59 protein-coding genes (1 of these 59 running past the window's edge) are annotated in these 55,703 nt (G+C 66.9%); 37 read left to right on the top strand and 22 right to left on the bottom strand.

Annotation, left to right across the window (positions count from 1 at the left end):
* The first annotated feature begins 193 nt into the window (after positions 1 to 193).
* Positions 194 to 874 carry a PAS and ANTAR domain-containing protein gene (locus RJ1_RS30045; protein WP_073366161.1) on the top strand — a complete coding sequence of 227 codons (681 nt, stop codon included), beginning with the start codon at positions 194 to 196 and terminating at the stop codon, positions 872 to 874.
* Positions 875 to 917: 43 nt separating this feature from the next.
* Here the strand turns inward: RJ1_RS30045 and RJ1_RS30050 are convergent, their stop codons facing one another.
* Positions 918 to 1,787: an alpha/beta fold hydrolase gene (locus RJ1_RS30050; protein ID WP_073366219.1), complete on the bottom strand. Its 870-nt coding sequence runs from the start codon at positions 1,785 to 1,787 to the stop codon at positions 918 to 920.
* Between the two features lie 69 nt (positions 1,788 to 1,856).
* On the opposite strand from RJ1_RS30050, the gene RJ1_RS30055 reads away from it, so the two are divergent.
* On the top strand, positions 1,857 to 2,456 hold the full coding sequence (locus RJ1_RS30055) for a CGNR zinc finger domain-containing protein (protein ID WP_073366162.1): 600 nt from the start codon (positions 1,857 to 1,859) through the stop codon (positions 2,454 to 2,456).
* Positions 2,457 to 2,506: 50 nt separating this feature from the next.
* Here RJ1_RS30055 and RJ1_RS30060 read toward each other — a convergent pair whose 3' ends face one another.
* On the bottom strand, positions 2,507 to 2,938 hold the full coding sequence (locus RJ1_RS30060; protein ID WP_240320022.1) for a hypothetical protein: 432 nt from the start codon (positions 2,936 to 2,938) through the stop codon (positions 2,507 to 2,509).
* A 217-nt stretch (positions 2,939 to 3,155) separates the two neighbouring features.
* Between RJ1_RS30060 and RJ1_RS30065 the strand changes: the two genes are divergently transcribed.
* The gene (locus tag RJ1_RS30065) at positions 3,156 to 3,560 is read left to right on the top strand and encodes a VOC family protein (protein ID WP_073366164.1); all 405 of its coding nucleotides are present in this window, start codon (positions 3,156 to 3,158) and stop codon (positions 3,558 to 3,560) included.
* Positions 3,561 to 3,721: 161 nt separating this feature from the next.
* Here the strand turns inward: RJ1_RS30065 and RJ1_RS30070 are convergent, their stop codons facing one another.
* Positions 3,722 to 4,099, bottom strand: coding sequence for a beta/alpha barrel domain-containing protein (locus RJ1_RS30070; protein WP_073366165.1), 378 nt, complete (start codon positions 4,097 to 4,099; stop codon positions 3,722 to 3,724).
* Between the two features lie 270 nt (positions 4,100 to 4,369).
* Between RJ1_RS30070 and RJ1_RS30075 the strand changes: the two genes are divergently transcribed.
* The 4 genes from RJ1_RS30075 to RJ1_RS30090 all read left to right on the top strand — a co-directional run bounded on the left by RJ1_RS30075 (position 4,370) and on the right by RJ1_RS30090 (position 7,430).
* Positions 4,370 to 5,017 carry a dihydrofolate reductase family protein gene (locus RJ1_RS30075; RefSeq protein ID WP_073366166.1) on the top strand — a complete coding sequence of 216 codons (648 nt, stop codon included), beginning with the start codon at positions 4,370 to 4,372 and terminating at the stop codon, positions 5,015 to 5,017.
* A 25-nt stretch (positions 5,018 to 5,042) separates the two neighbouring features.
* On the top strand, positions 5,043 to 5,378 hold the full coding sequence (locus RJ1_RS30080) for a YciI family protein (protein ID WP_073366167.1): 336 nt from the start codon (positions 5,043 to 5,045) through the stop codon (positions 5,376 to 5,378).
* Positions 5,375 to 6,592, top strand: coding sequence for an RNA polymerase sigma factor (locus tag RJ1_RS30085; RefSeq protein WP_073366168.1), 1,218 nt, complete (start codon positions 5,375 to 5,377; stop codon positions 6,590 to 6,592). The genes RJ1_RS30080 and RJ1_RS30085 overlap by 4 nt, the downstream gene beginning before the upstream one ends.
* Positions 6,593 to 6,683: 91 nt before the next feature.
* Entirely contained in the window at positions 6,684 to 7,430 is a 747-nt protein-coding gene (locus tag RJ1_RS30090) for a DUF899 family protein (RefSeq protein WP_073366169.1), read from the top strand.
* 3 nt (positions 7,431 to 7,433) lie between these two features.
* On the opposite strand, the gene RJ1_RS30095 is transcribed toward RJ1_RS30090, so the two are convergent.
* Together RJ1_RS30095 and RJ1_RS30100 are read right to left on the bottom strand one after the other, a co-directional pair.
* Positions 7,434 to 8,078 (bottom strand): DNA alkylation repair protein, encoded by a 645-nt coding sequence (locus tag RJ1_RS30095; RefSeq protein WP_378380489.1) that lies wholly within the window; start codon positions 8,076 to 8,078, stop codon positions 7,434 to 7,436.
* Between the two features lie 151 nt (positions 8,079 to 8,229).
* A complete protein-coding gene (locus tag RJ1_RS30100; protein WP_073366171.1) occupies positions 8,230 to 9,672 on the bottom strand; it encodes a DUF1254 domain-containing protein in 1,443 nt (480 codons plus the stop codon).
* A gap of 311 nt (positions 9,673 to 9,983) precedes the next feature.
* Between RJ1_RS30100 and RJ1_RS30105 the strand changes: the two genes are divergently transcribed.
* From RJ1_RS30105 to RJ1_RS30115, 3 genes are all read left to right on the top strand, one after another.
* Complete coding sequence (locus RJ1_RS30105) at positions 9,984 to 10,637, top strand: hypothetical protein (RefSeq protein ID WP_240319839.1); 654 nt, start codon at positions 9,984 to 9,986, stop codon at positions 10,635 to 10,637.
* A 228-nt stretch (positions 10,638 to 10,865) separates the two neighbouring features.
* Positions 10,866 to 11,348: a carboxymuconolactone decarboxylase family protein gene (locus RJ1_RS30110; RefSeq protein ID WP_073366172.1), complete on the top strand. Its 483-nt coding sequence runs from the start codon at positions 10,866 to 10,868 to the stop codon at positions 11,346 to 11,348.
* Between the two features lie 144 nt (positions 11,349 to 11,492).
* A complete protein-coding gene (locus RJ1_RS30115) occupies positions 11,493 to 11,696 on the top strand; it encodes a three-helix bundle dimerization domain-containing protein (protein ID WP_073366173.1) in 204 nt (67 codons plus the stop codon).
* A gap of 18 nt (positions 11,697 to 11,714) precedes the next feature.
* On the opposite strand, the gene RJ1_RS30120 is transcribed toward RJ1_RS30115, so the two are convergent.
* The 6 genes from RJ1_RS30120 to RJ1_RS30145 form a co-directional block, all read right to left on the bottom strand.
* Positions 11,715 to 12,575 carry a hypothetical protein gene (locus tag RJ1_RS30120; protein ID WP_143048909.1) on the bottom strand — a complete coding sequence of 287 codons (861 nt, stop codon included), beginning with the start codon at positions 12,573 to 12,575 and terminating at the stop codon, positions 11,715 to 11,717.
* A gap of 63 nt (positions 12,576 to 12,638) precedes the next feature.
* A complete protein-coding gene (locus RJ1_RS30125) occupies positions 12,639 to 13,532 on the bottom strand; it encodes a LysR family transcriptional regulator (RefSeq protein ID WP_073366174.1) in 894 nt (297 codons plus the stop codon).
* A gap of 90 nt (positions 13,533 to 13,622) precedes the next feature.
* A complete protein-coding gene (locus RJ1_RS30130) occupies positions 13,623 to 14,894 on the bottom strand; it encodes a glucarate dehydratase family protein (RefSeq protein ID WP_073366175.1) in 1,272 nt (423 codons plus the stop codon).
* Positions 14,894 to 15,829 (bottom strand): 5-dehydro-4-deoxyglucarate dehydratase, encoded by a 936-nt coding sequence (locus RJ1_RS30135; RefSeq protein ID WP_073366176.1) that lies wholly within the window; start codon positions 15,827 to 15,829, stop codon positions 14,894 to 14,896. Before RJ1_RS30135 ends, RJ1_RS30130 begins: the two co-directional genes overlap by 1 nt.
* 25 nt (positions 15,830 to 15,854) lie before the next feature.
* The gene (locus RJ1_RS30140) at positions 15,855 to 17,450 is read right to left on the bottom strand and encodes an aldehyde dehydrogenase (NADP(+)) (RefSeq protein WP_073366177.1); all 1,596 of its coding nucleotides are present in this window, start codon (positions 17,448 to 17,450) and stop codon (positions 15,855 to 15,857) included.
* A 49-nt stretch (positions 17,451 to 17,499) separates the two neighbouring features.
* Complete coding sequence (locus tag RJ1_RS30145; protein ID WP_073366178.1) at positions 17,500 to 18,861, bottom strand: MFS transporter; 1,362 nt, start codon at positions 18,859 to 18,861, stop codon at positions 17,500 to 17,502.
* Positions 18,862 to 19,046: 185 nt separating this feature from the next.
* Here RJ1_RS30145 and RJ1_RS30150 point away from each other — a divergent pair, with 185 nt between their 5' ends.
* On the top strand, positions 19,047 to 19,619 hold the full coding sequence (locus RJ1_RS30150) for a GNAT family N-acetyltransferase (protein WP_073366179.1): 573 nt from the start codon (positions 19,047 to 19,049) through the stop codon (positions 19,617 to 19,619).
* A 207-nt stretch (positions 19,620 to 19,826) separates the two neighbouring features.
* Positions 19,827 to 20,039, top strand: a complete 213-nt coding sequence (locus tag RJ1_RS30155) for a TOBE domain-containing protein (RefSeq protein WP_073366222.1) — start codon at positions 19,827 to 19,829, stop codon at positions 20,037 to 20,039.
* Between the two features lie 19 nt (positions 20,040 to 20,058).
* Here the strand turns inward: RJ1_RS30155 and RJ1_RS30160 are convergent, their stop codons facing one another.
* The 3 genes from RJ1_RS30160 to RJ1_RS30170 all read right to left on the bottom strand — a co-directional run bounded on the left by RJ1_RS30160 (position 20,059) and on the right by RJ1_RS30170 (position 22,397).
* Positions 20,059 to 20,631: an aldo/keto reductase gene (locus tag RJ1_RS30160; protein ID WP_083400572.1), complete on the bottom strand. Its 573-nt coding sequence runs from the start codon at positions 20,629 to 20,631 to the stop codon at positions 20,059 to 20,061.
* A 106-nt stretch (positions 20,632 to 20,737) separates the two neighbouring features.
* On the bottom strand, positions 20,738 to 21,919 hold the full coding sequence (locus RJ1_RS30165; RefSeq protein WP_073366180.1) for a PIN domain-containing protein: 1,182 nt from the start codon (positions 21,917 to 21,919) through the stop codon (positions 20,738 to 20,740).
* A gap of 19 nt (positions 21,920 to 21,938) precedes the next feature.
* Positions 21,939 to 22,397: a helix-turn-helix domain-containing protein gene (locus RJ1_RS30170; protein ID WP_073366181.1), complete on the bottom strand. Its 459-nt coding sequence runs from the start codon at positions 22,395 to 22,397 to the stop codon at positions 21,939 to 21,941.
* A 122-nt stretch (positions 22,398 to 22,519) separates the two neighbouring features.
* Between RJ1_RS30170 and RJ1_RS30175 the strand changes: the two genes are divergently transcribed.
* The 7 genes from RJ1_RS30175 to RJ1_RS30205 all read left to right on the top strand — a co-directional run bounded on the left by RJ1_RS30175 (position 22,520) and on the right by RJ1_RS30205 (position 29,943).
* On the top strand, positions 22,520 to 23,176 hold the full coding sequence (locus RJ1_RS30175) for a HEAT repeat domain-containing protein (protein WP_073366182.1): 657 nt from the start codon (positions 22,520 to 22,522) through the stop codon (positions 23,174 to 23,176).
* Positions 23,177 to 23,190: 14 nt separating this feature from the next.
* Entirely contained in the window at positions 23,191 to 24,234 is a 1,044-nt protein-coding gene (locus RJ1_RS30180; RefSeq protein ID WP_073366183.1) for a MerR family transcriptional regulator, read from the top strand.
* A 49-nt stretch (positions 24,235 to 24,283) separates the two neighbouring features.
* Positions 24,284 to 25,303: a LysR family transcriptional regulator gene (locus RJ1_RS30185; RefSeq protein ID WP_240319840.1), complete on the top strand. Its 1,020-nt coding sequence runs from the start codon at positions 24,284 to 24,286 to the stop codon at positions 25,301 to 25,303.
* Positions 25,304 to 25,411: 108 nt separating this feature from the next.
* Positions 25,412 to 26,206: an enoyl-CoA hydratase/isomerase family protein gene (locus tag RJ1_RS30190; RefSeq protein ID WP_073366185.1), complete on the top strand. Its 795-nt coding sequence runs from the start codon at positions 25,412 to 25,414 to the stop codon at positions 26,204 to 26,206.
* A gap of 42 nt (positions 26,207 to 26,248) precedes the next feature.
* On the top strand, positions 26,249 to 27,556 hold the full coding sequence (locus RJ1_RS30195) for an MFS transporter (protein ID WP_073366186.1): 1,308 nt from the start codon (positions 26,249 to 26,251) through the stop codon (positions 27,554 to 27,556).
* Complete coding sequence (locus RJ1_RS30200) at positions 27,553 to 28,731, top strand: CaiB/BaiF CoA transferase family protein (protein WP_073366187.1); 1,179 nt, start codon at positions 27,553 to 27,555, stop codon at positions 28,729 to 28,731. The genes RJ1_RS30195 and RJ1_RS30200 overlap by 4 nt, the downstream gene beginning before the upstream one ends.
* Positions 28,732 to 28,794: 63 nt before the next feature.
* Complete coding sequence (locus tag RJ1_RS30205; RefSeq protein WP_073366223.1) at positions 28,795 to 29,943, top strand: acyl-CoA dehydrogenase family protein; 1,149 nt, start codon at positions 28,795 to 28,797, stop codon at positions 29,941 to 29,943.
* A 58-nt stretch (positions 29,944 to 30,001) separates the two neighbouring features.
* Here RJ1_RS30205 and RJ1_RS30210 read toward each other — a convergent pair whose 3' ends face one another.
* On the bottom strand, positions 30,002 to 30,622 hold the full coding sequence (locus RJ1_RS30210) for a GyrI-like domain-containing protein (protein WP_073366224.1): 621 nt from the start codon (positions 30,620 to 30,622) through the stop codon (positions 30,002 to 30,004).
* 232 nt (positions 30,623 to 30,854) lie between these two features.
* Here RJ1_RS30210 and RJ1_RS30215 point away from each other — a divergent pair, with 232 nt between their 5' ends.
* A complete protein-coding gene (locus tag RJ1_RS30215) occupies positions 30,855 to 31,679 on the top strand; it encodes a class II glutamine amidotransferase (protein WP_073366188.1) in 825 nt (274 codons plus the stop codon).
* On the opposite strand, the gene RJ1_RS30220 is transcribed toward RJ1_RS30215, so the two are convergent.
* A complete protein-coding gene (locus tag RJ1_RS30220) occupies positions 31,655 to 32,665 on the bottom strand; it encodes an AraC family transcriptional regulator (protein WP_073366189.1) in 1,011 nt (336 codons plus the stop codon). The two genes, RJ1_RS30215 and RJ1_RS30220, sit on opposite strands and share 25 nt — an antisense overlap.
* Positions 32,666 to 32,869: 204 nt before the next feature.
* On the opposite strand from RJ1_RS30220, the gene RJ1_RS30225 reads away from it, so the two are divergent.
* The 11 genes from RJ1_RS30225 to RJ1_RS30275 all read left to right on the top strand — a co-directional run bounded on the left by RJ1_RS30225 (position 32,870) and on the right by RJ1_RS30275 (position 43,999).
* On the top strand, positions 32,870 to 33,844 hold the full coding sequence (locus RJ1_RS30225; RefSeq protein WP_073366190.1) for a quinone oxidoreductase family protein: 975 nt from the start codon (positions 32,870 to 32,872) through the stop codon (positions 33,842 to 33,844).
* Positions 33,845 to 33,882: 38 nt separating this feature from the next.
* Positions 33,883 to 34,797, top strand: coding sequence for a TauD/TfdA dioxygenase family protein (locus RJ1_RS30230; RefSeq protein ID WP_073366191.1), 915 nt, complete (start codon positions 33,883 to 33,885; stop codon positions 34,795 to 34,797).
* A gap of 49 nt (positions 34,798 to 34,846) precedes the next feature.
* A complete protein-coding gene (locus RJ1_RS30235; RefSeq protein ID WP_073366192.1) occupies positions 34,847 to 35,899 on the top strand; it encodes a beta-keto acid cleavage family enzyme in 1,053 nt (350 codons plus the stop codon).
* Positions 35,900 to 36,006: 107 nt separating this feature from the next.
* The gene (locus RJ1_RS30240) at positions 36,007 to 37,338 is read left to right on the top strand and encodes an MFS transporter (protein WP_073366193.1); all 1,332 of its coding nucleotides are present in this window, start codon (positions 36,007 to 36,009) and stop codon (positions 37,336 to 37,338) included.
* Between the two features lie 27 nt (positions 37,339 to 37,365).
* Positions 37,366 to 37,968, top strand: a complete 603-nt coding sequence (locus RJ1_RS30245; RefSeq protein WP_143048910.1) for an RBBP9/YdeN family alpha/beta hydrolase — start codon at positions 37,366 to 37,368, stop codon at positions 37,966 to 37,968.
* Complete coding sequence (locus RJ1_RS30250; protein WP_073366195.1) at positions 37,965 to 38,723, top strand: CoA transferase subunit A; 759 nt, start codon at positions 37,965 to 37,967, stop codon at positions 38,721 to 38,723. The genes RJ1_RS30245 and RJ1_RS30250 overlap by 4 nt, the downstream gene beginning before the upstream one ends.
* Position 38,724: 1 nt before the next feature.
* Positions 38,725 to 39,372, top strand: a complete 648-nt coding sequence (locus tag RJ1_RS30255; RefSeq protein ID WP_073366196.1) for a CoA transferase subunit B — start codon at positions 38,725 to 38,727, stop codon at positions 39,370 to 39,372.
* 34 nt (positions 39,373 to 39,406) lie between these two features.
* Complete coding sequence (locus RJ1_RS30260; protein ID WP_073366197.1) at positions 39,407 to 40,978, top strand: long-chain-fatty-acid--CoA ligase; 1,572 nt, start codon at positions 39,407 to 39,409, stop codon at positions 40,976 to 40,978.
* A gap of 16 nt (positions 40,979 to 40,994) precedes the next feature.
* On the top strand, positions 40,995 to 42,692 hold the full coding sequence (locus RJ1_RS30265; RefSeq protein WP_073366198.1) for a PHA/PHB synthase family protein: 1,698 nt from the start codon (positions 40,995 to 40,997) through the stop codon (positions 42,690 to 42,692).
* Between the two features lie 27 nt (positions 42,693 to 42,719).
* Positions 42,720 to 43,172: a MaoC family dehydratase gene (locus tag RJ1_RS30270; RefSeq protein WP_073366199.1), complete on the top strand. Its 453-nt coding sequence runs from the start codon at positions 42,720 to 42,722 to the stop codon at positions 43,170 to 43,172.
* Positions 43,169 to 43,999, top strand: a complete 831-nt coding sequence (locus RJ1_RS30275) for an alpha/beta fold hydrolase (protein ID WP_073366200.1) — start codon at positions 43,169 to 43,171, stop codon at positions 43,997 to 43,999. Before RJ1_RS30270 ends, RJ1_RS30275 begins: the two co-directional genes overlap by 4 nt.
* A gap of 20 nt (positions 44,000 to 44,019) precedes the next feature.
* Here the strand turns inward: RJ1_RS30275 and RJ1_RS30280 are convergent, their stop codons facing one another.
* Both RJ1_RS30280 and RJ1_RS30285 read right to left on the bottom strand, forming a co-directional pair.
* Positions 44,020 to 45,735 (bottom strand): alpha/beta hydrolase, encoded by a 1,716-nt coding sequence (locus RJ1_RS30280; RefSeq protein ID WP_073366201.1) that lies wholly within the window; start codon positions 45,733 to 45,735, stop codon positions 44,020 to 44,022.
* A 151-nt stretch (positions 45,736 to 45,886) separates the two neighbouring features.
* Positions 45,887 to 46,294, bottom strand: a complete 408-nt coding sequence (locus tag RJ1_RS30285; protein WP_073366225.1) for a DUF7144 family membrane protein — start codon at positions 46,292 to 46,294, stop codon at positions 45,887 to 45,889.
* A gap of 208 nt (positions 46,295 to 46,502) precedes the next feature.
* Here RJ1_RS30285 and RJ1_RS30290 point away from each other — a divergent pair, with 208 nt between their 5' ends.
* Positions 46,503 to 46,901: a DUF7144 family membrane protein gene (locus RJ1_RS30290; RefSeq protein WP_073366202.1), complete on the top strand. Its 399-nt coding sequence runs from the start codon at positions 46,503 to 46,505 to the stop codon at positions 46,899 to 46,901.
* Between the two features lie 6 nt (positions 46,902 to 46,907).
* Entirely contained in the window at positions 46,908 to 48,320 is a 1,413-nt protein-coding gene (locus tag RJ1_RS30295) for a hypothetical protein (protein WP_073366203.1), read from the top strand.
* On the opposite strand, the gene RJ1_RS30300 is transcribed toward RJ1_RS30295, so the two are convergent.
* The 4 genes from RJ1_RS30300 to RJ1_RS30315 form a co-directional block, all read right to left on the bottom strand.
* Positions 48,298 to 48,675 carry an SHOCT domain-containing protein gene (locus RJ1_RS30300; RefSeq protein WP_073366204.1) on the bottom strand — a complete coding sequence of 126 codons (378 nt, stop codon included), beginning with the start codon at positions 48,673 to 48,675 and terminating at the stop codon, positions 48,298 to 48,300. The genes RJ1_RS30295 and RJ1_RS30300 overlap by 23 nt on opposite strands.
* A 30-nt stretch (positions 48,676 to 48,705) precedes the next feature.
* Positions 48,706 to 48,999, bottom strand: a complete 294-nt coding sequence (locus RJ1_RS30305; protein WP_073366205.1) for an SHOCT domain-containing protein — start codon at positions 48,997 to 48,999, stop codon at positions 48,706 to 48,708.
* Between the two features lie 33 nt (positions 49,000 to 49,032).
* Complete coding sequence (locus RJ1_RS30310) at positions 49,033 to 49,485, bottom strand: DUF6325 family protein (protein WP_073366206.1); 453 nt, start codon at positions 49,483 to 49,485, stop codon at positions 49,033 to 49,035.
* Between the two features lie 79 nt (positions 49,486 to 49,564).
* The gene (locus RJ1_RS30315; protein ID WP_073366207.1) at positions 49,565 to 49,789 is read right to left on the bottom strand and encodes a three-helix bundle dimerization domain-containing protein; all 225 of its coding nucleotides are present in this window, start codon (positions 49,787 to 49,789) and stop codon (positions 49,565 to 49,567) included.
* Positions 49,790 to 50,006: 217 nt separating this feature from the next.
* Here RJ1_RS30315 and RJ1_RS30320 point away from each other — a divergent pair, with 217 nt between their 5' ends.
* The 4 genes in view from RJ1_RS30320 to RJ1_RS30335 are tightly spaced (at most 28 nt apart) and all read left to right on the top strand, a layout consistent with a single transcriptional unit that may run on beyond the window.
* Positions 50,007 to 50,405 (top strand): DUF7144 family membrane protein, encoded by a 399-nt coding sequence (locus RJ1_RS30320; RefSeq protein WP_073366208.1) that lies wholly within the window; start codon positions 50,007 to 50,009, stop codon positions 50,403 to 50,405.
* Positions 50,406 to 50,430: 25 nt separating this feature from the next.
* Positions 50,431 to 51,273 carry a polyphosphate kinase 2 gene (gene ppk2 / locus RJ1_RS30325; RefSeq protein ID WP_073366209.1) on the top strand — a complete coding sequence of 281 codons (843 nt, stop codon included), beginning with the start codon at positions 50,431 to 50,433 and terminating at the stop codon, positions 51,271 to 51,273.
* Positions 51,274 to 51,301: 28 nt separating this feature from the next.
* Positions 51,302 to 54,055 carry a cation-translocating P-type ATPase gene (locus RJ1_RS30330; protein ID WP_073366210.1) on the top strand — a complete coding sequence of 918 codons (2,754 nt, stop codon included), beginning with the start codon at positions 51,302 to 51,304 and terminating at the stop codon, positions 54,053 to 54,055.
* Between the two features lie 10 nt (positions 54,056 to 54,065).
* Positions 54,066 to 55,703 carry the 5' portion of a SulP family inorganic anion transporter gene (locus tag RJ1_RS30335; RefSeq protein ID WP_073366211.1) on the top strand. 78 nt of this gene lie beyond the right edge of the window, so the window shows 1,638 of its 1,716 coding nt (coding positions 1–1,638); the start codon lies at positions 54,066 to 54,068; the stop codon falls past the right edge of the window.

A 55,703-nucleotide genomic window follows, 5' to 3' on the forward strand; every position in this document is an offset into this window, starting at 1 on the left:
CAACGCCACCCCGCGGACGGCGAACAACATCTAGACCCCGCAGTCGCGCCGTCGAGCACCGTAATCAAGGTGGTCGACGGCGTCAGCGTTTCCGGACCAGTGCGTGTGGCCTATTTGTGTCACGCCGATGTGCGTGCTCGGCATACTGTGGCAATGGCATCCGCGGCGAGGTTCGCCGCCGAGCACAGCGGGAGTGGGTGTAGCTGTGGACAGTGATGAACTTCGCGGCTCGAATGCACCTCCACAGGGCGGAAGTTTCCGGTTCTACCTCGCCGGTCAGCGCTGGGAATGGTCCGACCCCGTCGCCCGGATGCACGGCTACCAACCGGGTGAAATCACCCCCACCACCGAACTTCTGCTCTCCCACAAGCACCCGGACGACCAACCGCAGGTCGCTGCCCTCTTCGACAAGATGATCCACGCCGGCGAGCCGTTCAGCAGCAAACACCGGATCATCGACACCGAACGCCGCATCCACCACGTGATCGTGGTCGGCGACCGAATGCTCGACGAGGACGACCAGGTCATCGGCACCTCCGGGTACTACATCGACGTCACCGAAACGTTGGAGACCGACCTCCGCGAATTCAACGCGGCACTCACCGAGGCCGTCACCGAACTCGAACAATCGCGGGCGGTGATCGAGCAGGCCAAGGGTGCACTCATGCTCGTCTACGGCATCTCCTCCGAGCGCGCCTTCGGCATCCTCACCTGGCGCTCACAGCAGACGAACACCAAACTCCGCACCCTCGCCGAACGCTTCGTCGACACCCTCACCGCCGAGGCGACCCTGCCCGAGTCGTTCCGCGCCCGATTCGACCACCTCCTCCTCACCGCACACGAGCACACCGACACACCGGGGGCACGGGACTGACCGAGGACCCACGGCGCGCTGCGGAGTGGCCCTCGGTGTCCGGTCAGACGGCTGGCCGACTCTCCGCGAGGAAGTCGGCGAGAACCTGCGCCACCCGGTCTGGCGCGTCCTCGGTGAGGAAGTGGCCGGCGCCGGGAACGAACGCCGCTCGCGCCCCGGGGATGCGGCTGGCGAGATCGTCGGCGAACGAACGGTCCAGCCATTCGTCGTCCGCACCCCACAGGATCTGCACCGGGACGTCCACGGTGCCGAGCTTCTCGACGACGTCGTCGGTGTCGCGTTCGTCGAAATATTGGACCTGGTCGAGGTAACGCTGCTGTCCGCTGGGGCCCGTGAAGGGGCGGAGGTAGGTCTCCGCGGTGGACGACGGCAGAGAGCGATGCGTCGCGGTGTCGAGGTGCGCTTCGATGATCCGCTGGAAGATGTGCGTCGGCATCGTGCGGTACACGTCGAGGTGACGTTGCATGTGCTGCGCTACCGGCGTCACCCACGGCGACAGCACCGCCGCGTCGAGGAGGGCGATGCGCCGGACCGGGACTCCCTCGACGAGGTGTGCCCGAAGCACCGTCGCGGCACCGATGTCGTGGCCGACCAGCGCAGGCTGTTCGAGTCCCCAGTGCTCGACCAGTCGGGCGAGCACCCGAGCGTGGGTGTGGATCGCGACCGGCTCGCCGGGAACCGATGTCGAGTCGCCGTAGCCCGGAAGATCCCAGACGTACACCGTGTTCTGCTCGGCGAGGTGGGGAATCACCGCGCGCCACAGATACGACGACGAGGGCGTGCCGTGCACGAGCACGACGGGTGGGCCATCGCCGAAGACTCCGGCCGCGATGGTGGCGCCGCCGATGGTCAGCCGGTCGGGCAGGGACCACCGGTCGGTGTCGGCCGTGCTGGCGGTCTGCTGTCGAGTCATGATCATCCTCCCGAGTTGTAATGGCTAAACTGGTTTCGTAACCATTACGCTAGACGGAGGATGTAAGTGATGCAACTGACTTTCACCGATTACACCCTCGGGGCATCGGTGGCGACGGCACTCGTCCTCACCGCCCCGGAGGTGCTCGTCGCGACCGGCGACGCGCTCACCGACGGCGAGTCGCTGCACACCTTCCTCACCGAGCACGCCCTCGTCCCCGGTGACCGTCCGGTGACCGGCACCGACGTGGACGAGGTCCGCGCGTTGCGCACACGTGTGCGCGACGTCGTGGTGGCGCCGGACGAGGAGGCGATCGTCGACGGAGCCAATCAACTCCTGCGCGCGGCGCGCACCGTCCCCTTCCTCGGGCGCCACGACGGCACCTGGACGTGGCACCTCGAGACCGCGCCGGAGTCGACGCTCGCCGACGACCTCGCCGTCGTCATCGGAACAGGCTTGCTCGGAACCGTGGCAGCACTGGGACCGGCACGATTCCGCTCGTGCGAATCACCCTCGTGCAACGGTATTTTCGTCGACACCAGCCGGGCGGGCCGACGTCGGTTCTGCATGCCCCAGGTGTGCGGGAACCGCGTCAACGTGGCGAACTTTCGCGCCCGGCGGCGCGAACTGCAGGATCGACGTGGGACTGGCCCCTTGGATGCCGGATGAAGAAGCTGTCGAAAGCCCTTCGCCCAAGACGATTTCCAGCGAGTACCACTCTACGCGGTGATGACGTCGGGCGGATCGGGCAGGTCGACATCGAGAATGAAGTCGAGCCAGATCAGTGCGGCAGTCAGCGTTTCCGCCCGCATCGTGAGGTCGAATCGATGCTCAGCGGATGCGAGCAACCGCTCTCCCTCCGCGCCCTCCTCGGCGAGAAAGGCTGCCACCGTCCGCAGCACCCAACGCTCCGATTCCGGCAAGTCGTCGACGACGACGGGCGCCCCGTCCGTGAACCGGAGATCGAGGATGAATCTCTCCCCCGGACCCGCGGCGCCCAGGCGCGCAGTGAGCACATCGACGATCGCGTCGACAACCCACGCGAGCACATCGCCGTATCCCGGCCGACCTTCGGTGAGATGCGGTTCGGCGCACACTCGGGAGACCTCACGCGAGAACCGGGCGGCGTCATGGTCACCGACCAAGTGCACTAGCCGACCCCCGAGAGCTGCGGCCGCCGGGCTGGCGGGGTGGTCTGCGTTCGATCCCATACTGGAGAGTGCCCTGCCCTGGGCGTCACGACACAACCCAGCCGACGCCGCCGGCAGATGGGCCACGTGAATGGCAACACAAGGGAAGTAACGACGATGGGTGATACGCGGGCGCCGTGCGGCGTTCTGTTTGGCGAACGAGTAAAGGAGCACAGCAGTGTTACTGAACGGGATCAACCACATCGCGCTGATATCCAACGACATCGACCGACTCCGCGCCTTCTACACCGAGGTCTTCGACGCAGAGGTCGGACCCACCAGGCCGCACGGTGACAAGGGTGGCGAAACCATGACGATGATCCGTATCGGACCGCACACCGAGCTCAACGTGGTGACGATCGAGGGGAACCCCGAGCCGGACCGTCAGACACCCATGTGGGGACGCGGACGGCTCGATCACTTCGGACTGCAGGCGGCATCCGCCGAGAGCTTCGAAACCATCCGGCAACGGCTTGTGGACCACGGTGCCAGCGACGGCAACGTCAACGACTTCGGCGCCGTGCGCAGCGTCTTCTTTCGCGACCCTGATGGACTGGAAGGCGAAGTGCTGGTTGCGGAATAAGAGATCCCGCCGATAGCACCCGGGGAACGGCCGATATCGAGACCGCAGCCGAGGAACACCGCATATGGCGGTGCAGACACTCGGGATCAGTCGCCGGACCATCACGGCACTGCCGGTCCCCGGGTGATTGCCGAGGACCGGCACTCCTTCGGGTGTTCGCGCTACCCGTTGAGGGTGGGGTAGTCGATGTAGCCCTGCTCGCCGCCGCCGTAGAAGGTGGCGCGGTCTGGACTGTTGAAGGGGCCGCCGGCGGCGAGGCGGGCGGGCAGATCGGGGTTGGCGAGGAAAAGCGCGCCGAAGGAGATCATGTCGGCGGTTCCGTCCTCGACGAGGGCCAACTCATCGACGTGCGTCATGGCATCCGGGGTCGACGGGTTGAGGATGAACGTTCCACTGAATCGCTTGCGCAGGTCCAGGGTGAGCTCCCGATCCGCCGTGTCCCCCATCTCCATGACATGCAGATAGGCCAGGCCGAGCGGCTCGATCGCGTCGGCGAAAGGCCCGGTAGGTGTCGCGGAACCCGTCCTCCACGATGTCATTGAGGGGCCTCCACGATGTCATTGAGGGGGTTGGCCGGGGAGATCCGCAATCCGGTTCGGCGTTGGCCGGGCACACCGGGCATCTAATTTCCTGCCGGGTGTACGAGGAAAGGGCAGTACGTCCCGTCGACCGCGTCATGGGTGTGCCACCCGGCATCTCGCTACGATCAGCGTCCAGCGATCGACCAGCCTCGCCGATGAGTCTGGCCGGCCGGCGTGGTCTACAGATCATCGCACTGTCATTCTCGTCAAGAGCGCAGGAGGAGCCTCGTGAGCCAGCTTCTGAGAGTTCAGAATTTCAACGTGTCCAGTGACGGATTCGGTGCCGGTGAACACCAGAGCCTCGAGAGGCCGTTCGGCGATGCCGATCCTGGCGAGATGTTCGCCTGGGCAGGCGCCACGGCGAGCTGGCCGATGCGCACCGACCCCGGCGGAAGCCGCGGCCTCGACGACTACTTGACGCGGGACTACGCCCGCAACATCGGCGCCGAGATCATGGGCCGCAACAAATTCGGCCCGCAGCGCGGTCCCTGGCAGGATCATGACTGGCGCGGCTGGTGGGGCGAAGAACCTCCGTTCCACACCCCGGTATTCGTGCTGACCCACCACACTCGACCGTCGTTCACCCTCGGCGACACCACGTTCCACTTTGTCGACGCCGACCCTGTGTCTGTCCTCGATCGGGCACGCGAGGCCGCGGACGGCAAGGACGTCCGGCTCGGTGGCGGGGCCACCACGATCCGGCAGTTCCTCGACGCCGACCTCGTCGACACCATGCATGTGGCGGTCTCACCGGTGCAGCTCGGCTCGGGGTCGCGACTCTGGGGATCACCCGATGAGCTGCTCGACCGGTTCCACCTCGACGTGGTGCCCAGCCCGAGCGGAGTAGTGACCCACCACCTGTTCTGGCGCAGGTGACGCTAGGGCGCGCAAAATCGAATGTGTGAAGTACGTACTGCTGATCTGCGACGACGAGTCGGTGTCGCCGTCGAACGAGGAACTCGCGGCCGATCCGGTGCATCAGGCGTGGTGGGCGGATCTGCAACGGCGTGGCGGTCTGCTCGTCGGCCAGCGGCTGCGGCCGGTGGTCGATGCCACGACGGTCCGGGTGCGCGACGGTGAAACCCTCGTCTCGGATGGGCCGTTCGCCGAGACCAAGGACTTCGTCGGCGGCTTCGTGATGGTCGAGTGCGAGAACCTCGACGAGGCGATCGAGATCGCGTCCGGCCATCCCTACGCGCGTTGGGGCGGCGTCGAGATCCGCCCTGTCTGGGAATGACGGCGCCCGATGACCGAGTCCGTGCGGCGGTCGATGCGGCGTTCCGGGACGAGTGGGGCCAGGTGGTCGCGACCCTGATCGGATTGACCGGGGATTGGGATCTGGCCGAGGACTGCGCGCAGGACGCGTTCGCCTTCGCGTTGACGAGCTGGACGCGCGACGGCGTCCCGCGCCGTCCCGGTGCCTGGCTCACCACGACAGCTCGCAACCGCGCGATCGATCGGCTGCGCCGCGCCGCTGCGGGTGCGGGCAAAGTGCGTCAGCTCGCCGTGCTGGCCCGTGACCCGGGCGAGCCCCCGGAAGAGATCCCGGACGAACGGCTGCGGCTGATCTTCACCTGCTGCCATCCGGCGCTGCCGTTCCCGGCCCGGGTTGCGCTGACCCTGCGCACGTTGGCCGGTCTGACCACTGCCGAGATCGCCCGGGCCTTCCTGACCGCCGAAACCACGATGGCGCAGCGCCTGGTCCGCGCCAAGCGCAAGATCCACGAGGCCGGAATCCCCTACCGGGTCCCGCCCGTCGAGCTGCTCTCCCAGCGACTGGCGGCCGTCCTGGCGGTGCTCTACCTGATCTTCAACCAGGGCTACGACGAGGACGACGGACACCGGGCACTCACGGCCGAGGCCATCAGTCTGGCCCGGCTCCTGGTGCGGCTGATGCCCCAGGAACCCGAGCCGCGTGGCCTGCTCGCGCTGATGCTGCTGCACGAGTCCCGGCGCGCGACGCGCACCGACGACGGTGTGCTGATCACCCTCGAGAACCAGGACCGGTCTCGGTGGGACCGGGCGCTGATCGCCGAAGGAGCGGCGACGCTCGATCAGGCGCTGGCCATGGGACGCACCGGCGGCTACCAGGTGCAGGCTGCGATCGCCGCCTGCCACGCCACCGCGCCCGACGCGGCGAGCACCGACTGGCCACAGATCGCGGCCCTGTACACCGAGCTGGCGCGGCTGGCACCCTCCCCGGTCGTGGATCTCAACCACGCCGTGGCGGTCGCGATGGCCGACGGCATCCCGGCCGGCCTGGCCCTCGTCGACGAGATCACCGCGTCCGGCCGACTCGACCGGTACCACCTGCTGTCCGCGACCCGGGCCGATCTGCTCCGCCGCGACGGCCGTGCGGCCGAGGCCAAGACAGCGTACGAGGAAGCCCTGAAACTGGCGCCGACCGAGGCCGAGCGTCGTTACCTGAGCAGCCGCCTGGGCGAGCTCTGAGGAAATCTCGAAGTTTTCGCGGCCGTTGTCGATCCCGGACGGAGTCCTTCGTCGGTGGGGTGAAGGTCCACCTGGATGAAAGGAAAGTCTTGTGAACACCGAAACGACCCCACCGGCACCCGCCATCGTCGACCGCGCTGCCTACCAGGGCGAACTGGACGCGCTGCGGGTCCGGGAGAAGGCACACACCCACGAAGGCGACGCGATCGCTGCGGCCCGCCGGCGACTACCGATCGTCGAGGTCGACCCCACCATCACCCTCGTCGGCCCGCACGGGCCGGTCCCGCTGCTGGACGTGTTCGAGGGCCGAAGCCAGCTGATCGCGTATTTCCACATGTGGCACGCCGACCACCCCACGGCCGATCAATGTGAGGGCTGCACGTTCTTCAACGGCCAGGTGCGCGAGCTGTCGTACCTGCACTCCCGCGACGTCACGTACGCCACGCTGTGCCAAGGCCCGTACGACGTGAGCGTCCGCTACCGCGACTTCATGGGTTGGGACGTGCCCTGGTACTCCGCGCAGGATGTCGCGGATGCCCTGCTCGGCGATCGTGATCGATCCCCGGCGCCTCTGGTCTGCTATCTGCGACACGAGGACAGGGTGTTCGAGACGTTCTGGACGAGCGGCCGCGGCCTGGAACCGATGGCTCCCACGTACGGGCTACTCGACATGACCGTGTACGGCCGTCAGGAGTCGTGGGAGGATTCGCCCAGCGGCTGGCCGCAGCGTTGGGAGCGCCGCACGAGGGACATCATGCGCACCGGCGGACGGCCCACCGCGCAGTGGTCGCGCCTGGCCGCCGGTCGCTCCGACGACCTCGGCGTCACCGAGGGCTGACGCTTACTGGTTCTGCTGTCGCTTCACCATCTCGGTGATCCAGACGGGCGCGAACGGTGACGTGCAGTTCGGGGGCGTCGGGTAGTCCTCGAGCACCTTTAGCCGCTCGCCGATGTCGATGGCACGGGCGCGGTACTCGGCGTGCTCGATCCCGATCTGGGCCAGGCAGTGGTTCATCGCCCACTGCAGGCGATCCGGGGCGTCCTTCATCTCTGCCTCGATGGTGTCGAGAAGTCCGGCGAGGTCGAGACCGTCGGGTTTCTTCGCCACGCGTTCGGTGGTCAGCGCCCAGCCGGCACTCGCCACCACCGGATCCGGATCGGCGAACCAGGCCAGGCGTAGCTCTTCGGCGTGCGGGTTCTTCTTCACTACGTAGTTGACGAGCCAGTCGTGCACCTTCGGGGTGCGCGCCTGGCGCAACATGGCGTCCAACTCGTCACGCTCGAACGCCTTGGGGCGGCAGATCAGGAGCGCCAGCAGTCTCGCCGCGCTGTCATCGGTCTCCCAGAGCTCGCGCGCGAGTTCCTGCTGGGTCTTCAGCCGCTTGGCGATCGCACGCAGCCTACTGAGGTTCACGCCGTGGTCGTCACCGTGCTTGGCGTTCACCTCCCGGGCCCTCGGTTCCTCGAGTTCTGCCAGCTCGGCCATCACCTCGGCCACCGTTGGCGGGTCCACCGTCGTCTGGGCCACCGCTATCTCCTGTTCGTCGCAGATGCGAATCAGCCTACGACGATGGTCCGGCTCCCGGCCTCCACCCCGGCTTTCCCGATCCCGCAGGAGTGTTCGCTCGACACGGCAATCAGGTGATCGCCTCGATTTCGCCTGGCCGCCAGGTCTTGTCGAACCACGATTGTTCCGGTCCGTAGAGGCGGAGAATGACGAACCAGCCCTTGCCTGGTCGGGTTTGCATCCAGTTGTTCTCGTGACCGTCCGGCGGGTCGGGTGCGAAATAGATGTCGAAGGAACCGTCAGGGTTGGCAGCGACACCCGGCTTCTGGCTGCCGAGGCTGGGGAACTGTTGGTCGGTCTGCAGCATCGACCGGGTCTGGGTGTCGTAGAGGACCAGTGACCAGAATGTCCGCGCCGGGATCCCGGACGGCAGATGCAGCCGATACGTCGTGGCTCCGTCGAAGGGTTGACTGTGGGCATCGACGAAGGCCGCGGCGTACGCCGATCCGGCGCCGACCCGTTGAATGGCCATCGCCGGGGTGATGCCGGTCGCGGCGAAGAACATGAACGAGCGGGCGTCGAGGAGTCGGACGCCGTCGTGTTCGAACAGGTAACTGCCGCCGACAAACGGTGTGCACCAGGCACTGTCGGGATAGAAATAGGCGCCGTCGAGCCGTGATCGGTAGGCGTTCGCGCGGGCGGTGGCGTTACCGACCGCGGCGGCCTCGACCAGGACGGCCTTCATCCGCGAGTCGGGCGCGAATTGGGTACCTTTCACGATGCCGACGGAGGCGAGCAGGCCGAGGGTTTCGGGGTCGATGGCCGAGTTCGGCTCCTCCTGGACGACCTCGTCGACTTCCTCGAAGAAGGTGAAATCCGTGGCGTGGATGGTGTTCATCGACTGCCCGGAGGCGTTGACGAAGTTCATCTCGGGTGGGTCGGCGGCGACGGCGAGCGGGTAGATGCGTAGTCCCTCGGTGATGGCCCGCGCCGCGGGAGCGGGATCACCGTCGTGCAGGAAGCCGCGGAGCCCGAGGATGTTGCCGTACGTGTTCGACCTGCACACGAAGTAACCGTCGGCCGGGACGTCACCCTGGTAGTCGGGTGGCAGGAACAGGTACCTGCCGCCGCGTCCCTGGTCGGGGCCGGCGAGTCCGATATCGGTGACGTAGTGGAACCAGAAGTCGTCGACGAGGCCGAGCATGCCCGGCGGGCTGTCGACCACGATCGGCCCACTGCTCAGATTCAGCCAGGCGATCGCGTAGACGTTCTCGGTGTTCGCGGTCAAGAACAGCGAACGGGAGTCCATCAGCTGCTCGAAGATCAGCACGGTCTGGTTGTCCGGGCCGTACTTCCTGATTCCTCGGCGCTGCGCGGCCTGCAATGCGGCGGGCATCGCGGTCAGGAACGCCTGGACTCCGCGGAGAAAGTCGAGGTTGTCGAAAACCTTGTCCACCGTCGCATCGTCGGGGAAACCATCGGTGAATCGCATCGTTCCCAGACGGGTTTCCACCACGTCGGGAGAGATGATCTCAACCGGAATATCCGTCGAGTACCTGGCTTCGTCGCCCATCGGACGCCCTCTCCGAGCCGAGCACCATGTTCGGGTGTTCGGCTCTTCCGCTGCGTATGACTGACGCCTTTCGCTGTTCACTCAACCTGTGCACCAGCGGCAGCGCCTCACCCGTCGCGGGTGGACATCGGCGGGGTGACGTCTAGCTCGTCGTCGACACGGAGCGACCGCAATAACAGTTTCCGATTGGGGACCGGGGACGCGGGGTAATCGCCGCATACGCCTCGCGCGCACCGAGCCGCCAAAGTTTCCACATGCTCCCGACGCCCGACGCAGTGCGTGGCGACGACACACAGCAAGTGGGTTCGATCATGAAAATTACGAAAACCAAAACCAAAGTTGAGATTGCCACAGCGGTCGGCGCCGGATACCTGCTGGGGCGCACACACCAGTTGAAGATGGCCGTGAAGATCGCTGGAGCGGGCGGGCGGTCCCCCACGGGGCCTGAGGATCTGCTCGCACAGGGGTCCGAGTTCCTCGCCTCAACGCCGGATATCGCGGAACTCGGCGACTCGGTTCGGGTCGAGCTACTCGACACTGCGGCCGCCACGGCCGAGGCCACCAGCGAGCACGTCGATTCGTTCCGCGACCGCCTCCGGTCGCGCGGCGCGAACGTCGTGGCCGGCGGCGGGCACCTGGTCGCCGGAGTGAAGAGCATCGGCCGTCGCGGGCACGCCCACCCACGGGACGCCGAGGACTCCACCGTCGACGACGAGTCCCGCGACGATTCCGCACCGGAATCACGACCCGACACACCCGTACGCAGGAAGAAAACGGTCAAGGCGCACAAGCCTCCGACGGACGTACGAGACGAGGAGAAACCGCACAACGCGACTAAGGGCGAGGACGAAAACCAACCACAGCCGTCCAGGGTGCGGGCCCGTTTGCGGCGGATCACGCCCACTCGCTCGCCGATGCGTAAGCAGTCACCGCCGACCGAAACCACGCCCAAGGGTGGTCGGTAGCGGAAACGGGTTCCCGAGGCGAGATCGGCGCAGACACGTTCCGCAGGGATTCCCGACTTCCCGTCGACCGGACGATCAGCGGTCGACCCACGGGGTTGGGTCACCGCCGGGAGCGGGCGGATGGGTCGCCGTCGGACGCGGCCTCGCCCCCATCCCGAACAGCGGCGCCATCGATAGAACATGTGTCAGATCTATCGCCCGCGGCGCCTCCCGCTGTAGCATTCGGGAATGAGTCGAGTAGGTAGCTACAGTGACGATGACGTGGCAGGTTGGCTGTCGATCTCGCCCGAGCTGGGTGGTGCGCTCGGCGGATTCACGGATGCCGTGTACAACCGGAACCGGTTACCGTTACGGGTCCGGGAGATCGCGCGGATGGCGGTCGCGGAGGCCAATGAGTGCGCCGTGTGCCTCGGAACCCGCGACAGGAATGCCGCCGACGCCGGCATCGACGAGCATTTCTACGACCACGTCCTCGAGTGGGAGTCGTGGCCCGGGTACAGCGCCGAGGAGCGGACGGCGGCGGAGTTCGCCCACCGGTTCGCCACCGATCACACGGCACTCCGCGACGACGAGGATTTCTGGGCGCGGTGTCACGAGCAGTTCTCCGACGAGATCCTGACGGACCTGGCGTTGTCGTGCGCGTTGTGGCTGGGAACGGGTCGCGTGCTGCGGGTGCTCGACATCGGTCAGACGTGCAAGCTCACACTCTGAGTAGTGAGACAGTCACGCAGCTCACACCCGAGTGAGTTGAATATTCAACTTTAATTATGTGAATATTTCCACGTCAGCGTTCGCTGGGAATTGTTGGTTCAGAGACTGTTTCGGGTCTCCGGAATACCGAGGAAGGGGTCAGCCATGTCCAGCGACGAGGAGACGCGTCAGGTCGAGCAGGTCGTCGACAGACTCGCCGCGGACCACGCAGACCTGCCACACCAGATGGTCGAGCAGATCGTCCACGAGGCACACACGGAATTCACCGCGGGAACGGTGCGCGATTTCGTACCACTGCTCGTCGAACGGTCCGCGAAGCGGAAGATCGCCGCCCTCACCAGTTCCTGACAGGAATCAGTTCCGCTGTCAGGGCCGCGGCACGACAACAGCCGGCAGGGACCAGTCGGACGGGATCACTCCGGCGAGTTGGTCGATGCGGGGGTCGTTCATGGTGTTGTAGCGGTCGATCAGTTCCCGTATCGGAACCTGCGCCGGCTGCGGTGACGGTGATGCCGGGTCCTGCGCGAAGGCACCGAGAACGTCACCGGTGTGCTCGTCGACGGTGCCGTAGGTGCTGGCCGCTACCGAGAAATCGGACCCGAAGGACGCAGAGGCGACCACACTGGGCCCGGTGTCGGACCACCCCCACTTGGTTCCGGTGACCGACGGCAACAGCCCGGTACCCCAGTTCTGATGGGTTCCATCGGCGGCGACAGGGGCGGCAGTCGCCATCCATCCCAGGATCTCGCTGTCCGGATCGGTGGCCTTCTTCGCCTCCAGGAAAGTCACGGTGTCCGCTGTGCTGGTGACGGCGTTGCCCCAGAATCCGGCACCGTGAGTACTGGTGAGCCGATACTCGGCGGCGATCGCGTCGATGGCCTGCGGGTATTTGGCATACGCCTCCGCGGCGGCGCCGTCGTCGCTGTCGCGGATCATCCGTTGCCCGAGTGCGCGGTCCTCCGGCGAGCCGTCGCCGTGCCGGAGCATGTAGTCGGCCACATACAGTTTCACGATGGACAATCCCGGCCGGGATTCTCCCTGATTCGCCGTCCCGACGCGGGTTCCGCTCGGCGTGTGCGCGAACGACAGCGCCGTCCGTCCCGGCACGTCGTCGACCCGGTCGGGCGTCGGGGCGGCGTGGGCCGTCCATCCGGACGCGGTCGCGACAACGCCGGCGGCCAACAGGGACAGCGCAACGTGGCGACACGTCGATCCCCCGCTCTTCATACGGGGCGAGTACCCGATTCGGCTCGATTCAGTCGCCGTCACCTTAAGGGAAAAGCCGAGTGCTCACTCCCATTCACGCTGCGGGAGGACGTCCTCCATCACCCTGCGCAGTGCGGGGTTGCGATTGTCCGAGCGCCAGGCGGCGTTCATCTGCACCGGCCGGTCGCGGACGGCGGAGACGGGCCGGAACACGACCCCCTCGGGGTGCATCGTCTGCGCGGATTCGGGGACCAGAGCCATGCCGAGGCCGGAGCGGACGAGCACCAGCATGGTGTGCACCTGGGTGACGTACTGGACGTACCGCGGGGACGCACCGACGATCGTGAACGTGCTGATGAGCAATTCGTGGAAATAGCGCGCGTCGACGGGTGAATACATGACGACGGGTTGGTCGTCGAAATCCTCGACTGCCAGTTCCTCCGCGTCGGCCAGCGGGTGGCCGGCAGGCAGCGCCGCGACGAGACGCTCGTGATGGATCGGCCGGGTGTCGATGCCGGGCCGGGTGAGGATGGGCCGGATCAGCCCGAGGTCCAGTTCACCGCTGATCAGTGATTCGATCTGCACGGACGTGACCATCTCTCGCAGAACGATCTTCACGTCGGGAAGCCGCTCGCGGGCGGCGCCGAGCAATCTCGGCAGCACCGCGTGCGCCGAGGCGCCGGTGAATCCGACGACGACGGTGCCGAGGTCGCCGGCAGGCACCCGCCGAACGGTGAGGGCCGCGCTCTCGGACAGACTCAGGATCCGCCGGGCGTCGGGCAGGAACGCCGCACCGGCAGCGGTGAGCGTGACGGAGCGGCTCGTGCGGTCGATCAACTGCACACCGAGTTCGCTTTCGAGCTGCTGGATCTGACGGCTCAGCGGCGGCTGCGTCATGTGCAGCCGCTCCGCGGCGCGACCGAAATGCAATTCCTCCGCGACGGCGATGAAGCACGACAGCCGTGCGAGGGAGAACATTCGATCCACTCCTTTGCCTCGAGGTGGACCCAATGTAGCCCACCCGGAAGGCGCCGACCGAGACTCGGCCGGCGCCTTCCGGTGAGACCGCTACCAGCGCGGGCAGGTGTTCTCGAACGTCGGGTCCACCGACTTCATGTACCCGGTGTCGTCCCGGTCGCGCACCCCGCAGTCGAGGTACTGCTGGTGCAGGGCGGCGAGGGCGTCCTCGTCGATCTCCACGCCGAGCCCCGGCGTGGTCGGCACCGCGACCGCGCCGTCGACGATCTTCAGCACGCCGGGCTTCACGACGTCCTCGGTCTTCCACGGCCAGTGCGTGTCACACGCGTACGTGAGGTTCGGAGTGGCGCCGGCGAGATGCACCATCGCGGCCAGGCTGATGCCGAGGTGCGAGTTGGAGTGCATCGACAGGCCCAGACCGAAGTTGTCGCAGATGCCGGCGAGCAGCCGCGACCGCTGCAGGCCACCCCAGTAGTGGTGATCCGACAACACGACCTGCACGGAATCCTTCAGCACCGCGGGCTTGAGCTGATCGAACGCGACAACGCACATGTTCGTGGCGAGCGGCATCTTCGCCTCCCGGGCCACCTCGGCCATGCCGTCGAGGCCGGGTGTCGGGTCTTCGAGGTATTCGACGATGCCGTCGAGTTCCGACGCGACCCGGATCGAGGTGTCGACGGTCCACGCGGCGTTGGGGTCGAGGCGCAACGGCAGGTCGGGGAACGCGGCGCGCAGCGCCTTGATTCCGGCGATCTCCTCGTCGGGCGAGAACACGCCACCCTTGACCTTGATGGCCTCGAAGCCGAACTCGCCGATCATCTTCTGTGCCTGACGGACCAGACCGTCGGGGTCGATGGCCTCGCCCCATTCGTCGGGCTCGGCGCCGGGATGCCCTGCCCACTTGTAGAACAGGTAGGCGCTGAACGGGACGGCGTCACGCACCTTGCCGCCGAGCAGATCGGACACCGGCCGGCCGAGGGCCTTGCCCTGCACGTCGAGGCACGCCACCTCGAACGGGGAGAACACGCGGTCGGTGGTGCTGGCCGTGGTGATCATGCCGGCGACGCCGTCGCCGCCCGTGACGGACAGGGTGGCGACCTTCGCGTCGATCGCGGCGCGGATCGCGTTGAGCGCGAACACGTCCAGCCCGACGATCGCCTCGGCGGCCGCTTCGAGCCGGGCGAGGTGGGCGGTGTCGGCGTAGGTCTCTCCCAGTCCGACGAGACCGCCGTCGGTGTCGAGCTGGATGATGGCACGCAGCGCGTACGGCTGGTGCACACCGACGGTGTTGAGCAGCGGCGGATCGACGAACGCGACGGGCGTGATCCGCGCGCCGGTGATCCGGATGGGCGCGCCCGACATCAGACCGCCGCCTGCACGGCGAGGGCGTCGGCGAGCACGGCACGACCCGCGGCCGTGATCCGGGCCAGCTCCTGCCGGTGGACCTCGCTCGTCGGGACGAGCGGCGGACGCACCGACCCGGCGTCGATGCCTTCCATCGCGACACCCGACTTGATCAGCGACACCGCGTATCCGGGCACCTGGTCACGCAGCCGGACGAGCGGGTGGAAGAAGTCGCGGAGCAGCGCGTCGGTGAGCTCCTGGTTACCGGACTCGAGGGCGTCGTAGAACCCGAGAGCGAGCTCGGGCGCGAACGCGAACGTGGCGGACGAGTACAGCGTCACACCGATCGCGCGGTACGCCTGCTGGGTGACCTCGGCGGTGGGCATGCCGTTGAAGAACAGGAACGGCTTGCCGGACGGCGCCAGCGCGTCCTTCACGGCGCGGACGATGCGCCCGACCTTGTCGAGGTCGCCGGTACCGTCCTTGAAACCGATGACGGTCGGGAACTGCGCCACCTCCACGGCGGACGCCTCGTCGAATCGGGCGTTGCCGCGGTTGTAGACGATGAGCGGAAGGTCCGTGGTCTCGGCGACAGCGCGGGTGTAGTCGACCAGGCCGGCCTGCGGCATCGTCACCAGGTACGGCGGGAGCAGCAGGATACCGTTGGCGCCGTTGGTCTTCGCGCTGGTGGCGAACTCCTTGGCCTGCTGCACCGAACCACCCGCCCCGGCGAAGACGGGGACACGTCCGGCGACGACCTCGACGGCCGTGGCGACGATCCTGCCGAACTCCTCGAGTCCGAGGGCGTGGAATTCGCCGGTGCCGCAGGCGATGAAGACACCGCCGGGTCCGGCGTCGATGCCCTTGGCGACGTGCTCGGCGAGCCGGTCGTAGTCGACGTCGCCGGATGCGGTGAACGGGGTGACGGGGAAGAACAGGACGCCGTCGAGCATGGGAAACTCCTTCACGAGGGGGAAATCAGGCTTGGGTGAGTCGGCCGTCGACGCGACGCCACAACTGTTCGGGGTTGCCGTCGGCGATGGCGGCGGGGAGTAGCGAACTCGGAACATCCTGGTACGCAACGGGTCGCAGGAAACGCTCGATCGCGAGCGAGCCCACGGATGTGGTGCGGGAGTCGGACGTCGCCGGGTGCGGACCACCGTGCACCATCGCGTGACCGACCTCGACCCCGGTGGGCCAGCCGTTGAACAGGATTCGTCCGGCCTTGAGTTCGAGGACGGGCAGCAGTCGTCCGGCCTCGTCGAGATCGGCGTCGTCGACGTGGACGGTCGCGGTCAGCTGACCTTCGAGCTTGGCTGCGACGGCCCGCACCTGCTCGGCGTCGCGGCAGCGGACGATCAGGCTCGACGAACCGAACACCTCCTGCTGCAACACCTCCGAACCCAGGAACGTGTCGGCGTCGGTGCTGAACAGCGCGGCCCGGCCGGTGTTCGGCGCGTCGGATTCGGTGCCGCGCGCCTCCACGGTCGCGGCTCCGGTGAGCGCGGTGACGCCGTCCGCGTAGCAGCCGGCGATGTTCGGGGTGAGCATCGGCGTGGGCGTGCTCTCGGCGACGGCGGCGCTCGCGGACTCGACGAACGAGGCGAGTCCGGGACCGTCGACCGCGATGACGAGACCGGGGTTGGTGCAGAACTGTCCGGATCCGAGGGTCAGGGACCCGACGAAGGCCCGACCGAGTTCGGCGCCCCGTGTGGTGAGCGCGTTCTCGAGAACGAACACCGGGTTGATCGAACTCATCTCCGCGTACACCGGGATCGGTTCCGGACGTCCCGCGGCCGCAGCGACCAGAGCGGTTCCACCGGAACGCGATCCGGTGAAGCCGACGGCCTTGATGCGAGGATCGGTGACCAGGGCGGTGCCGAGTCCGCGGCCCGAGCCGAACAGCAGGGAGAACGTTCCCGCCGGCATGCCGGTGCTCGCGACGGCGGCGGCGATGGCGCGGCCGCCGAGTTCGGACGTGCCGGGGTGCGCGTCGTGGGCCTTCACGACGACCGGGCACCCCGCCGCCAGCGCGGACGCGGTGTCGCCGCCGGCGACCGAGAACGCGAGCGGGAAGTTGCTCGCACCGAACACCGCGACCGGGCCGAGCGGCACCTTCCGCTGGCGGATGTCCGCACGCGGCAACGGAGCCCGGTCGGGCAGCGCGGGATCGATGCGGGCGCCGTTCCAGCCGCCGTCGCGCAGGACGCCGGCGAACAGCCGCAGCTGTCCGGACGTGCGGCCCACCTCACCGGTGACGCGGCCCTGCGGAAGACCGGACTCGGCACACACCCGGGCGACGAGTGTCTCGCCGAGAGCCTCGATGTTGTCGGCGATCGCCTCGAGGAACCGGGCGCGCTCCTCGGACGTCGTGGCGCGGAACGGCGCGAACGCCTCGGCGGCGGCGGCGCACGCGGCGTCGACGTCCCGGTCGTCACCGTGCGCGAATCCGGGTTCCAGCCGGGCGCCGGTGGTGGGGTCGATGCCGTGGATCGTCGCGCCGGAACCCTGGACGGGCTTGCCTGCGATGATCATCTGTCCGGTCACGTCGGTCCGGTTCACCGTTGCTGTCATGATGCGATCCTCGAATTCTCGTCTGCGTTTCGTATGGGCCGGTGCGGGGTCATGTGGCGGCCACGGTGGTCTCGTCGGAGGCCACCTCGGCCCGGTCCGCGACTTCGTCGATGTCTTCCTTGTCCCGCCGGAAGTACGTCACCGCCGCGGCCGCGGCCAGGGCGAAGAGCGACAGCACGACCAGGCCCATCGTCACCGTGCCGGTCTGCTCCTTGATCACTCCGAAGCCGAACGGGGCCACGAAGCCGCCCAGGTTGCCCAGCGAGTTGATGATCGCGATCGCCGGCGCCAGCACCATCGGGTGCAGTGTGCGCTGCGGAATCGACCAGAAGAGCGGGCTCGCGCTCTTGAAGCCCATCGTCGCGATGCACAGCAGCGGAAGCGCCAGCCAGGGCGTGACGAACGCGGCGGCCATCGTGCCGATTCCGCCGATGAGCAGCGCGGCGACGAGGTAGGGCTTGTGCCGTCCGGTGCGGTCGGCGGAGCGGTTGGAGAAGTACATCGCGAAGATCGCGCAGATCCACGGCAGCGAGGAGAGCAGCCCGACGGTGACGTCGGTGGTGCCCGGGATGCGGCGGATGATCGACGGCAACCAGAACGTGTTGGCGTAGATCGCCATGGTGATCGCGAAGAAGATGCCGCAGCACACCAGGATCCGCGGCTGCAGGAGCAGCTTCCAGCGCGAGCCGGACTCGCCACGCTTCGCGGACGCCTCACTGCGGAGCACGTCCTCCTCGGCGATGACGGCCTGCAGGTCGTGCTTCTCCGCGCCGGTGAGCCACTTCGCGTCGTCGATCTTCGAGTCGAGCAGGCGGTAGGCGATGCACCCGACGACGACGGACAGCAGGCCTTCCAGCCCGAACATCCACTGCCAGCCGTGATGCCCACCGAGGCCGTCGAGGGACAGCAGCGGTCCGGACATCGGCCCGGAGATCGCGGCGGCGATCGAGGACCCGGCGATGAACAGTGCGGTCGCACGGCTGCGGTGGTTGTTCGGCAGCCAGCGTGTGAAGTAGAAGATGATGGCCGGGAAGAAGCCGGCCTCGGCGACACCGAGAAGGAACCGCAGGACGTAGAACATCTCCGGGCCGTTGACGAACACCATCGCCGCCGACACGAGGCCCCACGAGATCATGATGCGCGTCAGCCACACCTTGGCGCCGAACTTCTCCATGAGCACGTTCGACGGCAGTTCGAAGATCGCATAGGCGATGAAGAAGACACCCGCACCGAAGCCGTACGCCGCGGCGCCGATGCCCACATCCGCCTCGAGGTGAGTCTGGGCATACCCGATGTTCGATCGGTTCAGCTGGTTGCAGATCAACATCACGATGAACAGCGGCACGACACGGCGGAAGATCTTGGCGACCGCGCTGTCGACTGCCGGGGACACGGCGAGGGGGAGGGTCATCGGTGACTCCTCTCTCTAAGTTCGGATGGCTGGAAACGTTGGGGGACCCCGATCACGCCCCGATGCGGAAGCGTGACCTGAGTCATAGGAGTCACGCTAGGGCGGCGTTCGATACATGTCCAAGTCAAAGTTTCGCGTCATCGATGCTGAAACGGCATCGACCGCGTTCCTGCTAGTTTCCTACCGTGAGCGCCGCCGCAGACACCTTCGAGTTCGTCCGCACCACCCGCGAGCACTTCCCCCAACTGCAACGATGGCTTCGCCAACCACACGTCGCGCGGTTCTGGAACCACGACACCGCCGACGCGGACATCGAACGCGACTTCGGCGGCAGCATCGACGGCACCGAACCCTGCGAAGACTTTCTCGTCCGCCGCCACGGCCTGCCCTTCGGATTCATCCAGCGCTACCGGATCGCCGACTACCCCGAGGACCTCGCGCTCCTCACCGCCCTCGTCGAGATCCCGCCGGGAAGCATCTCCATCGACTACTTCGTCGGCGACCCGCAGCACACCGGTCAGGGGCTGGGCACCGCGATGATCCACGCCTTCGTCGACCGGTGCCGCACGGACCTACCCGACGCCACCGCGATCGTCGTCCCCGTCGTCGTCCCCAACCGGGCGTCGTGGCGCGCGCTCGAGAAGGCCGGCTTCCGACGCGTCGGCGAGGGCTTCCTCCCGCCCGACAACCCGATCGACGACGGGGCGCACTACATCAGCAGGCTCGACCTGATTCTCGCCGATCCGAACAGGCCCTGAAGACTGCGGGACGGGTCGTCACCAGGCGACGAAGAATGGGATCAGCCCTGTGTTGCGGCGGCATTCACCCTGCCGGGCCGCAGATACTCACCAGCGCCGCACAGGTGGCCGAATATGCGAATACGACTTTTGTGCAACGTCTTTCATCCGCTCCGCGGGGGTGTACCGTCGTGTCGAATACCACCCGACCCGGAAAGGGACATGATCATGCGTTTGTCCACCCGCAATCAGCTCGCCGGCACGATCACCGAAGTCACCGTCGGTGCGGTGATGGCCACGGTGAAGGTGCGCCTCGACGGCGGCGAACAGATCGTCACCGCCTCCATCACCAAGGAAGCCGTCGAAGAACTCGGCCTCGAGACCGGTAAGCCCGCCACCGTGCTGGTCAAGTCCACCGAGGTGATGCTCGGCGTCGAGTAACGGGTGGAGGTCGGCGCGGTCAGGCGGAGCTCCGTTCGGAGAAGGGTCGGCGACGCAGGCTCGGGCTCTCGATGGCAGGAGGCACGTACGCCTGGTCGAGCGTGCCGACATCGGTACCGGGCGGGACGATCTCGTCGATCCGGTCGAGGATGTCGTCGGTGAGTGCGACGTCGATGCCGGCGAGAAGGTCGTCGAGGTGGCCCATCGTGCGCGGCCCGACGATCGCGCTGGTGACGCCTGGGTGAGCGATCGTGAACGCCATCGCGAGGTGGGTCATCGGCATTCCCGCCTCGTGCGCGAGCGGGACGAGTTGCTCGACGACGTCGAGGCGACGGGCATCCGTGAGGTGCGCGAAGAAGGCCGCACGGCGCAGGTCGTTGTGCTGCCCCTTGCGGACGCGACCGGTGAGCAGCCCCTGCGCGAAGGGACCCCGGACCAGCGTGCCCATCCCGTAGCGTTGCGCGACGGACAGTACCTCGCGTTCGATTGCGCGGTTGAGCAACGAGTAGGGCGGCTGTCGCTCGGCGACCCACTGCGCCTCGTCGCCCGTGCACTGAGGCTGACCAGCGACGAACGCGACCACCTGTTCCATCTGGCCGGTGAAGAGCCCTCGCGAGCGCTGCTACGCGTGGTCGGCTTACAGGACCTGACCCATGACCTTGCAGGACCCGAGCCGTAGACCGCGCCCCATGGCCGAGTCAGTTCGTGGCAGGGTTCTCCGATCCCAGGTTTCGCACGAGCCATCGCCCGTCGACGCGATGCATGACGACCGGGCACACATACCGGGGGTCGTTCGGCTGCCATTGGCCGCCCTCCAGCGTCGAGGTGTCGAGCACGTAGAGCGCCTCGATGCCCGGGGCGATCGTCCGTGTGGCTGCACCGATTCCCCACGTCGCCGGATCCGGCAGCATCGCCCGGAACGACCGCACGTACACGCGCTCGAAATGCACCCACAACGGATGATCCGGCGTCGGCCCCGCCAGGGCCGACGCGACCGCCTCAGCATCCCAACCGTCGACAGTCATCTGATAGTGGTTGTCCTGCACCCATTTCTGTGCGAGCACCGCCCGGAATTCGGGATCCACATTCGACCACGCCGACAGCAGATCCCCGTCCACGGCCACCGGCGTCAGGAACGCCCTCGCCGCACTCACCAGCTCTGCATGCCCGAGGAACCGCACCCGTTCGGCCGGATCCATTGCACGAAGCTGCCGGTACGTCTGCCGTACCTCGGGCGGCAAGGAGTCGATCTGCTCGTCGGTCAGCTCCGGAAGTGGGGACGCCGCCGGGGCCGCACCATCGCCTGCGTCGTCCTGGCGACCAAGCAATGCCCGGACGGCGTCGACGAACCGTGGGGTCAGCCGCTCGAGGGACTCGAGCAGTTCCCCCACCGTGCGCGGCGGGAGCGCATTCCGGGCGACCAGCACGTGCATGCACTCGAACACCGCTTCCGGGTCCAGATCGATTTGATCGCAGAGGAATTCGTCGGGGTGAATCGCCTCGACGTCGAACGGGTCGAGGGTCGACGGCGGGAAGTCCGTCGGATTGGCGGTCACGATCAAGGCTGCACCGGACCGTACAGCCGCAGCCAGGACGTGCCGGTCCTTCGGATCGTTGGTCATCGCGGGGATCAGCGCCCGGTATCCGCATGATTCCTCCTCCGCGAAGGGAAATGCCCTGCGCATCTGCTGCACTCGGCGTGCCGCCTCGTCAGGCGACTTACCGAACCTCTCTCCGGACAGGTTGCGCTCCACCTCGTCGAGTAGATCCGGCGTCCACACCGGCCGGAACAACTCGGCGTCGGCGAGGGTGAGCAGCAGATCGTTCAGGGCCTGGGGCAGCATGACGTTCGCGTCGAGAACCACCCGAAAGGTAGCCATAGGTTGCCCCCACCTCGGATCAGCGGGTCGTCACGAAGCCGTCAGCGGCGTCGCCGGGGTCCGGGGTTTCGTCGTGCGCCATCTCCTCGAACACCTGGCCGCGGCGCTCGCGCTCACGCTGCTGGAATTCGAGCACGTCAGCCAATTCCACCCGCCGATGCCGGCCCGGCGACGTGTACGGGATCTTCCCCGCCTCCAGCAACCGCACGAACGTCGGTCGGGTGATGCCCAACAGTTCCGCGGCCTCCTGCGTCGTCAGCACCGTGCGACGCGGCTCCACCGTCACCGCCTGCCCCCGATCCAGAGCAGTGACCGCGTCGACGAGCAACCCCCGAACACTGTCCGGCAGCGGCACCGACCCCTCCTGGGTCGAGATCCACATATCCTCGTCACCAGCGAGGACAGCCTTCAATGCGGCGAGAAGATCCCGATCGTCGGCGGCCGGCGGCAACACCGTGCGGTTCATCAGGGCGGCCATACCCCACCATAAAACGAAAAAAACGAACACACAATGTGGTTGGGGTCGGCCCCTGCCCGCGTCATGCTTGACCCTGACACAGTGACAAGGACTCGAATGGTCGACGAAGGAGGTGGTTGTCCATGAACACAATCAACTACGGTGGGCCGAACGCTCACCTCGTCGACGCCCTGGCCGCAGCCCACCCGTCGAGTCGGCTGCGGGCGGCGCTCACGGCGGGCACACGCCCCGACCCCCAGCTCACGGAGATCCTCGTCGACCGGTGTGCCATCGAACCGGACTTCTTCGTCCGCGACATGCTGACCTGGGCATTGTGCCGCCTGCCGACCGAGATCACCGTGCCGAGACTGATCCACGAGCTCGGGTCCGACACCGCGCAGGCCCGCAGTCAGTCGCTGCACACCCTGTCCAAGATCGGGCATCGGCAGGCCTGGCCCGCGGTGTCGGCGTTGCTGCACGACGAGCACGACGAGGTCGCGCGCAGCGCGTGGCGAACGGCCGTGGCACTCGTGCCGCCCGGCGACGAGGCTGCCCTCGCCGCCGATCTGGCGACCGAACTCGGACGGGGTGATCAGCACATGCATCTCAGTCTGAGCCGTGCATTGGTGGGACTCGGGGAGGCTGTCCTGCCGGTTCTCGACACAGCCGCAACGCATCCCGATCCGCGCGTCCGTGCGCACGCGGACGCGACACAACGGCTCTGTCACGATCCCGACAGCGGGTTCACCCTCTCACTCGAGGTGGCCAAGCGCGTTGCGGTCGCCGGCCCGGACGCGTAGCAGGAGGAGATGCGATGTTGATCGGTGAGGTCTCCCAGCGTTGTGGTGTCAGCACCCGGATGCTGCGCCACTACGACACATTGGGACTCGTCAAGCCCAGGGGCCGCACCTCCGGCGGCTACCGCGAGTACTCCGCCGACGACATCCGACGGCTCTTCCACGTCGAGAGCCTGAGGACCCTGGGGCTGTCGTTGAACGAGGCCAAGCGCGCACTGGACGAGCCCGACTTCGCACCGGCCGATCTGGTGGGAGACCTCATCCGACACACACGCCAGCGGATCGCCGCCGAGGAGGAACTACTCGCGAACCTCGAACGTGTCGACGCCGCGTCCCCCGCGCAGTGGGAGGACGTTCTACACATCGTCACTCTGCTGCGCGGGCTCGAATCGGAATCCGCGGCCCATCGTCAACAAGTGATCTTGTCCCACAACGGGATTGCGTCGCTGCCCGTCGAAGCGCTGGTCGAGGCCATCCTGTCGGAAGACGACCTCAATGTGGCCGGAGCGCTGCACTGGTCGTTGGCCAGGGTCGCCGGCCACGGACTCGAGGATCTCGCCCACGGACTCGACGCGGGCGAGGTCGCGATCCGGCGTCGCGCCGCTGCCGCCATAGCGGCAATCCACACTACGGAGGCAACGGTACATCTGAGACGGGCTCTCGATGATCCGGACGCCACGGTCCGCGCATACGCGGCCCTCGCGCTCGGCTCACGCGGAAACATCGACTCGATACCCGCCCTCCTCGAGATGGTCGCGGAGGGGCCGCGCGATGTCGAGGCAGCCGAAGCGTTGGGCCTACTGACGACCATCTCCCCCTCGGCCGACGACATCGTCGAGGCCATGCACACCACGCTCGACCACGCCGATGACACGCCCACCCGACTGCGAATCACCCAAGCCCTCGCCGAGATTCCCGGCACCGCGGCACGGCGGGCTCTGTCCCGGCTGACCCACGACCGCGACCGGACGATCGCGTCCACCGCGGCAGCAATCATCAACACCCAGGACCACGGACGACGACGCCGACCCACGCCATCACACACGGCGCCGCGTACGTAACCGGAGGCCGATCCGCCGAATCGGGCGCGGCGCCGACTAGGTTTTCTACATGGATCTGCGTCAGATGGAGTATTTCCTTGCGGTTGTCGATCACGGAGGGGTCAACCGGGCAGCTGCGGCGTTGCGGGTGGCGCAACCGTCGCTGTCTCAGGCGGTCCGAAAGCTGGAGAAAGACTTAGGAACCGAACTGTTCCACCGTGTGGGCAGAGGCCTGGTCGTCGCACCCGCCGGACAGGCTCTGGTCGGTCCCGCACGCATGATCTTGCGCGAGACAGAAGCCGCCGAGAACGCAGTACGCAGCGTCGGGCAGGGCCTCGGGGGCCGGATCGATATAGCAACATTGTCGGACATGTCTACCGACCCGTTGTCATCCTGGGTGGCGCGATTTCGGTCGGAGGTTCCCGACGCACGATTCCGTATCGAGGAGCGAGACGAAGCGGCAGACGTTGTCGACCTCGTCAGATCCGGCGCGTGCGAGATCGGGTTCCTGGCCATGCCGGTCGCCGCGGGCGAGTTGGCCAGCGAGGAGATGAGCGACCAGAACTTTGTCCTGGTCTGCCCGCCCGGCACCGATGCCTCCTGGCCGGATCCCACCCCCGTCGAGGCCTTGGCAGGGGTTCCCTTCGTCATGGGCGAACGCGGAACAGCGACAAGAGATTACATCGAGAATACGTTGCGCCGACACGGGATCGAACCACGGATCGTGGTGGAGGTACCCCAGCGTGGTGCGGTACTGCCGATGGTGCTGTCCGGTGGAGGCGCGGCCATCATCCCCCTCCGGATCGCACTCGATGCGCGTCACCGCGGCGGCGTAGTGCGAGAACTCTCGCCGGCATTGTCCCGCCCGCTGGGAATGGTGCACCGAGCCAGCCGATTGACCGCGATAACCACCGAGTTCGTCGAGTTCTCCACACGATCGCTGCAGTCATGGCTCCGCGGCATCGAACGAAATACCAGCCGGGGCCACTCGTTGGTCGAGGCGGCGTCCTTGACGGCACTGGCGGCGGATCACCGGGTCCGCGATCGGAACTACCGAGACTCCGAAGTGCGGCCCGCAACTGACAGCTAATTGCAGTCAATCTGGGTGAAAACGTGTCTTTGACGTAGTCAGTCGTCGCCCTCTTCAATGACTGTGCACCAGCTCACAGGCGTACTGCCAGTCATTGAAGGAGGACTCATGCCCGGCCAAGTTCATGTGGCGTTCGAGGGAACTACGGCAACGGTGACGCTCGACAATCCCGGTCGGCGCAACGCGGTTTCCTTCGCGCTCTTCCAAGATCTTCACTCCGTGATCACCGAGGTTTCGCACTCGCCGGAAGTGCAGGCGGTGATCGTGACGGGACAGGGCACCGATTTCAGTGTGGGTGCCGATCTGGCTGCAGCTCCGGAATCGAGAACTCTGCGCCGCGACTCCGTGGCTGCGGACACCGCCCGATTGCGTCAGGTCAGCACCGCCCTCCTCGACTTTCACCGGATGCCGCAGATCACCATTGCTGCGATCGATGGCGCCTGCGCAGGCGCGGGACTCTCGCTCGCAGCCGCGGCAGACTTCCGCATCGCGTCCGATCGAGCAGTGTTCAACACCGCGTTCGTCAACGCCGGCCTGTCCGGGGATCTCGGCGGAGTCTGGCTGATCAACAACATGCTCGGCGCCGCGCGTGCACGCGAACTCTTTCTGGCACCGGAAAAGCTCTCCGCGTCACGAGCACAACAGCTTGGGCTGGTGACCGCGGTGGAGTCCCCGGAGTCGTTGCACCACACTGCACGAGAACTTGCGGGCCGTCTGGGAGCACTGTCCCCGCTCGCGCTGCGGGCGATGAAGCAGAATCTGCTCCAGTCATCCCTCACACCACTGAGCGACTACTTGCTCGCCGAAGTCGATCGCATGGTGCAGTGCTTCCATTCCGACGATTCACGGGAAGCAGCCGAAGCCTTTCTGCACAAGCGCCGGCCTGCATTCACCGGCCGCTGACAACAACGGCCCCTCCACTCGTCATCTTGGGAGTTTGTCTCGATGTCTGAAATCCTTACACGGCAGACAGCGGTCGCCTCGCCACCGTCGCCGGCGCGAGCCTGGCTGATCACCGTCCTGCTGTTCACCTTCCTCCTCCTCAATTTCGCCGACAAGGCGGTGCTCGGTTTCGCCGGCGTCCACATCCAGCGCGACCTGGGTATCACCCCGCAGCAGTTCGGGTTGCTCCAGAGCGCATTCTTCTGGCTGTTCGCCGTCGGCGCGATCGTGCTGGGCGCGCTCTCGTCGCGCATCGGCGTCCGCTGGCTCCTGGCCCTTCTGATGCTCGTCTGGATTGTCACGATGGTGCCGCTACTCGGTCCGGTCAGTTTCGGCGTTCTACTCGCCTGTCGGATCGTCCTCGGCTTTGCCGAAGGTCCGGCCTACGCGCTGGCCACCCATTCCGTGCACTCCTGGTTCCCCGCCGAAAAACGGGCCTTACCCAGCGGTGTCGTGACGGCCGGCGCCTCGGTCGGCCCCCTGCTCGCCGCACCGATACTGACCTGGGTCATCGTCACGTGGTCCTGGCACGCCGCATTCGGTGTCCTCGTTGCTCTGGGCGCTCTGTGGGCTGTGGCCTGGCTGGTGCTCGGGAGGGATGCCCCAGTGCACACCCCGGCCGACACAGCAGACGGCACCCTGCACCTGGTCGATGCGCCGTATCGGATGTTGTTGACCACCGGAACCGTCGTCGGTATCGCCCTACTGACCTTCTTCTCATACTGGTCGACCACCTTGAAGGTCGCCTGGTTGCCGGTGTATCTCTCCGACGGTCTCGGCTACGACACGATCACCGCGGGCCGGTTGATGATGCTTCCGTACGCCGTCGCCGCGGTAGGTGCGATAGGCGCCGGATGGTTGTCGAACTGGCTGACCGTCCGCGGCGTTTCCCGGCGCGTCTCCCGGGGGTATCTGGCGGGCGGGTTGATCGTCGCGGCCGGTCTATCGATGTTCGCCTTCACCCTGCTCTCGGCCGGACTGCCGCAGATGATCCTCATCGCGTTGGCGTTCTCACTCAACACCGCCGCCTACGCCGTCGCCTTCACCGCGATCGCCGACGTCGTCCATCCACGCAAACGAGGGCCGATATTAGGTTTCCTCGTCGCCTTCTACAGCATGGCCGGTATCCTCGCGCCTCTCGTGCTCGGATACTTCGTCGGCAACGCAACCGACAAGATCACCGGCTACGGCCACGGCTTCGCTCTCACCGGAATGCTCATGGCCGTCGGCGGCGCTGCCGCCATGTTCCTCGTCCGCCCCGAACATGACGTCGCCACGCTCAACGCCCGTGTGCAGGAGAACGCGCAATGACTACACCCTTGGACGGCGTCCGCGTCGTCGACTTCGGACAGTTCATCGCGGCCCCAGCCGCTACCCAGATCCTGGCCGACCTCGGCGCCGACGTGATCAAAGTCGAACCCGTACACGGTGAATCGTCCCGATCGATCGGCATATACGGCGAAGCGATACTCCGGAACTACAACCGCAACAAGCGCGGCATCGCAGTGGACCTCAAGGACGCACGCGGCCGGCAGATCGCCCGGGAGCTCATCGCAGGCGCGGAGATCGTCGTGGAAAATCTCCGCCCCGGAGTAATGGACTCCTTCGGGCTCGGCGCCGACACCATCCGGGCAGCACATCCACACATCATCTACGCCACGGTGAGCGGGTTCGGCGCCAACGGACCATCGAAATACCGTGCAGGACTAGATATCGCAGCGCAGGCCGAAAGCGGCATCATGTCGGTCACCGGGGAAGCCGACGGCGAACCCCAACGCGTCGGATTTCCCGTGGTCGACTCCGCCGCCGCCCACGTATTCGCCCAAGCCATCCTCGGCTCCTACATCCGAAAGCTGCGTACCGGCGACGGCGACACCGTCACGACCTCGCTCCTCGAAGTAGGTGTCCACCTCCAGGGCCCGAACTGGGGCGAATATCTCCTGACCGGCAACGAGCCCATACGCAAAGGCAATGGCCAGGCCACGGTCGCGCCCGCCGCCGACGTCATGCCCACCCGCGACGGTGCCCTCGTCGTCTCCGCTTACTCGGCAACACATTTCGACCGGCTCTGCCACCTTCTCGGCCGACCCGAGCTCGCCGGCGACCCCCGCTTCGCAACCAACGAGGCACGGGTCCGAAACCGCTCCGACCTGCTCACGGAACTGCGCGCCGAGTTCGCCAAGATGACCAGCGACGAAGCCATGGCACTGCTGATTCCGAACGGTGTCGTCGCCGGCCGCATCAGTTCCTACGGCGAGGTCCGTAAGAACCCGGACGTCGAGGCCGCCGGCATCTTCGTCACCGTCACCGACCCCGCGGGTGTCCCACACACCACACTGGGTTCGCCCTGGCACCTCGCCAGCATGCCCCAATCCTCGACCGTCGGCGCCCCCGCACTCGGACAACACACCCACGAGCTGCTCACCACCCTCGGCTACCCCGCCACCACGATCGACGCCCTCACCACCGACGGCGTCATCCGCTGAATCATTTTCTCCTCCATGGCCGTTCCCCAGACGGCCGCAACCCTCACCCGTAAGGAACCCCTGATGCACCGCGAGTTGTTCACAGCCGACCACGACGCCTTCCGCGACACCGTCCGCCAGTTCATCGGCAAGGAGATAGTTCCGAACCTGACCGACTGGGAGTCGGCCGGTCGCGTCCCCCGTGAACTGTTCACCAAGACCGCCGAGATCGGCATCAACGGACTGCAGATCCCGGAAGCCTACGGCGGCGGCGGAATCACCAGCTTCCTGTTCAACGCCATCGTCATCGAAGAGACCGGATACGCCGCGGCCTCGTTCGGCGGCCTCCAGGTCCACCTCAATACCGTCATGCCCTACTTCTTCGAGTACGCCAACGACGAACAGAAGGACCGCTGGTTCCCCGGCTTCGTCGACGGGTCACTGATCTCCTCGATCGCGATGACCGAACCCGGAACCGGCTCGGACCTCGCAGGCATCGCCACCACCGCCGTCCGGGACGGTGACGACTGGATCCTCAACGGCGCAAAGACCTTCATCACCGGCGGCATCAACGCCGATCTGATCGTCGTCGTGGCCCGCACCGCACGCGTCGCCGAGAACCGACGCGACGGATTGTCGCTGTTCGTGGTCGAAGCCGACATGGACGGTTTCACCCGCGGACGCAACCTGGACAAGCTCGGCCTCAAGGCGCAGGACACCGCCGAGCTACTCTTCGACAACGTCCGGGTGCCCGCCCGGAACCTCCTGGGCCGAGAAGGCAATGCCTTCTCCATGCTCACCCACAACCTTCCCCAGGAGCGGCTCACCGTCGCCGTGGCAGCGCACGCCACCGCCGCAGCCGCGCTCACCCTCGCCACCGACTACGTCAAGGACCGCAAGGTCTTCGGACAACGCGTCGCCGACTTCCAGAACACGAAGTTCGTACTCGCCGAATGCGCCACCGAACTCGAAGCCTCCCAGGCCCTGATCGACCGGGCACTCGTCGCGCTCGACACCGGAACCCTGAACGTCGCCGATGCGGCGAAGGTGAAACTGTTCTGCACCGAGATGCAGTCCCGGGTGATCGATCGCTGTCTGCAATTGCACGGCGGGTACGGCTACATGCGTGAGTACCCCATCTCCCGGCTGTACGTCGACGCTCGCGTCAGCCGAATCTTCGGGGGAACGAGCGAAGTGATGAAGACCATCATCTCCCGATCTCTGGGACTGTGACGACGATCGATCCGGACATTCGCCGCACGGACCTCGACTCGTACCTTGCCACCATTCGTCACTGGCCGATCCGCGCTACGGGCTGTCGGAGGATGGTCTCGAGCTTGCCGGGGGCCGTGCGACGGGGATCGCTGAGGTAGACCTCGTGGTGCTTGCCGGTCATGCGAAGCGAGTTGTCGGGGATGAAGCGGGTGTGCATCTCGTCGAGGACCGGCGCCTCCTCGTCATAGGAGCCGACGTGGAGTGTCTGCACGCTCAGGCCCTCGTCGAACCGTTCGAGGCGAATGGCGTCGAGCGCCGGGGCGCCGCCCTTGCGACCCACTGCCTCGACCACCGTGTCGAAGTGTTCACACGTAATCCAGTCGGGGACCATGTTCATCAGCGTCCAGTCCCATCGCGACTTGTCGCGAGCCGCTGTGAACGAGTCCATATCGTCGGCCCACCAGAGCGCTTCGAGCGGCATCACCGAATAGTCGCGGCCGAGCTCACCCTTGCTGAAGAACTTCAGCTTGTACGCCACGGGATAGATCGTCTTCAGCGCGTCCTCGTACGCTTTCGACGTGTTGGGGTCACCGTGGCCGTCGATCATGAGGAACTGCAACGCCGGCACGGTCACCACCGAGAATCTGCCCCGCACGGCGGTGTAGGTCGCACGCTGCTTCTTCAGGTCGATCTTCATCGGATGCACCCCTGCTTCGACTGCCGTCAGCCAATTCACGTTCGTTCGGATCCGTCGACATCATGACGGGCAATCGAATCGTCGTATCCGGCGCCCTTTCACCACCGGCTGTCGGCCGCCGGGAGCCGCACCCTGAACCGACCTGTCGACACACCGCCGGATCGGCCGGTGACCCGGAGATCGCATGACATCGACAGGCTCGACCTGCTTCAATGAGTAGGTGTGCAGATGGATGGCATACTCCGGCGATCCGATCCTCATCGAGGACCTGCTCTTCCGTCCTGCCCATTCCCTCATCGACCAGAGCCTGCATTCCCGCATGGGCGCGACCACCACGAACGGTGACGGGTTCGGCATCGGCTGGTACGGCGACGGACCTACACCGGCGTTGTTCAAGTGCATCGAACCCGCGTGGAACGAACGGAACCTCCAGGAAATCTCCCGGCAGATCAGGACGCCGCTGATGTTCGCCCACGTGCGTGCGTCGACGGGAACTCCGGTGCAGCGCAGCAACTGTCACCCCTTCCGGCACGGAAACTGGCTGTGGATGCACAATGGCGCGTTGCGCGGTTTCTCCGAGATGAAGCGCGATCTGGCGATGGCCGTCGACCCGAGCCTCTACCCCGACATCGAGGGTTCCACGGACTCCGAGACGCTGTTCTTCCTCGCTCTGACCTTCGGTCTCACCGACGACCCGCTCACCGCCGTCGCGCGGGCCGTCGGGTACGTCGAGGACGTCGGCGCCCGCCACGGGGTCGAGAACCCGGTGCAGGCGACGATCGCGACCACCGACGGCGTCTCCGTCTGGATCTTCCGGTACTCGACCGAGCAGCAGACGCGGTCGCTGTTCTTCTCCACCGCGATCGCGAAGGTCCGGGCCCTCCACCCCGAGGTGGAGGCGCTGCACCAGCTCGGCGACGAAACCCGGTTCGTGGTGTCCGAACCGCTTCGCGACCTAGAGGGCGCGTGGAACGAGGTACCCGAGTCGTACGCCGCAGTCATCCGCCCCGGTGAGGACGAGATCCGGCCGTTTCAGCCGGTATCGCCCGTCCGCTGAGCTCGCCAACGGCTGGGGCTGCACCCGAACCGGCCGCTGAACCACCGCGAGAAGTTGCTCGGCGCCGAGAACGCCAGCATGTCCGCGATCTCGGTGAGACTCAGGCGGGGGTTCGCGACCATCCGCTCGGCGAGTTCGACGCGGGTGGCGTCCAGAACCGTCGAGAACGACTCCCCCGTCTCGGCGAGCCGCCGATGCACGGTCCTCCGGTCGACCCCCAGACTGCGGGCCACCTGATCGACGGAACACCGGCCGGTCGGGAGCAGGAGTTCGATCAGCTCGCGAACCCTGCTCACGATCGTCACGTCGTCCGACGGTTCCAAGGAGTCGAGCAGTTGCTGCGTGTAGGGGCGCAGGAGGGGATCGGACATCTTGTTCGGCGCGTCCAGGTCGGCCGCCTCGATCACGATGCCGGCGAACTCGTTCTCGAACGTCACGACCGGACCGAACAATCGCCGATGCGTTGCCGTGTCCGCCGGCGCCGGGTGGGGAAAACACACCGTGAGCGGTTTCCAGCCGCCACCGAGGAAGCCGCGCAGCAGCCGGTGCAGCACACCGACCGCCAGCTCGATCGACTGCCGCGTCTCGAGCGTCTCCCCGAGATCGAGTTCGACGCGGAGGGTCACGAGGCCGTTCATCTCGGACATCCGCGTCCGCAACGCCTCGTTGTACGTGTGCGTGTACCGGGTGAGCACGCGCAGGGCGCTGCGGACGTCGGGTTCCTCCCGCACGACGAGGCTGAGGGGACCGAGGTTGGAGAACTGCCGGCGCTCGGCGAGGCGCACCCCGAAGTCTTCGCGCCCGGACGCCTCCACCGACTGCTCGAGGAGGCGCGCGATCGCCGCGGCCGGGATCCATCGGTCCTGCAGTGCGAGGCCGGACGGATCGAGGCCGGCGGACCTCATCAACGGCACCGGGTCGACACCGAGCGACCGGCACAGCTCGAGGTATCCGTTCAGCGACGCGTAGCGCGCAAGGGGTTTCATGCCACCTCCAATGCCCTGTCCCAAAATGATAGGCCGTCTGTCCCGTCAGGATAAGCAGTCGGCCGAATGCGCCCGTACTGTTAGGTGCATCACAGAAGCGGTGCGGAGAGGCAATCCACCACACCGGGCCACCCCCGCCCCGCCGGCCGCGAACGGTCCGGCCGCGGCACCGCACCGATCATCACATCGAAGAGGAGAAATACTGTGGCACAGGCTGTTCGGTTCTACGAGCACGGCGCTCCGGAAGTCATGAAGTGGGAGAACGTCGAGGTCGGGGAGCCCGGTACCCACGGGGTCCGGATTCGGCACGAGGCCGTCGGACTGAACTTCGCCGACACCTACTTCCGCACCGGCCTGTACCCGGCCGAACTGCCCGCGGGCATGGGAGTGGAGGCGGCCGGTGTCGTCGAAGAGGTCGGCTCCGGCGTGACCCACGTGCAGGTCGGCGACCGCGTCACCTATACGGGCAGCCCCCTCGGCGCCTACAGCACCGAACGCGTGATGCCGGCCGCACCGCTGATCCCGCTGCCACAGGCGATCCGCTTCGACACCGCAGCCGCGATGACGATGCGCGGTCTGACCACGGCCTACCTGCTGCGCCGGATCCACCCGCTGAAGGCGGGCGACACCGTGCTGCTACACGCGGCGGCCGGCGGCGTCGGCCTGATCTTCACGCAGTGGGCAAAACTGCTGGGCATCAAGGTGATCGGCACCGTTTCCACCGACGAGAAGGCCGCGATCGCCCGCGCCCACGGGTGTGAGCACGTGATCGTCTACACCAGGGAGAACGTCGCCGAGCGGGTTCGGGAAATCACCGACGGTGCCGGCGTCCCGGTCGTATACGACAGCATCGGCGAGTCCACCTTCCAGACGTCGCTCGACTGCCTCGCCCGGCGCGGACTGCTGGTGTGCTTCGGAACGGCCTCCGGACCGATTCCCCCGATCAACGCGATGCAGTTGGCCGTCAAGGGTTCGCTGTTCGTCACCCGCCCCGCGCTCGCCGATTACATCGCCGACCCGGCGGAGCGCGCCGAACTCGCCGGTGAACTCTTCGGACACGTCGAGGCCGGCCGGATCCGAATCGAGATCAACCAGAGTTACGGGCTCGAGGACGCCGTCCAGGCGCACCGGGACCTCGAATCCGGCCGCAGCATCGGCTCCTCCGTGTTCCGACTCTGACAGCGCGCCACCACATTCACCCCGACGGAGACACCACCATGACCGACACCACGCAACTGACCTACTCGCCTGAACCGCACACGATCCTCTCCCCTTCCGGGTCCTTCCGGTTCGCACCGCTCACCTGCTCGATCGGCGCCGAACTGTTCGACGTGAACCTCGGTGACGCCGCCCGCGACGACGCCCTGTTCGCCGAACTACGGGAACTGCTGCTCGAGTACAAGGTTTTGTTCCTCCGCGACCAGGACATGTCCCGCGCCGAGCACGTGGCGCTGGCCGAGCGGTTCGGCCCGCTCGAGGACCACCCGGCCGTGGGGAGCGACCCCGACCACCCGGGGCTGGTGCAAATCTACAAGGACCTCGACAGCCCGGCCGACCACTACGAGAACGCCTTTCACTGCGACGCCACCTGGCGGGAGAACCCGCCCATGGGCTGCGTTCTCCGCTGCGTGGAGACGCCCCCGATCGGCGGAGACACGATCTGGGTGAACATGGCCCTGGCGTACGAGAAGCTACCCGAGCAGGTCAAGAAGCAGATCGACGGACTCCGCGCCCGGCACAGCATCGAGGCCTCGTTCGGCGCCGCGCAGCCGCCGGAACGGCGCCAGGCACTGCACCAGCGGTTCCCCGACGCCGAGCACCCCGTGGTGCGCACGCACCCCGAGACCGGCGAAAAGATCTTGTTCGTCAATGCTTTCGCGACCCACTTCGTCAATTACCACACCCCGGAGAACATCCGCTACGGCATCGACTACGCGCCCGGCAGCAGCAACCTGCTCAACTACCTGATCAGCCAGGCGTCGATTCCCGAGTACCAGGTGCGGTGGCGTTGGACGAAGAACAGCGTCGCGATCTGGGACAACCGGTCCACCCAGCACTACGCGGTTCAGGACTACTGGCCCGCCGTCCGCAAGATGGAACGCGCCGGCATCGTCGGCGACCGACCTTTCTGAAACCTTCTCTCCCCCTGTTGATCCGAAACCTCTCGAACGGAGAACACCCATGCACTTCCACGACGACGCCCTCTTCCCCGAGACCCAGGAGAAGCTGGTCATCACGTGCGCCCCGTACGGTCCCGAGTGGGAGCCGGACGACTTCCGCGAAGACCTGCCCCTGACGATGGACGAGCACGTCCAGAAGGCGGTGGACTGCTACGAGGCCGGCGCCACCGTCCTGCACATCCACGTCCGCGAACTCGACGGCAAGGGATCCAAGCGGCTCTCGAAGTTCAACGAGTTGCTCGCCGGACTGCGCCAGGCGGTGCCGGACATGATCCTGCAGGTCGGCGGATCGATCTCCTTCGCACCCGAAGGCGAAGGGGCGGACGCGAAGTGGCTCTCGGACGACACCCGGCACATGCTGGCCGACCTCGATCCCGCACCCGACCAGGTGACGATCGCGATCAACACCTCGCAGATGAACATCATGGAACTCATGACCGCCGACGACATCGCCGGCACCTCGATGGAGCGGCCCGAGCTCGCCGAGGCGTACCGGGAGATGACGGTCCCGGCAGGCCCGGCGTGGGTCGAGGAGCATCTGCGTCGCCTGCAGGCGGCCGGAATTCAGCCGCACTTCCAGCTCTCGAGCATCCCCCAGCTCGAGACCGTCGAGCGGCTCATCCGGCGCGGAATCTACACCGGTCCGCTCAACCTGACCTGGGTCGGCATCGGCGGCGGCTTCGACGGCCCCAACCCGTACAACATCATGAACTTCATCCAGCGAGTCCCGGACGGCGCCTGCCTGACCCTCGAGACCCTGATGCGCAGCGTGTTGCCGGTCAACACGATGGCGATCGCGATGGGCCTGCACCCTCGTTGCGGTAACGAGGACACCATCTGGGGACGTAAGGGCGAGAAGATGACCTCCGTCCAGCAGATCGAGCAGTTGGTCCGCGTCGCCGGTGAACTGGGCCGCGAGGTGGCCACCGGCAAGGAGGCCCGCGACATCTACCGGATCGGCCAGACCTACGCCGATGCCGACGAGACCCTCGCCAAGCTCGGCTACGCGCCCAACCGCCGCCGCGGCCAGGTGGGCTTCACCCACCACGCCTGAGTTCCGGCGCCGGGGGGATCTCGGTCACGACCGGGGAGAGAGCGGGTAGATCGCTGCTCGCTCTCTCCCCCACCCCTTTATCACTCCTGACGGCCATAGGAGGCCTCATGGGACTGCCTGCCACCACCGCCCTGAACACCACCGCCCCGAATACCACCACCGGGAACAACGCTCCGGCCTCCCGGTCCCGGTTCTACCCGTGGATCGTCTTCGCACTCACCTTCGGTCTGCTGCTGTCGGACTACATGTCCCGGCAGGTCCTCAGCGCCGTCTTCCCGCTCCTCAAAACCGAATGGGCGCTCACCGATTCACAGCTCGCGTCGCTCAGCAGCGTCGTCGCGCTGATGGTCGGACTGCTGACGCTCCCGCTGTCGCTGCTGGCCGACCGGTGGGGCCGCGTGAAGAGCCTGCTCCTGATGGCCGTGCTCTGGAGCCTCGCCACGCTGCTGTGCGCGGTGGCGAACAGCTACGAGCAGATGCTCGGGGCCCGCTTCCTGGTCGGCGTGGGTGAAGCCGCCTACGGCAGCGTCGGCATCGCCGTGGTTCTCAGCGTGTTCGCCCCGCGAGTGCACTCCACACTCAGCGGTGCCTTCATGGGCGGCGGATCGTTCGGGTCCGTGATCGGCGTCGCCCTCGGCGGCGTGATCGCCGTCAACCTCGGCTGGCGCTGGTCGTTCGCCGCGATGGCCGTCTTCGGGCTCATCCTAGTCGCACTCTTCCGGGCTCTGGTCTCCGAAAAGAAACTGGCGCAGCACGCGGCCGACGACGACCCGGCCGACGCACCCGGCCCCATCGGATTCCGGGCGCCGATCTCGAGCCTGTTCACCACCCCCGCCGTCGTATTCGCCTACATCGGTGGCGGACTCCAGATGTTCACCGCCGGTGTCCTGCTCGCGTGGCTGCCGAGCTTCTTCAACCGGTCCTACGGTCTCGCCCTCGACAAGGCCGGTGCGATGGCGTCGATCTTCGTCCTCCTCGTCGGCAGCGGCATGGTGGTGTGCGGCATCATCACCGACCGCGTGAGCCGCAACGATCCTGCACGGAAATGGACCACCGCGGTGATCTTCGGCGTGATCTCCCTCGTCTTCCTCGGCGCCGGGTTCCAGCTGCCGACCGGCACGCCCCAACTGGTCCTGATCGGCATCGGCGCCTTCTTCTCCGCCGGCTCGTCCGGCCCCATCGCCGCGATGGTCGCGAACCTCACCCACTCGTCGGTCCGTGCCTCGGCCTTCGGCACGCTCACCCTGGCCAACAACCTCCTCGGGCTGGCACTGGGACCCTTCGTCGTCGGGATGCTGGCCGACCGCTTCGGGCTGGTCACCGCATTGCAGATCGCACCCCTGATCTACATCGTCGCGATCGTGGCCCTGATCCTCGGCAAGCGCGCCTACCCGGCCGGACGCCGCAAGCTCGCCGCCCTCACCGCCGCACCCGCCTGATCCACATCCGAAGAATTGGAATCGACCGTGACCACCTCCACCTCACCGACCGTCGTGATCGTGCCCGGACTGCGCGACCATGTCGCCGACCACTGGCAGACGTTGCTCGCCGAGCGACTCGACACCGTCCGGACGGTGCCGCCGCTCGAACAGGACAAGCTCAGCCTCGCCGCGCGGGTCGCCGCACTCGACGCCGTCCTCACCGACATCGACGGCCCCGTCGTGCTCGTCGCCCACAGTGCGGGAGTGGCGATCACCGTCCACTGGGCCCAGCAGTCCGCCCGCCCGATCCAAGGTGCCCTGCTCGCCACCCCACCGGACCTCGAGGAACCACTGCCCGCGGGATATCCCACCCCTGGGGAACTCGAGCAGGGTGGCTGGGATCCCGTCCCCCGGGGCCGGCTGCCGTTCCCCAGCGTCGTCGCCGCCAGCACCAACGATCCGATGGCCCGATTCCGTCGGGTCGCCGGGATGGCCGAGTCGTGGGGCAGCAAGCTCGTCGACCTGGGTGCCGTCGGCCACCTCAACCCCGCCGCCGGCTACGGGTACTGGCCGTACGCCGAGGAACTGCTCCGAGACCTCATCGAGAGCACGGTCGTCCCCGGCCTCGCGAACGCGGATGCCCGATGACGCGCAAGGTCTTCGGTTCGGCCGCCGACGCCGTCGCGGACATCACTTCCGGTGCGTCGCTGGCGGTCGGCGGGTTCGGGTTGTGCGGCATCCCGGACGAGCTGATCGCCGCGATCGCCGCCGGTGACGCCACCGACCTGGAGGTGTTCTCCAACAACTGCGGTATCGACGGTCACGGGCTCGGGATCCTGCTCACCCGCAACCGGATTCGACGCGTCACCGCGTCGTATGTGGGGGAGAACAAGGAATTCGCCCGCCAGTACCTGTCGGGTGAACTCGAAGTCGAGCTGACACCGCAGGGAACCCTGGCCGAGAAGCTACGGGCAGGCGGCGCGGGGATCCCCGCGTTCTTCACCCCCGCCGGGGTCGGAACGCCCGTGTCCGACGGCGGGCTGCCGTGGCGGTACGCACCCGACGGATCGGTGGCCCTCGCGTCCCCGGCCAAGGAGATCCGCGAGTTCGCGGGTCGCGACTACGTGCTCGAGGAGTCGATCACCGCCGACTTCGCGCTCGTCCACGCCCGCATCGGTGACAGCGAGGGCAACCTCGTGTTCGCGAAGTCCGCAGGCAACTTCAACCCGCTCGCCGCGATGGCCGGCCGCATCTGCATCGCACAGGTCGAGCAGCTGGTCGAGCCCGGAGTACTCGACCCGGCGCGGGTGCACCTACCGGGGATCTTCGTCGACCGGATCGTCCACACCGGGACTCAGGACAAGCAGATCGAGAAGCGCACCGTCGCCGCGAGGAAGGACTGACATGACGACCACCGTCGAGACGATCGGCTGGACCCGCGAGGACATGGCTGCCCGTGCCGCCGAGGAACTGTCGCCCGGCGAGTACGTCAACCTCGGCATCGGGCTGCCCACGCTGATCCCGAGCTTCCTGCCCGCCGGTGTCGAGGTGACCCTGCACAGCGAGAACGGCATCCTCGGCACCGGCCCCTACCCGGACGAGGACGCGGTCGACGCGGATCTGATCAACGCCGGCAAGGAAACGGTCACCGTCAACGCGGGCGCGTCGTTCTTCGACTCGGCGCTCAGCTTCGGGATGATCCGCGGCGCCCACATCGACACCGCCGTCCTCGGTGGAATGCAGGTCTCCGCGGCCGGCGACCTCGCGAACTGGATGGTTCCGGGAAAGATGGTCAAGGGCATGGGCGGCGCAATGGACCTCGTGCACGGCGCCCGCAAGGTCATCGTGCTCATGGAGCACTGCGACAAGTCCGGTGCCCCGAAGATCGTCGAGCGCTGCACGCTGCCACTCACCGGCCGCCGCGTCGTGCACCGCATCATCACCAACCTGGCCGTCGTCGACGTCACCGACTCCGGTCTGGTGTTGCGCGAGTGCGCGCCCGGTGTGACCGAAGACCTGGTCCGCGCCGCCACCGCAGCGCCGCTGTCGTAGCGCTTCTCCCACTCCCACCACGAGAAAGTGTCCCGTGCTCAACCTCTCCGTCCTTCTCGAAGACTCCGCCCGCCGATTCCCCGATCGTGACGCCCTGATTCTCGGCGACGCACGGATGACCTACGCCGACCTCGACGCCCGGTCCGACCAGGTCGCGAACCTGCTGGTGTCGGCGGGTATCGAACCCGGCGACACGGTCGCGCTCTCCTGCCCCAACATCCCGCAGTTTCCCGTCGTCTACTACGGCATCCTCAAGGCCGGTGCGGTGGTCGTGCCGCTCAACGTGTTGCTCAAGGACCGCGAGATCGCCTATCACCTCGCCGATTCCGACGCCAAGGCGTACTTCTGCTACGACGGCACCCCCGACCTGCCGATGGGCGAGTACGGGCGCTCCGCTTTTGCGCAGAGCCCTCACTGCCGCAGCATGTTCCGGATCACCACCGATCCGGATGCACCCGCCGCGATCGACGGGATCGGAACCCTCGTGGACGCCGTCGCGGATCACGACACCGAGTTCGAGACCGTCGTCCGTGAACCCGGCGACACCGCCGTCATCCTCTACACCAGCGGGACCACCGGAAAACCCAAGGGCGCCGAACTCACCCACGCCAACATGGTGCTCAATGCGCTCACCGCCAACCGCCTCTTCGACAGCACACCCGCCACCCACGACCGGTACCTGGTGACGCTGCCCCTGTTCCACTCGTTCGGCCAGACCGTCACCCTCAATGCCGGAATCTCGGTGGGGGCGACCCTCGTGCTGCTGCCCCGGTTCGAGGCCGTCGCCGCACTCGACCTCATCGAACGGGAGAACATCACCGTCTTCGCCGGCGTACCCACCATGTACTGGGGCCTGCTCGGTGCCCTCGACGGGCACCCCGCCGACATCGATCGCATCGCCGGGAACATGCGGCTCGCGATCTCCGGCGGTGCCGCGCTGCCGGTGGAGATCCTCACCCGATTCGCCGACCGCTTCGGTGTGCAGATCCTCGAGGGGTACGGACTGTCCGAAACGTCGCCGCTCGCGACGTTCAGCGACCCCGGCGGCGATCCCCGGCCCGGTTCGATCGGCGTCCCCGTGTGGGGAATCGAGGCCCGGCTCGTCGACAAGGATTGGAACACCGTCACCGGATCCGGTGACATCGGCGAGATCGCGTTGCGCGGCCACAACGTCATGAAGGGGTACTACAACCGACCGGACGCCACCGCGGAAGTGCTGCGCGACGGCTGGTTCCGGACCGGTGACCTCGCCCGCGTCGACGACGACGGGTTCTACTACATCGTCGACCGGGCCAAGGACCTGATCGTGCGCGGCGGATTCAACGTGTACCCCCGCGAGATCGAGGAGGTCCTCCTCGGCCACGACGCCGTCTCCCTCGCCGCCGTCGTCGGTGTTCCCGACGACAGCCACGGCGAGGAGATCAAGGCGTACATCATCCTCGAACCCGGCGCACAGGTCACCGCGGACGACGTGATCGCCTGGGCCAAGCAGCAGATGGCGAGCTACAAGTACCCGCGCACCGTCGAATTCGTCACCACCCTGCCGATGACCGCCACCGGCAAGATCCTCAAACGCGAACTCGGCCGCGCCCCGGCCGCACTCTGATACCGAAAGCACCACCGTGAGCATCACTCCCCTCCCCACCATCCCCGACGAGCTCACCGCTCCCCTCGACCTCCTCCTCACCAGCGGAAGCCGCAGCGTCGCCGCCCGCATGCTCCCCGACAGCTCGTGGACCCGTCTCGGGGTCGGCCTCGCCGGCCGCCCGGGTACCGTCGCCCGGCGCGGCGGCGCCCTCGTCCGCGAACTCGGCGCCATCGCCGTCGGCACCTCGGATCGAACTCCCGCCAAGTCGGACAAACGGTTCGGCGACGCCGCGTGGCAGCAGAATCCGGCCCTGCGCCGGGCCATGCAGGCGTATCTCGCGACGTCGCACACCGCTGCGGCCCTGCTCGACGACGCCGAACTCGACTGGCGTGACCACGAGCGGATGCGGTTCGTCCTCGACAACCTCGTCGAAGGCCTGTCCCCCACCAACAATCCACTTCTCAGCCCGCTGGGCTGGAAGGCAATGGTGGACACGGGCGGCCTCAGCGCGGCACGCGGTGTCCGCGCGCTCGTCCGCGACATGCTGTCGAAACCGCGCGTGCCCGCCATGGTCGAACCCGACGCGTTCGCCGTCGGGGAGGACGTGGCTGCGACGAAGGGTGCCGTGGTCCTGCAGACCCGCACCTTCGAACTGATCCACTACACGCCGCAGACGGAGAAGGTCCACGCCACACCGCTGTTGATCGTCCCGCCCGTCATCAACAAGTACTACATCCTCGACATCGCACCGGGCCGCAGCCTGATCGAGTACCTCCTGCAGCAGGGTCAGCAGGTCTTCGCGATCTCCTGGCGCAACCCCCACGCCCGGCACCGGGACTGGGACGCCGACACCTACGGCGCGGCGATCGTGGAGGCGCTCGATACGGTGCAGTGCGTCGCCGGGACCGACAGCGCCCACGTCCTGGGCACCTGCTCGGGTGGGATTCTCGCGGCGATGGTCGCGGCACATCTCACCGAGATCGGTGAGGGCGACCGCATCGCCGGCCTCACCCTGGCCGTCACCGTGCTCGACCAGACCCAGGCCGGCACCGCGGCTGCCGTCATGAGCGAGCGCGCCGCCGCGGCCGCGATCCGCGACTCGGCCGCCAGGGGTTATCTCGACGGCCGCACCCTCGCCGAGATGTTCGCCTGGCTACGGCCGAGCGACCTGGTCTGGCGGTACTGGGTGAACAATTACGTGCAGGGCCGCGCTCCCGCCGCCTTCGACGTGCTGTTCTGGAACTCGGACACCACCCGCATGACGGCGGCACTGCACCGCGACCTCGTCCTGCTCGGCCTGCGCAACGCGCTGACGGCTCCAGGGGCGGCAACCATGCTCGGCACACCCGTCGACCTGTCCACCGTGACCGCCGACGCGTACGTCGTCGGCGGCTCCGCCGACCACCTCTGCCCGTGGCAGTCCACCTATCGGAGCGCTCGACTCCTCGGCAGCAAGGACTCCCGCTTCGTGCTGTCGTCGAACGGACACATCGCCTCACTCGTGAACCCGCCGGGCAATCCGCGGGCGTCCTTCCGATTCGGGCAGCCCGTCCCGGAGACTCCCGACGAGTGGCTGGCCGCGGCGGAGACCGCTTCCGACTCGTGGTGGCCCGACTACGCCCGCTGGCTGGCCGAGCGCAGCGGACCCGACGTCGACGCACCCCACGGCCTCGGTGCCCGGCAGTTCCCGCCGCTCGCCCCGGCACCGGGCACCTACGTCCATCACAGCTGACCCGCACGACACGATCAGAGGCACACCATGACCATGAACCTTGCCCACCCCACCGATCTCCTCGGGCTCGTCGGACAGACCATCGGAACCACCGGCACGCTCAAAATTGCTCAGGATCAGGTGAATCTGTTCGCCGACGCGACCGGGGACCACCAGTGGATCCACACCGATCCCGAACGCGCGGCCCGTGGCCCCTTCGGCAGCACCATCGCTCACGGCTATCTCACGCTGTCGCTCGCCCCGAGCATCCTCGCCGAAGTTCTCATCGTCGACGGCGTGCACGCCGCCCTCAATTACGGCCTGAACAAGGTGCGGTTCCCGGCGCCCGTGCCCGTCGGTTCCGCGCTGCGCGTCACGGTGTCCGTGATCGCCGCGCAACGGAAACCGGCCGGCATCGAGGCAGTCTTCGGGTTGACCTACGAGATCGACGGCGGAACGCGTCCGGTGTGCATCGCGGACGTCGTGGTGCTCTACACGTGACTGTGACCGAAATATTCGGCAGGAGCGACCGGTTCGAGGACAGTGTCGTGACGGTCGGAGGGCGGCGGATCCGGGTGCGGATCCGCCGGGGCACCGGTGTGCCCCTGGTTCTGTGCAACGGCATCGGCGCGGGCCTGGAAGTGCTGGACCCGTTCGTCGCCGCGGCAGACCCGGAGGCGACGATCGTCCGCTTCGACGTCCCAGGCACCGGCGGTTCGCCGGCATCACCGGTCCCGTACGGGATTCCTGCCCTCGCGTGCGGTCTGGGCAGGCTCCTCACCGACATCGGGATCGGCGGCGTCGACGTGCTCGGTCTGTCCTGGGGCGGGGCACTGGCCCAGCAGTTCGCCCTGCAGAATCCGCGGCGCTGCCGGCGCCTCGTTCTCGTCGCCACCGGAACCGGTGCCCTGATGGTTCCCGGCCACCCGCGAGTGCTCGCGAAAATGCTGACACCGAGGCGATTCACCGATACCGGCTACGCGGCGGCCATCGCCGGCGAACTGTACGGCGGCACCGCCCGACATGGCGGAGACGACGTGGCGCGAGTCTTTCGAAAGCAGTCTCACGCCGGCTCGCGCATCGGCTACGTCCACCAGCTCCTCGCGGGTGCGCTGTGGACCAGCCTGCCGGTGCTGCCCCTCATCCGGCAACGCACACTGATCGTCGCGGGGACCGACGACCCGATCATTCCCCTCCTCAACGCGCACATCATGAACGCTCTCCTGCCACACGCGACCCTGCACGTCCACCCCGGCGGGCACATCGACATGGTCACCAACGCAACGGAACTCGCCCCGGCTGTCACGTCCTTTCTCACGGCACCGTAGCCGTCGGCCCGTGCAACGGGTCAGCCGTCCGCCCCGATCTCGGCGAGCACGGTCCTCAGGCGGTCGTTGTCGGCCGAACTCCAGCCGTCGGGCGGCAGGATCGCGCTCCACGCATCGGCGATGTCGACGACGTACGAGTGCCCGTGCCCGTCGGGGACGCCCGTCGACACCGCCATGTCGGCCGCCACCTGTAGGAACGTCACGAACGGGAACCACTGCGTGCTGTCGAGAACGTCGTATCCACGCTCCTCCTTCAGCCAGTCCGGTTCACTCAGCAACAACTCCGGCGACCACCAGACGATCGGGTCCGACGGGTGCTGCAGATAGACCATCCGCGGCTGCCCCCACGGGGCATCGGGGCGCGGCAGGTCCTCCGGCGCCCGCGCACCGAAACGCACGGTCTCGCCCTCCTCGTAGATCGGTAGCCATTCGGGCGAGCCCGGATCGCGGTTCGTGGTGACGTCGGTCCAGATCTCGTTGGCGTTGGGTGGTCCCGTGAACAGCACACCGTCGGTCCGGGCCTCGACATCGTCGACGTTGCCGAATGCGCTTTCGCCACCGAAGGAGCCGAGGCTCTCGCCCATCACGACGAGCTTCGGGCGGGACTCGGGTGGCAGTTTCTTCCACTTGTCGTAGACGGCGTCGAACAACGCCTCCCCGGCCTGGTGGGCACGCTCCTTGTCGACGAGGAAGGACAGCCAACTCGGCAGATACGAGTACTGCAACCCGACCATCGCGGTGTCGCCGTTGTACATGTATTCCAGCGAAGAGACGAGACTCTCGTTGATCCACCCGGTGCCGGTCGTGGTCGCTACGCCCACCACCGCGCGGTCGAACCCGCCTGCGCGTTCGAGTTCGTCCGCTGCCAGTTGGGCGTTCTCGCGGATCGAATCGCCGCCGCTGGCGAGTCCGGCGTAGGTCCGGACCGGCTCCAGCGCCGGCCGTCCACCGTTGAACGCGGACAGGTCTTCGACGGCCGGCCCGCGCGAAATGAAAGAGCGGCCCTGCCGTCCCAGCGAATCCCACGTGACCAGCGACTCCGGACCGCCTGAACTCAGAGTCGACGTCGGCGGCTCGTCACCGGCCTTGGTTTCCTGGTTGACGGCGGCGAACGAATTGTTCAGCCCCGACATGACGACGCGGACCACCGCGCCGTTGACGAGTGCGAACAGCAACGCCACCACCAGAACGCCGATCACCGTCGCCGAGATCCGCCGAGGCACCACCCGGCTGATCTTGCGTTCGACCCACCACACCGCTCGCAGCAGCACCCGGGAGACCGCAACGAACAGGACGAAGAACAGTACCCCCACCATCACCATCACCAGATATCCCGTCCACGGGAACGGTGCGGCGCTCATGATCTCCCGCAGCTGAGACTGCCAGTTCCCGAACCACACGAGCATCGCCACGGTCCCGACGAGACCGATCACCATCGCCACCCGGCGAACGATGATCTTCACGTGTGCCGGTGCCTCCCGCCGCACGAGGTAGCGCACCAACTTGGAGCCCAGAAACCCGATGCCGTAACCGACGGCCGCCGATACACCGGTGACGAGTCCCTGGAAGAACGGACCACGGGGCAGAAGCGTCGGCGTCAACGACAGCCACACGAACAGCACGGCGATCACCAGCCCGCCGAACGCGTACCGGTCGGGCAGCCAGCGCCGATGCCCGGGCGGCCGGGCAGGACCGATTTCGCGTTCGGGTGCACTGTCGATCACATCGGTCGCCATGGGTCGTCGCGTCCTCTCCATGACGGACGGACTCAGGGGTTGTGTCGTCCGCTGGCCATCATTCTCCGTCAGGCAGGAGTCGGGAACCACCGAATTCACAGAGAATTCACGATCGTCGGACCTGCCCGGCGAGCACCCGGCGAGCGACGTCCTAGATGCCCTCCTCGTAGCCCGGCTTCCACGTCGCGACGGCCCAGATCACAAAGACGTCCAACCCGATCATGACGATCGCCCACCACGGGTAGTGCGGCAGCCACAGGAAATTGGCAAGGAGGGAGAGAGCGCAGATCACCACGGCGCCGACGCGCGCCCACGTCGCACCGGTGAACAACATGGCACCGACGGCCGCGACGATCACACCGAGCACGAGGTGAATCCACCCCCACGCGGTCGTGTCGAACTGGTAGATGTACTCGGGACCCGCCACGACGAGGTCGTCCCGCCGGAGCTCGGAGATACCCGAGAGCACATGGAGAATTCCGATAGTGAGCAAAACTATCGCTGCCACCATCGACGTGGCGGCCGCGACCCCTTGTTTGACCAACGACTCATCGGACATGGCGATCCCTTTCCCGGACATACCTTTTTCCCGGACATACCCTTTCCCGGACATACATTGGCCTGCAGATAGTTTCCGCTGCCTCGTAGAGCGGGTCAATATATGAACGTCATGTGTACGTCCGGGCATCCTCCTGACAGGAGGTGATCCGCGGGAGGATACTTACTTACGCCAGTTCATTTCGTACCTTGACGAAAGAGGAACGGTCATGTCCGAGGAATCGCTGGTCAAACAAGGTGTGGCAAAGGGAACTTCCATGGGCGGGGCGGTTCTCCTCGTCACCGTCGGCGTGCTCGAGTTCCTTCAGGGGATCTCCGCGATAGCCAAGGACGACGTGATCGTCGTCGGCATCGAGTACACCTACAAATTCGACGTCACCACCTGGGGATGGATCCATCTCGTGCTCGGTGTGATCGTCGCCGCCGTCGGCGCCGCGCTGTTCACTGGGGCGACGTGGGCCCGAGTCGCTGCCATGGTGCTCTGCGCCCTGTCGATCTTCGTCAACTTCCTGTGGTTGCCGTACTACCCGCTGTGGGCGATCACGATCATCGCGCTGAACGCCGTCGTCATCTGGGCGGTCGCAACCTGGAACCCCGACGAGATCTGAACGACGATGACCGATGGCACGAACACCGCCCCACTCGGCAAGGACGAACGCGCAGAACTTCTCCGGTTGCGCGACGAAGTCGCGACGCTGCGCACGCAGGCGGCGGGCGCCGCCGCCGGCATTCCTGCCGAACCGGTGTCCCACCCACCCCGGAACGGGTTGCGCTGGACCGCGGTGACGATTCTGCTGGTGCTGGTCGCGGTGCTCGCGATGGCGTCGGTCACCGCCCGCTTCACCAGGAGCCAGATCCTCGACACCGATCGCTACGTGAGCACGGTGGCACCCCTCGCCGAGAATCCCGCCATCCAGGCGGAGATCACGAACCAGATCACCGACGAGATCTTCACCCGGGTCGATGTCGAGGGGCTCACCAAAGACGCCCTCACCGCACTGACGGACGTCTCGAACCTCGCAGCGAACGCTCCCCGCCTGGACCAGGCAGTGGTCGGCCTCGCACCGGTGATCACCAGCCAGGCAAAGAACTTCGTCCACGACACCGTCAGCTCACTCGTGAAGTCCCAGCAGTTCGAGGACTTGTGGATCCAGGCGAACCGGTCTGCCCACAACGCGCTCGTCGCGGTGATGACGGGGAACTACGGCCTCAGCTCCGTCGAAGTCGATCAGAGCGGCACCGTCAGCATCTCCCTGGGCACCGTCATCGACAAGGTGAAGGCCGCACTGAACGAGCGCGGTTTCGCGTTCGCGGACAAGATCCCGTCGGTGGACAAACAATTCGTGTTGTTCCAGTCACCCGAACTGGTGAAGGCGCAGCGGGCCGTCGCCGCGCTCGACAAGGCGTCGGCGATCCTGCCGTGGCTGGGAATCGCCTGCGCCGCCGCCGCTGTCGCCGTCGCACCCTCGGGCCGGAGGCTCCGCGCACTGGCCCTCGCCGGGTTGTCGATCGCACTGGGGATGCTCGTCCTCGCGATCGGAATTCTCGTCGGACGCGCGATCTACCTCGACAGCGTCCCGTCCGACGTACTGTCGCCCGATGCGGCGACAGCGGTCATCGACACCGTCCTCGTGCCGCTGCGCACCAGTCTGCGCGCGGTGGCGGTCCTCGGCCTGGTGATCGCGATCGGCGCCTACCTCACCGGCGGCTCGTCGTCCGCGAAGGCCGTGCGTCGCGGCTACGGGCAGGCACTGGACTTCGTCCGGCGGTCCGGGAGCGGCCGCCCGCCGAACGAGGTGGAACGGTGGGCCAACCAGCTCCGAGTTCCGCTGCGGTGCGGCATCATCGGTGTCGCGGCGGTGCTCCTGATGTTCTGGCGTTACCCCACCGGACTGGTCGTGTTGTGGATCGTTCTCGTTGCCGTGCTGGCGCTCGCGGCGCTCGAAGTGCTCATCCGCCCGGCACGCAAATCCGCTGTGCCGGCTGACACCACGCCAACGGACACTACGCCAGTGTCTTCGCCTTGATCGCCTGGAACTCGGCGTCGGTGATCGCCCCGGAATCGAGCAACGCCTTGGCATCTGCGATCTGCTGAGCCGGAGACCGTCCGGCGACGTCCCGAATGTAGGTGTCCTGCGCCTGCTTGACCTGATGGGCGGCGGCCATCGACCGCTTGGCCATGCCGTCGCTCCTGACGATCAGGTAGATCAGGGCCGACAAGAAGGGGACGAAGAACAGGAAGAATATCCAGATCGCCTTCATCCATCCCGAAGTCTCGCGGTCCCGGAACAAATCGGTGATGATCGAGAACAGCACCGTCAGGTACGCCACGAAGGCGAAACAGACGAAGATGAACCAGAAGAATTCCCAGAAGCCTTCCATTGTCGGCGCTCCGTCCACTCGGTGTTGCGGTCAGGAGGCCAGGATTCTGGCCTTCTCGCTGCTGAATTCTTCCTCGGTGAGCACTCCCTGATCGCGGAGTTCACCGAGTTGTTTCAGGGCTGCAATGCGATCCATGCCGCCGGACGGCGCCGCGGGCTGGGCCGGTGGCGGAGGTGGAGGAGGAGGAGGTGCCGCTTCCTGCTGTGGCGCAGGCTGGTTCGCCGCCCACCGCTGACCTTGCCGCCGCGACACCCGGTTGGAGACGGCGGTCGCGGTGCCTGCCACGACGGCAGTCCGGGCCATACCGCGCAGGAGTCCTGGCATGATGTGCTCCTCAGATCTCGAATGGGCGATGTGTCAGCCGGTGGCGGCGTCGAGCGCGTCGAGCGCCGCGAGAATGCCCTGGACGGGGATGCGCCCGGACGCCACGAGCTGGGCGCCCTCACGGCGAAGCGCCGAGGCGAAGGGTGCGGCCCAGCAGTTCTCGTACACGAGGATCGCTCCGGAACAACCCGGTTCGAGGACGGAGGCCGCCTCCTCGAGGTCGGTTCTGTCGATCAGACCCGTCGCCGCCTCGGCGAACAGCGTCACGTCCACACGGCCTTCGAAGCCGACGTCCTCGACGGCGATACCGGCCAGCGATCCGTCGGATTCCTTGCGAACGAAGACCAGATCGAGCACCCGGATGATGCCTCGTTCGACCAGGTCGATCAGGTGCGGCAACGCCGATCCGTCGGGTTTCCGGTCGGCCGGGAACTCCACGACGAGATAGTCGATGGGCCCGAGTTCGTCGAAATCGGTGTCGTTCACTGCAGGACCTCTCTTCTGAAGACAGCAGCGACAGCCACACGTGGCTTGTTGCCAGTATCACCCGTTGGGGACGACACCGCTAGAGAACAACGTCATCTGCGGCCGGCGCCGTGCGATCGGCAAGGTCACGCCGGGCCGCCTTCTCGACCAGAAGAGGTACGAAGTCACGGATCCTGCATTCCGCGAGGCGCTTGTGCACGGTCCGCACGGTGAGCTCGACATCCGCGGAGGCGACGGACGGGTACCGAGTGATCAGGCGCTCGATGACCTGTTCGACCTGCAGCAATTCGTCATCGCCGGTCATCGACTAATAGTCGCCCCGCTGCGATCGACCGTCAAGACACGAAACGGCCTCTCGAGCAACACGGTTCGGTGCCGACGTCCCGAGTAGACATGAGCCTGGAATCAGTCCAGAATCCGCCGGTGGCCAGGAAACACGGTTTCGCGACTGAGCCGGGCGGAGCGGGCGGACAATGGGAGGTACCGGGCCGCCCGGCTCGCTGGAGGGTAAGGAGACGGTCATGTCCGAGACAACGTCGGTCAAGCAGGGCGTCGCGGCAGGCACCTCGATCGGGGCGGCCATCATCATGGTGACCGTCGGCATCATCCAGTTCTTCCAAGGAATCGCCGCGGTCGCCGAGAACGAAGTGTTCGTGGTGGGGGTGGAGTACGTCTACAAATTCGACCTCACCACGTGGGGCTGGATTCACATCGTGCTGGGTGTGCTCGTGGCAGGGGCCGGGCTCGCGCTGTTCACCGGAGCAGGATGGGCGCGTGTGACCGCGATCGTGATCGCGGCCGTCTCCATACTGGCGAACTTCCTGTGGCTGCCGTACTACCCCTGGTGGTCGATGCTCATCATCGCGCTCGACATCGTGGTGATCTGGGCGGTGTCGACCTGGAAACCCGACCGGGCCTGATTATTCGGACGGCCGGGGAGCAACCGTGGGAAAGAAGACGAAGCACGAGAAGTCCGGGCTCGACCTGTCCCGGCCAGGCGGTGCCGAGGCGGCCGCACCCATGAAGAACAAGGAGTACCGCCGCCTACTCCGCCCGCTCCACGGCGAACTCGTCGCATTGCAGGAGTGGGTGAAATCGTCCGGCGCGAGGATCTGCGTCGTGTTCGAGGGTCGCGACACCGCAGGGAAGGGCGGCGTGATCAAGGCGATCACCGAGCGGGTCAGTCCGCGCGTGTTCCGCGTCGTCGCCCTGCCCGCCCCGACGGATCGCGAGAAGTCGCAGATGTACGTGCAGCGGTACCTGCCGCATCTCCCGTCCGGCGGGGAGGTCGTGATCTTCGACCGCAGTTGGTACAACCGCGCGGGCGTCGAACGGGTGATGGGCTTCTGCACCGAGGAGGAAGCGCAGAACTTCCTCCAACTCGTCCCGACGGTCGAACGCGCGATCGTCGACTCCGGCGTCATCCTGCTGAAGTACTGGCTGGAGGTGAGCGAGGAGCAGCAGACATTGCGCCTGCAGAGCCGGATCGACGACCCACGGAAGACCTGGAAGTTGTCGGACCTGGACGTGAAGTCGTACACCCACTGGTACGACTACTCGCGGGCACGGGACGAGATGTTCCACTTCACCGACACCGGCTGGGCGCCGTGGTACGTCGCGGTCAACGACGACAAGAAGCGCGGTCGGCTCAACATCATCAGCCACCTGCTGAGCCAGATTCCCTACGAACCGCTCGAACGCCCCGACATCACCTTGCCCGATCGGCAGAGCCGTCACGGCTACGAGGCGCCGAGGCAACCACTGCACTGGATCCCGACCCCGTACTGAGGATCCGAGCCGGAAAGGACGAGCGGCCATGGTCTCCACGGAACCCTCGCAGGCGCACACCGCCTGGCATGCCCAGGACGCCGACGCCGTCGTGGCCGCGACAGTGTCCGACCGGCGGTCCGGTCTGACGGCCGGCGAGGCGGACGACCGGCGCCGGCGGCACGGTCCCAACGAGATCGCCTCCGAGCCGGCGCCCTCGACGTGGGCGATCGCACTGCAACAGCTGAGGGATCTGATGAACCTGATGCTGGTCGCGGTGGCGGTCGTCAGCGTCGTCATCGGTGAGGTGCCGACGGCGATCATCGTCGCGGCACTCGTCGTCCTCAACGTCGTGCTGGGCACGCAACAGGAACTGAAGGCCCGCGCCAGCGTCGACGCACTCGCGAAGATGCAGACACCGCAGGTTCGGGTGACCCGGGACGGGGCGCTGGTCCAGTTCGACGCTACCGAACTCGTACCGGGCGACATAGTGCGCCTCGAGGCGGGCGACGTCGTCCCCGCCGACGGTCGACTGCTCACGTCGGCGACCCTCGAGACCCAGGAGGCGGCGCTGACGGGTGAGAGCGCACCGGTCCCGAAGGACCCTCAGACCCTCGGCGACGCCGACGTACCCCTCGGCGACCGCAGCAACATGGTCTTCCAGAACACCTCGGTCACCCGGGGCACCGCCACCATGGTGGTCACCGAAACCGGCATGAACACCCAGCTGGGCCAGATCGCGTCGATGCTGTCGGCCGTCGCGCCGAGCAAGTCTCCGCTTCAGCGCGAACTGAATTCGCTCACCAAGGTGCTCGGGATCATCGCGTGGACGGCGGTCGCCCTCATCGTGGTCCTCGGAGTGATCCGCGGACAGAGCCTGACGACGGTTCTGCTGCTGGGCATCTCCATGGGGGTGTCCGCGATCCCGACCGGCCTGCCGACGTTCGTGCAGGCGATGCTGGCTTTCGGGGCCCGCCAGCTGGCCGAGGCGAAGGCCGTCGTGAAGAACCTCACCGACGTCGAGACCCTCGGAGCGACCAGCGCGATCAACTCGGACAAGACCGGCACGCTGACGATGAACCAGATGACGGTGCGGTCGCTGTACTTCCATTGCCGGTGGTACACCGTCGACGGCGAGGGTTACAGCAAATCCGGGAGGATCACCCACGCCGCGGGCGAGGCCGTCCCCGACTTCACCCTGCTCGCGTACGGGCTGTGCCTCGACAGTGACGCCACCGTCTCCGACAGCGGCGATGTCGTCGGCGATCCGACCGAGGCCGCGCTGGTGGTGCTCGCGGCCAAGGTCGGCGTCGACGCCCCACTGACCCGGCGAAACTATCCTCGCGTCGCCGAGGTGCCGTTCGACTCCGCGTACAAGTTCATGGCGACGTTCCACCATCTCCAGGTCGACGGCGACACCCAGTTCGTGGAACTCGTCAAGGGCGGGCCCGACGTGGTCCTCGCCCGATGCGGTTCCGCGTACCGGCCGGGCCGGCAGACGGTCCCACTCGACGAGGTGCGGGAGGAACTGACCGAAGCGAACCGTGCCCTGTCCGAGAAGGGCCTGCGCGTACTGGCGTTCGCTGCCCGCCGACTCGACGGGCAGGAGGAGGCGGTGGCGGCCGACCCCATGTCGTTCGTCGAGGACCTGACGTTCGTCGGCATGGTCGGCATCATCGACCCGCTTCGGCCGGAGGCGATCGACGCCGTCCGCACCGCCCATGCAGCAGGCATCGACGTCCGCATGATCACCGGCGACCACGCGATCACGGCATCCGCGATCGGCGCCGAACTCGGTCTCGGACCCGGCGCCATCGGCGGGCCCGAACTGCAGGCGATGACCGACGACGACCTGGCGGCCGCCCTCCCGAACCTGCACGTGTTCGGCCGTGTCACCCCGCAGGACAAGCTCCGCCTTGCCGGCATCATGCAGAAGAGCGGCGCGGTGGTGGCGATGACCGGGGACGCCGTCAACGACGCGGCGGCACTGAAGAAGGCCGACATCGGCGTCGCGATGGGATCGGGCAGCGAGGTCACCAAACAGGCCGGCAAGATGATCCTCACCGACGACAACTTCGGAACCCTGATCACCGCGATCCGATTGGGCCGCAACATCTACGAGAAGATCGTGTCGTACATCCGGTACCAGATTTCGAAACTCTTCTCGCTGGTTCTGCTGTTCCTGGTCGCGAGCATCTTCGACATCAACGACGGCGTCGCGCTCACCCCGCTGATGGTGCTGTTCCAGCATTTCTTCATCACGTTGTTCCCGGTCGCCGTCATCATGATGGACCCGCCGGCGCCGGACCTGATGGACAAACCGCCGCGCGACCCCAAGATGCCGATCGCCAACCGAACGGCGTTCGTGCAGTGGCTGGCGTACGGCGTCCTGCAGTTCGCCGTCACACTCGCCGCGATGCTTCTCGCGCCGGGCGACATGAGCACCACCGATGCGAGCGTCCCCATGACGACGGCATTCGTGGTGCTCTCGTTCGGGTCCATCCTCGCCGGCCTCGTCATGCGGCGCGACCCCGAATCCGGCCTCACCGCACCGATCCTCACCGCGCTGAAGATCCTGTCCGTCCCGGTCGTGGTCACCGTGTTCGCCGTCGAGATCGGCTTCCTCCAGGACCTCCTCATGACGACGTCGCTGACCGGCGGCCAGTGGCTCGCCTGCCTCGGCTGGTCGCTGATCATTCCGATCGTCGTCGAAGCGGAGAAGGCGCTGCGCCGCCGGCGGCACGCGCCACCGAGCACACCGATTCCCGCCACCGTCGCGGTCGACCCGCAACGCGCACGCTGAGGCCCGGACCATGACCTGGACAGGGAGCCTCGCGCAGTTGCCCGGCATCGCGACGGCCCGGGCGTACCGCCGGGAGTGGCTACGTCCCGACATCGTTGCCGGGCTCGTCCTCACCGCCCTGCTCATTCCCGCGGGGATGGGGTACGCGGAGGCTGCCGGGTTGCCCGCCTACGCCGGTCTCTACGCCACCATCGTCCCGCTGCTCGCCTACGCGCTGGTGGGACCGTCGAAAATCCTCGTCCTCGGCCCCGATTCGTCGCTGGCCCCGCTGATCGCCGCGGCCGTACTGCCGCTGGCCGTGACCGACGACCCGGAGAGCGCGCTGGCCCTCGCCGGAATCCTCGGCGTCCTCGTCGGCCTCATCCTCCTCGTCGGCGGATTTCTGCATCTCGGCTTCGTCACCGAACTGCTGTCGAAGCCCATCCGGCTCGGCTACCTCAATGCGATCGCGCTCATCGTCGTGGTCGGCCAACTGCCCAAGCTGCTCGGTTTCTCCGTCGACGCGTCCGGCCTCATCGGGGAGATCGGAGAGATCGGACAGTCCGTGGTGCACGGCGACATCGACCCTGTCGCCGCCGCAATGGGCATCGGCTCCCTCGCCGTCATAGTCGGGTTCCGCCTCTGGCTGCCCCGCATCCCCGGCGTGCTCGTGGCCGTGGTCGGGGCGATCGTCCTGTCTGCCGCACTGGGACTCACCGACGACATCGGAATGGTCGGCGCCCTGCCCGCCGGCCTGCCACTGCCGTCGTTCGGCGGTGTGAACTGGGGGGACGTGGGACGCCTCGTCGGACCCGCGGCCGGTATCGCCCTCATCGCATTCGCCGACACGGGCGTGCTCTCCCGCACGTTCGCCGCCCGGCACGGCGAGAACGTCAACGGCAGCACGGAGATGAAGGGCGTCGGCGTGGCCAACATCGCCGGCGGACTGTTCGGCGGGTTCCCCATCTCGGCCAGCGGGTCACGAACCCCGGTGGCCGAACAGAGCGGCGCCCGCACCCAACTCGCGTGCGTGGTCGGAGCGCTCGCCGTGCTGATCTTCGTCCTCGTCGCTCCCGGGGTCACCACCTACCTTCCCGACGCGACGCTGGGCGCCGTGGTGATCGTGGCCGCCACGGCGCTGGTCGACGTGGGTGGAATGGTCCGGATGTGGCGGATGAGCACCGTCGAATTCGGGCTCGCCGTCGCCGCATTCCTCGGCGTCGCCCTGGTGGGAGTGCTGCAGGGCATCCTCGTCGCGATCGGGCTGTCGTTCGTCGCGGTGGTCGCCCAGGCGTGGCAGCCGTACCGCACCGAACTCGTCCGGACCGAGGATCGTCCCGGCTTCCACGACGTCGAACGCCACCCCGGCGGGCACCGCATCCCCGGACTGGTGCTGGTGCGCTTCGACGCGCCCCTCTTCTTCGCGAACGGCGAGATCTTCGACGAGTACGTGCGCTCGGTGGTGGCGTCGGCGCCGACCCCGGTCGAGTGGGTGATCGTCGCCGCCGAGCCGATCACCGGACTCGACACCACAGCCGTCGACGAACTCGTCGACCTCGACACGTATCTCGAAGGTAACGGGATCCGGTTGGCGTTCGCGGAGATGAAGGGTCCGATCAAGGATCGGCTCATCCGGTTCGGGGTGGGCGACAGGTTCGACGCGACGCAC

The organism is Rhodococcus jostii NBRC 16295 (assembly GCF_001894825.1).
In the GTDB taxonomy this organism is placed as follows: domain Bacteria; phylum Actinomycetota; class Actinomycetes; order Mycobacteriales; family Mycobacteriaceae; genus Rhodococcus_F; species Rhodococcus_F jostii.

Coding starts and splice junctions, on each gene's coding strand:
- RJ1_RS30050 (WP_073366219.1), bottom strand. CDS start 1,787: ATGACTCGACAGCAGACCGCCAGCACGGCCGACACCGACCGGTGGTCC.
- RJ1_RS30055 (WP_073366162.1), top strand. CDS start 1,857: ATGCAACTGACTTTCACCGATTACACCCTCGGGGCATCGGTGGCGACG.
- RJ1_RS30070 (WP_073366165.1), bottom strand. CDS start 4,099: ATGACATCGTGGAGGACGGGTTCCGCGACACCTACCGGGCCTTTCGCC.
- RJ1_RS30085 (WP_073366168.1), top strand. CDS start 5,375: ATGACGGCGCCCGATGACCGAGTCCGTGCGGCGGTCGATGCGGCGTTC.
- RJ1_RS30095 (WP_378380489.1), bottom strand. CDS start 8,078: ATGGCCGAGCTGGCAGAACTCGAGGAACCGAGGGCCCGGGAGGTGAAC.
- RJ1_RS30100 (WP_073366171.1), bottom strand. CDS start 9,672: ATGGGCGACGAAGCCAGGTACTCGACGGATATTCCGGTTGAGATCATC.
- RJ1_RS30105 (WP_240319839.1), top strand. CDS start 9,984: ATGAAAATTACGAAAACCAAAACCAAAGTTGAGATTGCCACAGCGGTC.
- RJ1_RS30110 (WP_073366172.1), top strand. CDS start 10,866: ATGAGTCGAGTAGGTAGCTACAGTGACGATGACGTGGCAGGTTGGCTG.
- RJ1_RS30115 (WP_073366173.1), top strand. CDS start 11,493: ATGTCCAGCGACGAGGAGACGCGTCAGGTCGAGCAGGTCGTCGACAGA.
- RJ1_RS30120 (WP_143048909.1), bottom strand. CDS start 12,575: ATGAAGAGCGGGGGATCGACGTGTCGCCACGTTGCGCTGTCCCTGTTG.
- RJ1_RS30125 (WP_073366174.1), bottom strand. CDS start 13,532: ATGTTCTCCCTCGCACGGCTGTCGTGCTTCATCGCCGTCGCGGAGGAA.
- RJ1_RS30130 (WP_073366175.1), bottom strand. CDS start 14,894: ATGTCGGGCGCGCCCATCCGGATCACCGGCGCGCGGATCACGCCCGTC.
- RJ1_RS30135 (WP_073366176.1), bottom strand. CDS start 15,829: ATGCTCGACGGCGTCCTGTTCTTCCCCGTCACCCCGTTCACCGCATCC.
- RJ1_RS30140 (WP_073366177.1), bottom strand. CDS start 17,450: ATGACAGCAACGGTGAACCGGACCGACGTGACCGGACAGATGATCATC.
- RJ1_RS30145 (WP_073366178.1), bottom strand. CDS start 18,861: ATGACCCTCCCCCTCGCCGTGTCCCCGGCAGTCGACAGCGCGGTCGCC.
- RJ1_RS30155 (WP_073366222.1), top strand. CDS start 19,827: ATGCGTTTGTCCACCCGCAATCAGCTCGCCGGCACGATCACCGAAGTC.
- RJ1_RS30160 (WP_083400572.1), bottom strand. CDS start 20,631: ATGGAACAGGTGGTCGCGTTCGTCGCTGGTCAGCCTCAGTGCACGGGC.
- RJ1_RS30165 (WP_073366180.1), bottom strand. CDS start 21,919: ATGGCTACCTTTCGGGTGGTTCTCGACGCGAACGTCATGCTGCCCCAG.
- RJ1_RS30170 (WP_073366181.1), bottom strand. CDS start 22,397: ATGGCCGCCCTGATGAACCGCACGGTGTTGCCGCCGGCCGCCGACGAT.
- RJ1_RS30175 (WP_073366182.1), top strand. CDS start 22,520: ATGAACACAATCAACTACGGTGGGCCGAACGCTCACCTCGTCGACGCC.
- RJ1_RS30180 (WP_073366183.1), top strand. CDS start 23,191: ATGTTGATCGGTGAGGTCTCCCAGCGTTGTGGTGTCAGCACCCGGATG.
- RJ1_RS30185 (WP_240319840.1), top strand. CDS start 24,284: ATGGATCTGCGTCAGATGGAGTATTTCCTTGCGGTTGTCGATCACGGA.
- RJ1_RS30190 (WP_073366185.1), top strand. CDS start 25,412: ATGCCCGGCCAAGTTCATGTGGCGTTCGAGGGAACTACGGCAACGGTG.
- RJ1_RS30195 (WP_073366186.1), top strand. CDS start 26,249: ATGTCTGAAATCCTTACACGGCAGACAGCGGTCGCCTCGCCACCGTCG.
- RJ1_RS30200 (WP_073366187.1), top strand. CDS start 27,553: ATGACTACACCCTTGGACGGCGTCCGCGTCGTCGACTTCGGACAGTTC.
- RJ1_RS30205 (WP_073366223.1), top strand. CDS start 28,795: ATGCACCGCGAGTTGTTCACAGCCGACCACGACGCCTTCCGCGACACC.
- RJ1_RS30210 (WP_073366224.1), bottom strand. CDS start 30,622: ATGAAGATCGACCTGAAGAAGCAGCGTGCGACCTACACCGCCGTGCGG.
- RJ1_RS30215 (WP_073366188.1), top strand. CDS start 30,855: ATGGCATACTCCGGCGATCCGATCCTCATCGAGGACCTGCTCTTCCGT.
- RJ1_RS30220 (WP_073366189.1), bottom strand. CDS start 32,665: ATGAAACCCCTTGCGCGCTACGCGTCGCTGAACGGATACCTCGAGCTG.
- RJ1_RS30230 (WP_073366191.1), top strand. CDS start 33,883: ATGACCGACACCACGCAACTGACCTACTCGCCTGAACCGCACACGATC.
- RJ1_RS30235 (WP_073366192.1), top strand. CDS start 34,847: ATGCACTTCCACGACGACGCCCTCTTCCCCGAGACCCAGGAGAAGCTG.
- RJ1_RS30240 (WP_073366193.1), top strand. CDS start 36,007: ATGGGACTGCCTGCCACCACCGCCCTGAACACCACCGCCCCGAATACC.
- RJ1_RS30250 (WP_073366195.1), top strand. CDS start 37,965: ATGACGCGCAAGGTCTTCGGTTCGGCCGCCGACGCCGTCGCGGACATC.
- RJ1_RS30255 (WP_073366196.1), top strand. CDS start 38,725: ATGACGACCACCGTCGAGACGATCGGCTGGACCCGCGAGGACATGGCT.
- RJ1_RS30270 (WP_073366199.1), top strand. CDS start 42,720: ATGACCATGAACCTTGCCCACCCCACCGATCTCCTCGGGCTCGTCGGA.
- RJ1_RS30280 (WP_073366201.1), bottom strand. CDS start 45,735: ATGGCGACCGATGTGATCGACAGTGCACCCGAACGCGAAATCGGTCCT.
- RJ1_RS30285 (WP_073366225.1), bottom strand. CDS start 46,294: ATGTCCGATGAGTCGTTGGTCAAACAAGGGGTCGCGGCCGCCACGTCG.
- RJ1_RS30290 (WP_073366202.1), top strand. CDS start 46,503: ATGTCCGAGGAATCGCTGGTCAAACAAGGTGTGGCAAAGGGAACTTCC.
- RJ1_RS30295 (WP_073366203.1), top strand. CDS start 46,908: ATGACCGATGGCACGAACACCGCCCCACTCGGCAAGGACGAACGCGCA.
- RJ1_RS30300 (WP_073366204.1), bottom strand. CDS start 48,675: ATGGAAGGCTTCTGGGAATTCTTCTGGTTCATCTTCGTCTGTTTCGCC.
- RJ1_RS30305 (WP_073366205.1), bottom strand. CDS start 48,999: ATGCCAGGACTCCTGCGCGGTATGGCCCGGACTGCCGTCGTGGCAGGC.
- RJ1_RS30315 (WP_073366207.1), bottom strand. CDS start 49,789: ATGACCGGCGATGACGAATTGCTGCAGGTCGAACAGGTCATCGAGCGC.
- RJ1_RS30320 (WP_073366208.1), top strand. CDS start 50,007: ATGTCCGAGACAACGTCGGTCAAGCAGGGCGTCGCGGCAGGCACCTCG.
- RJ1_RS30330 (WP_073366210.1), top strand. CDS start 51,302: ATGGTCTCCACGGAACCCTCGCAGGCGCACACCGCCTGGCATGCCCAG.